Genomic DNA, 57671 nt, shown 5'->3' on the forward strand with positions numbered 1-57671 from the left:
CGGACTACCAGGGTATCTAAACCTGTTTGCTCCCCGCACCTTCGCACCTCAGCGTCAGTACATGGCCAGATATTTGCCTTCGCCATCGGTGTTCTTCCAGATATCTACAGATTTCACCCCTACACCTGGAATTCCAATATCCCCTCCTGTACTCAAGCTCAGCAGTTTCCAACGCCAGACAGGGTTGAGCCCTGAATTTTTACATCAGACTTGCCAAGCCGCCTGCGTGCCCTTTACGCCCAATAATTCCGAACAACGCTCGCCCCCTACGTGTTACCGCGGCTGCTGGCACGTAGTTAGCCGGGGCTTATTCTGGAATTCACGTCATCACTCGGCCATTCCCTGCCAAGCTTATTCTTCCTTCCAAAAAGAACTTTACAACCTTACGGCCTTCATCGTTCACGCGGCGTCGCTCCATCAGACTTTCGTCCATTGTGGAAGATTCTTAGCTGCTGCCTCCCGTAGGAGTCTGGGCCGTGTCTCAGTCCCAATGTGGCCGTCCACCCTCTCAGGCCGGCTACCCATCGTCGCCTTGGTGGGCCTTTACCCCGCCAACTAGCTAATGGGCCGCGGACTCATCTTCCAGCGCTCCCGCAGGAGCTTTCCTACTGCTTACCTTTGTATGCTGTATCTCATTCGGTATTATCACATGTTTCCATGTGCTATCCCAAACTGGAAGGCAGATTATCCACGTGTTACTCACCCGTCCGCCGCTCTAGGGTCCCGAAGGACCTTACCGCTCGACTTGCATGCTTAAAACGCGCCGCCAGCGTTCGTTCTGAGCCAGGATCAAACTCTCCGTTATCAAAAGTACGGGAACAAGTTCCCGCTTATTTCTTCTTTAAACTAGTTTATCCTGTCATACTCGCACGAACCGGCTTTTTTATTTTTCCGTTCGATTTTCTTGAATTGACAGAAGCCTCAGGCTTCTTTCTCTTCTCTCTCTTTCCTATCGCTTATCTATTTGAAAAATCTGCTCGTAATTTCTTACGCGCTTTGTTAACTTAGCATTTTTGCTTTGTACTAGTCAACTACTTTTTTTAAGTTTTTCAACTTTTTGTTTTCGCTCGCTTTCGCGTCGTTCAACGTGTTAGGAATCTACTCCTTTTACTTTTTTATTTCAAGTACTTTTTTATTTTTTTATACATTTTTTCAAAGTGTATACAAACCTATAATATTTTACTTTTAATTTACTACCTGCTATTATCATCTATATTATGAATATAACTATTGAACACCCAACAATTAATGATCTATACGAGCTTGAAGAAATATGTCTTTTAACTAGTGATAGCGGTAAGGATGGCACACATCTTTACTCAGATAGAAGATTGATAGGTCAAATTTATTTAACTCCATATGTATTATACGACCCTACCTGTTGCTTTGTTGCTAAAAAGGATAGTAAATGCATTGGATATATCGTAGGCTGTTATGACTCAAGAGAGTTCTACCAATATTTAAATAATGAATTTCTACCTATAATAAGAAATAGGTTTACTTCAGCTATTACAGAAAATGATAAGGCTGTAATAAATATGATTCAAAATGGTGTTGAATATGAAATTTATCCTCAATACCTACCACATTTACATATAGATATACTTCCAGAGGGTCAGGGCTTGGGACTAGGTAGAAAGCTAATTGATACCTTTACAAAAAACCTTAAAGACCATGGATATAATAGTGTTCACTTAGGAGTTAGCAATACAAATAAATCAGCTCAGGGCTTTTATAAAAAAATGGGCTTCTCAACGTTAATTGAAAAGCCTTGGGGATATGTATTAAAGAAGGATTTTTAATCACTATTCCATTTTGCTGCAAGATCATCTAGGTCACTCGATAATCTATTAATTGCATTAGCAAGTCTAATGCAAGTCTTTTTATCTTCTCTATCGGCCTTTCTTGCAGCATCATTTAGACGATTAATTACCTCATCTACCTTTTCTAAGCCTTGAGCAAGTAGCTCTCTAGACTCATTTAATATTCTATCATTTTCATCTATATATGCTTCCTTCTCTTGGTATGGAATAATATCATCTAAATCAAAGCTCTCACCTAGGTGAGGTGCATAAGCTTTTAGATTATATTTTTCAACTAATTCTCTAGCAAAGGCTGGTGCGACATTTCTATCTCCATGAGAAATAAAAATCTTCTCTGGCTTAGTCTTAAAGGAAGAAATCCACTTTATAAGACCATCGTGGTCTGCATGGCCACTTAAGCCTGGAAGAGATTGTATTTGAGCATGTACCTCTACCTGCTCACCAAATATCGTTACATGTTTTGCACCATCTACTATTGACCTACCAAGTGTTCCATTAGCTTGGTAACCAACAAATAGAATAGTATTTTCCTTTTTATATAAGCCATGCTTAAGGTGGTGCTTTATTCTACCACCCTCACACATACCTGAGGAGGAAATGATAACAATACTTTCTTTTATTGAATTTAGCTTAATAGACTCCTGGACGTCTTTTACCTTATGAAGAAGCGGAAACTCGAAAGGATTTTCACCTCTATTAATTAGCTCCATAGCGTCCTTATCAAAATAGTTTTCTGCAGTACAGCTTTTAAAAACAGAAGTAGCTTTTATTGAAAGCGGAGAATCTAAATAAACAGGAATAGGTCTATCAATATATTTTTTATCATTAATAATCTTAAATAGATATAATAGCTCTTGAGTTCTACCGACAGCAAAAGAAGGAATAATGACTCTTCCATTGCGCTTAAAGGTATCATCAACTATCTTTGCTAATACCTTTGCTCTATTATAGATATCATCTGTAGCCTTTTTCTCATGACATCTATCACCATATGTTGATTCCATTACTACGACATCACTATTTTTAATATACTCAGGGTTATTAATAATTGGTTGATCTAAATTACCAATATCACCAGAGAATACTATCTTCTTCTCTTTTCCACCTTCACTTACAAAGAATTCAACCTCAGATGAGCCTAATAGATGACCTGCATCAATAAACTTTACTCTAACATTTTCATTTAAAGTTAAAAGCTTTCCATATTCAGTTTCACTAAATAGCTCAAGAGCCTTATATGCATCATCCTTTGTGTATAGCGGCTCAATAGGAGCTTCTCCCTTTCTCTCTCTTTTTCGATTCATCCATTCACTTTCACTTTCCTGAATCGAAGCAGAATCTAGCAGCATTATTGAACAAAGCATGCTAGTTGCTGATGTAGTAATAATACTTCCCTTAAAGCCTTCCTTTACTAACTGAGGAATTCTTCCAGAGTGATCAATATGAGCATGAGTTAAAATAACATAATCAATTGATAAAGGATCAAAAGGAAAATCTGTACCACAGATTTTTTCATCCTGCCCTTGAGCAAGACCACAATCGATTAAAATCCTTAATCCACCTGCTTCTAATAGATATTGTGAGCCGGTTACAAAGCGAGCGGCTCCTAAAAATGTGAGCTTCATAGCTTCTCTCCTTGTTTTCATTATAAAGGTAAAAAGCTGTTTTACAAAGTTTTATTATTGCCATTAGCTGCAATAGAGCTTCACAGAATATGAGTGTAAGTTATAAAATAGAACTATGAAAACACTTATTATCGTAGGATCTCCAAGAAGGGGTACATCATTAAAATTGGCTGAGTGCTGTGCAAAATATAGTCAGGACTCTGAAATAGTTGAATTAAGAAAATATAATATTAAGCCTTGCTTAGGGTGTGATGCATGTAAGAAAAATGAGACTCATACATGCATACAAAAGGATGATTTAAGCCTTGTTATTTCTAAGCTCAAGGAAGCAGAGACTATCGTATTTATCTCCCCTATTTATTGGTGGGGTGTCACAGCAACAATGAAATGTTTTATCGATCGTTTATATAGCTTTGATAGCTGGAAGGGAAAGGAATTTAAGCTAATATTAAATGGAGGAGCTGAGACAAGTGATGTTGAATACAAGCTCCTACATGACCAATTTAAGGAGATGATGGAATATATAAATGTTCCATTTACAGGCTTTGCAGCCTTCGAAGCATATCAAGATAAGATTCTTGAAATAAATAGTGATGTAGAAGAGAAAATTAAGAGTCTCTTCGCTTAACTACCTCTCCTTCTCTTTTATAAATTGAGTTAGAGGGAACACTCCCTCTAACAGAGGAGAGAGGATAAACTATTGAATTTCTTCCAACAATTGCTCCTGGGTTTAATACACTACCACACCCTATTTCAGCTCGATCACCAAGCATTGCACCGACCTTCATTAATTTACTATCAACACCCTCTATTTTAACATTTTTCCCATCAGAGCGGACATTTGATGTAATAGAGCCAGCACCCATGTGTGCTTTATAGCCTAATATAGAGTCACCTACATAGTTATAGTGTGGGACCTGAACATTATCAAATAGGATAACATTTTTAAGCTCTGTTGAATTTCCAACAACACAATTTGCTCCTATTAAGGCACTATTTCTTATAAAAGCGCAATGTCTTATTTCACTATTTGGACCAATAATACATGGGCTACCAATAAAGGCAGTAGGAGCAACTACTACGCTTTTATGAACCCAAATATTTTCACCCATTTTTAAATAATCATCTGATAAGGTCTTACCAATTTCTTTAATTAAATCTGTAATACCAGCTAAAGCCTGGTATGGATATTCAAAGGCTGATAAATAAAGGCCTGCTATACTATGCTCAAAATCAAATAAATCAACAGTTTTAAACATCTTTACCTCTTTATTGTAACTAGCTTAAAGAAAAGCTGGCTATGAGCTTTTAATCTTTCGAGAAGCTCTTCTTCTCTTTCAGGGTGCCTATCAAGCTCATCTATTATTACTAACAAGGGACTATCATATAGCATTGCAAGTGATAAAGAATCCTCTGCTATCATCAGCTGCTCCTTTATCAATTCATCAAAAAGCCTTTTATGATAATTAATAACAAAATCAAAAAACTTTTCTGAATAAGCAGCTCTTATATTACTATCATTAGATAGCTTCATCAGCTTTCTTAGCATTACAATTTCTTCATCATGAGTAAAAAACCTAATTACAGCTTTAAGCTTTGAAAAAAGAATATCAGAATTTAAGCTTGTTATTTCATCCTCATTAATTTTAATTGAAGTAATAAAGGAATCATATTTATTTAATGCCTTTTCATATACAGCATCAAAGATTTCTCTTTTACTCTTATAATGCTTATACAATGAAGGAGCTTTAATTGAACAATTTTCTGCTATCATTGCTACAGTAACACTATCATATCCCTTAGCTGAAAAAAGCTTTAAGGCTTCAGCTAGGATTAAATCCTTTGTATTCATATAGCTATGATAGGCTAATGTTAATTAGCCCGTCAATAAATAGTACTAGACATTAAATTGTTAAATTATGTAAAACATCGATGAGGCAAAATATGGAAAAGGATTGGTATAAGGATTTAGTTGTTTATCAAATTTACCCAAAAAGCTTTATGGATAGTAACAATGATGGTATTGGAGACCTTAAAGGAATTATCTCTAAGCTAGATTACATAAAAAGTATTGGTGTAAATGCTATTTGGCTTTCACCTGTATATTGCTCACCATTTAAGGATAATGGATATGATATCTCTAATTATAAGGATATAGCACCAGTATTTGGTACAATGGATGATTTTAAAGAGTTTTTAACCAAAGCTCATAATCTTGAACTTAAAGTTATTATGGATCTTGTAATCAACCATACCTCCGATGAGCATGAATGGTTTAAAATCTCATCAAAATCAAGAGATAATGCTTACTCTGATTACTACATCTGGCACGATCCAGTTGATGGTCATGAGCCTAATAATTGGGAATCCTGCTTTGGAGGAAGTGCATGGGAATATGTAAAGGAAAGAGACCAATACTATCTTCATCTCTTCTCAAAGGGACAGCCTGATTTAAATTACACCTCACCAAAGCTAAAGAAGGAAATCTTCGATATGGTTCGTTGGTGGTGTGAGCTTGGTGTTGATGGCTTCAGAGTTGATGCAATTAGTTATCTTGAGAAGGCACCATTTACATATTCTCCTAACAAGGAAAATGCGATGGGATATGCCTTTTGTATGGATATATGCAGTGGCCGAGATGGAACTCATTCAATTATTAAAGAACTAAGAAAAATCTTTGATGAATATAATTGCATGAGTGTTGGAGAAGTAAGTGTTTCAAATGTTGAAGAGCTTTATAAATACTCAAGCGACTCAAGAAAGGAATTCAATATGGCAATACCATTCATTCCTCCTGTAGTTGAGGTTGATACCTTTACTCCAAGCAATATGAGAAAGAGTATTATTGAAAGCTATGAAATTTTAAAGAGCGATGGCTGCTGGGCTAGATTTTTATCTAATCATGATAAGCCAAGACAGGTATCACTTTATGGTGATGATAAAAAATACTATAAAGAGTCAGCAAAGCTATTAGCTTTAATTACACACCTCCTCCCTGGAACACCATTTATCTATCAGGGTGAAGAAATTGGTATGACTAATATCTATTACCCAACTCTTTCTGAATACGATGATATCGATACAAAAAATTTCTACGAGCATGAATTAGCAGAAGGAAAAAGTAAAGAGGACGCATTCAAAAGAGCTCAAATGGTTTCAAGAGATAATGCACGCTCTCCAATGCAGTGGGATGATACACTATACGGTGGCTTTTCAAATAGTAAGCCTTGGCTAGGTGTAAATGATAACCATACAACTATTAATGTAAAAAATGAGAATAACGATATAACTTCTATATTAAATTTCTATAGAAATATTATAAAAATTAGATTGACTTCAAAAGCTCTTAGAAGAGGAACTCTCGAGTTTATCTTTAAGGATTCTGAAAAGCTATTTGCATATAAAAGAGAGCTAGATGGAGAAGAATATGTAGTAATTACAAATTTCTCAAAGGATGAAGAATTAATAAATTTCCCATTTGATAATTACACATTAGTTATATCAAATTATAACTCTAATTATAGCAAGAGCTCTTTAACACTAAAGCCTTATGAAGCTCTTTTATTAAAGAGGAAATAGAAGTAAAAATAGTGGATGAGAAAAGCATCCACTATTTTTTATTTTAATTAAAATTTTCCAGCAGCAACATCAGCTACTGACACACTATCGAGGTAAGTATTCACTTTGTCTTCAAGAGAAGCCCATAGATTTACTGTTTTGCAGCTATCCTTGCGAGAACACACATTCTCTTCACACGCTAAGCATGCAACAGGTGCTAAGGTACCTTCAGTAATACGTAGGATTTCTCCTACAAATAGTTGATCTGGCTTTTTAGCTAAGCAGTAGCCACCATTCTTTCCTGAGGTTCCATTAACATACCCTGCCTTTGTCAAAACAGGCATTATCCTTTCTAAGTACTTAAGAGAAATCTCTTGTCTATGTGCGATTTCAGAAAGTGGTACTAGCCTATCCCCTTTGTTATCGGCTAAATCAACCAATACTCTTAGTGCATATCTACCTTTAGTTGATATATACATTAATTACTCCACTTGATATAAAGGTGTAGAAAGATATCTATCGCCTGTATCTGGGAAGAGTACTACAATAGTTTTGCCAGCATTCTCTTCTCGAGATGCAACCTCAATAGCAGCCTTAAGAGCAGCACCTGAGGAAATTCCAACCAAGAAGCCTTCAAGCTTACCAGGAAGTCTACCATACTCAAATGCATCATCATTAGATACTGTAATAATCTCATCGATTACACCTCTATCTAATACATCTGGTACGAAGCCTGCACCGATACCCTGAATCTTATGTACGCCTGCAACGCCCTTTGAAAGCACTGGAGAGCTTTCTGGCTCTACAGCTACAGCCTTAATATTAGGATTCTTCTCTTTAAGATACTTTCCCACACCTGTAATTGTACCACCAGTTCCAACACCTGCAATAAAATAATCAACCTTACCTTCACTGTCTGCATAAATTTCAGGACCTGTAGTTTCGTAGTGGATCTTAGGGTTTGCTGGATTAACAAACTGACCTGCGATTATTGAATTAGGGTTATCCTCATGAAGCTTGTTAGCAACCTCAATAGCGCCCTTCATTCCCTTACTTCCTTCTGATAAAACGAGGTTAGCACCATAAGCCTTCATAAGCTGTCTGCGTTCAACACTCATTGTTTCAGGCATTACAATAGTAATCTTATATCCTTTAGCAGCAGCAATAGAGGCAAGACCGATCCCTGTGTTACCACTAGTTGGTTCAATTATTAGTGTATCTTTATTTAGAGTTCCATTCTTCTCAGCCTCATTGATCATTGCTAGAGCAATACGATCCTTTACGCTACCAGCTGGGTTAAAATACTCAAGCTTTGCAAGAAGACGTGCTTTTAAGCCAAATTTCTTTTCGATATTATTTAATCTAACTAGAGGTGTTTTACCAACCAGTTCCTCTAAAGAATTGTATAGTGCCATGTTAAGCCCCCTATTACCTACTAAATTGATAGGCGAATATTACATTCGATTCACCTATCAAGTCAATAGGGTAAATAAAAAATGGGTAGAAATTTTCTACCCTACTCTTCAGCTTCATCTATATCCTTCTTTCTTCTCTTTTTAACGGCTTCAGTTAGGAGAAATTCAATTTGCCCATTAAGAGAGCGAAAATCATCCTCAGCCCATGCCTGAAGCTCGTTGTATAGAGTAGATGACACTCTAAGAGGTATTTGCTTTTTACTATCCTTCACGCCCATATTGTTTAAAATTAATAGATACTTCCAGCATTTACAATAGGAGATGCCTCTTTATTTCCACAAAGAACAACAAGAAGATTTGAAACCATTTGAGCCTTTCTTTCTTCATCAAGATTTACAACATCATCTTCCTTTAATCTCTCTAATGCCATTTCAACCATAGAGACTGCACCCTCTACAATCTTCTGTCTAGCAGCAATTACAGCCACAGCCTGCTGGCGCTGGAGCATTGCAGCAGCGATTTCTGGAGCATATGCAATTTGGTTAAGTCTTACATCTATAATCTCAATTCCAGCATTTTCAACTCTTGCAGAAAGCTCATCCTTCATCTCAGATGCAATAGTAGATGCAGAGCCTCTAAGTGTCTTTTCTTCATTATCGTCATCATCATCGATAATATCATATGGATATAATCTAGCGATATTACGAATAGTTGAATCTGTTTGGTTTGAAAGATAGGCTTTATAATCATCAATATTTATTACAGCCCTAGTTGCATTTACAACCTTCCATACAATAATTGCACTAACCTCAATAGGATTACCTAAGCTATCATTTACCTTTTGACTTCCATTTGCAAAGGTCTGGATCTTTGTACTAATCTTTCTAGGAGTTATTTTTAAAGACTGAGATGACTTCGATGATAGCTGCAGATTTTCCTTCTTACCTTCCTCTTCTACATTCTTTGGGTGGATAGCAGTAGCAAAAGGATTTACAAAATAAAAGCCACTATCATAAATAGTACCATAGTACTTACCAAATAAAGAAAGTACTAATGCTTCATTAGGATTAATAACTCTTAAGCCGCCGAAGCAAATACAGGTTGATACAAATAATAAAATTGAAAGAACTAATAAAATAGCAAATAAAGCACCACCTATTAATAGGCACTCAAAAAGTACAGCATCAATAACAAAAACTGCAATGCTAAATAGCATTACTAAAATATTAATAAATAGACCAACAAAACCATTTAATGGATGAATTATTTTTTCTTCATCAAATTTCATAACCAAACCTCCAATATGATTTATTATGATATCAAAATAATATCATCATGTTTATTACTATGTCAACTGAAGTTAACATTTCACTATTTTAATTATTTACTGTATATTTAGAATGCAGGAGATAATAATGAATATAAAAAGGAAGCTTACACTTCTTATTCTAATATTTTTATTAGTGACAGCTAATTTATTTGCTCAAAAGGTAGGCAGTGTAAACTATTTCACTCCTCTAATTGATAACAAAGAGTATTCTCAGCTAATAAAAGGAATTTTTGATGATGAGGGCTTAGATAAGGCTCTAGCAAATTATGAGGTTTTAGTTGAGAAAATTTCATCATATAAATACGAACCATGGATGCAGGATTTAGCACTCTCACGTGCCTGCATGATAGTTGCCAAATATGCAACAGAGGTAAAGCCAGAGAGAAAGGATGTTGCTACAGCATATATGACTGCAGCAGATAAGCTACTTAAAAGCGGAAGAGATAAGGGCGCACCAGAGAGCGCAGGAGCTATACTAGAAGCTCTTTCAAACTCATTTTGGTATTTAATCGATGGCTCTCTTTCAAAGGGCATGGCATTTACTAAGCTTGTTGATGAAGCTTATAAAGCACATCCAGAGGACTTTCATGTATTACTCATGGCAGCAGATAGATATCTACACTCACCAGGTATTGCAGGTGGTAGTAGAAAGAAGGGATTAAGTCTATTTGAGGATGCTGAAAAGCTATTAGAGGAACAGAAAGTCGCAATTTGGGACCGCTTTACTATATATTCAGGACTTGCATATGGGCATTGGAAAAGAAAGAATAAGAGTAAAGCTTTAGAATATGCCTTACTTGCAAAGGATATTTATAAAGCAGACAGCACAATTAATGAGATAATAGCTGACTTAACATAGAGGGAAGAGTATAAATACAATGAAGGTATTACTTGTTTTAGATCAATTTGATGGCGCAAATAATGGAAACACTATTACAGCTAGAAGACTATATACAATATTAAAGAAGCATGGACATGATGTAAGGATTTTAGCCTCAGGAGAATCAAGGGATGATAAATGGGGCCTTCCTACAGTAAAGGTTCCAATCTTTAATGAGCTAATTAAAAAGCAGGGCTTTGTATTTGCAAAGCCAGTTGAAAAAACTATTGAGGAAGCTGTTAAATGGGCTGATATAGTTCATGTTGTAATGCCTTTTATGATCTCAAGGAAGGCAACAAAGCTTGCTATTAAATATAATAAGCCAATGACTAGTGCCTTTCATGTACAGCCAGAGAATATTTGGTTTTCTGTAAACTTGGGAAATGTTAAGCCACTTATTTCATTTACCTATTTCTTTGCTAAGCAATATATTTTTAAATATCATAGCTTTATCCACTGTCCAAGTAATATGATCGCAAACCAGCTCAGAAAGCACCACTATAAGGCAGATATCAGAGTAATTTCAAATGGAATAGAAAGCGACTTTGTATATAACAAGAGAGAAAAGGATGAATGCTTTAAGGATAAATATCTAATTGTCATGAGTGGAAGATTTTCTCATGAAAAGAGACAGGACTTAATAATTGAGGCTGTTAAGAAATCAAAATATGAAAAGGATATACAAATCTTCTTAGCAGGACAGGGCCCTGTAGAGGAAGAGTATAGAAGGCTTGCTAAAGGATTAACTAACCCTATTATTATGCAATTCTTAACTAAGGATAAATTAAAGGATTTATTTAGCCAAACAGATTTATATATTCACGCATCTGATGCAGAGATTGAAGCTATGAGCTGTATGGAAGCATTCGCATCGGGCTTAGTTCCCGTTATTGCGAATAGCGAGCGCTCTGCAACTCCTCAATTTGCACTTGATGAGAGAAGTCTTTTCAAGGCTGGAAGCAGTGATGACTTAGTTAAAAAAATTGATTATTGGATAGAGCACCCAGAAGAGAAAAAGGAGATGGAGTATAAATACGCAGAGAGTGCTAAAAAATATGCACTTGAGGAGTGTGTAAACAAAATGGAAAAGATGTTTACAGATGCAATAGAAACAAAAAGGAAACAATAATATATTATACCTTAACTAAGTTAATGATAAAGAAAATTTTTTCTATTTTAATATTTATTTCAGTTTTTATTTTCTCTTCATTTGCAGGTAATGATCAGAAAATCTACAGAACAGATTCTCAAGAGAAGCAAGCAATTGATTTGCTTGCTATCTCAAGTGGAACAGCTATGCCATCCTCTAGTGGCCCTTGGAGCCAAGCTGAGCTTCGTCTTATGCTAAAGCAAATAGACGTAAATAAGCTTTCTACAAATGAAAAGAATATTTATACATCCCTTATCAAGAAATTTGATATAGAAAAAGAGCAAAGGCTAATATTCCTAGACCCAGGTATTTCTATCAGCTTAGAATTTTCACTACACTCAAATAAAATAGACTTTGTTAATCCAGATATGATAGCTTCCTGGTCATACTTAGGTGATTTTAACCGCCCTACTCCATTTATTACTATTCCAATATCTGCATATATAGACAATAGCATTTACCTCTTTTGCGAAATCGATGGAGGCTTAAATAGAAGCCTAATTTCTCAAACAAATTCTATCGAACAGGGTAAGGAGGTTTCTTATAATCCTCTAGCATTTAAAACTAATCTTCTATTTTTCCCACCATCAAAGCTAATAGATTTTAATATGAACTTTCCTTATAGGGGGATAATAAGTGCAGGTGGAGAGCATTGGTCTATTTCTCTTGGAAGAGAAAATATCTCTTGGGGACCAGGAGTAAGTGGAAATCTTTTGCTTGGAAACCAAATTCCTTACCATAATAATTTAAGATTTGCAGCATTTTCAAATCATTTAAAATATGTCTTTAGCTACTCATCCTTCATACACCCAGACAACTATACATATAGTGTTGATGGAAAGGATTATATAAATCTGTTTTTTAATCAGGATGTACCTAGAACAGGTACTAAGGCCTTTATTGCACATAGAGGAGAGTTTAGAAATGGACCTCTCGCAATTTCAATTTCAGAAGCAATAATTTATCAAAGTGATAGCGGCTCAATAGATTTATCTGTCTTTTCTCCTTTAGCACTATTTCATAACTTCTATACTCGAGGTAATGCTAATTCAGAGCTATCACTAGAGCTTGAATATACAATTGTTCCTCATTTAAATATTTATGGAACTATATTAGTTGATGAGTTTAACTTTCCTTCTGAATTTTCTGATAGTACAGCTCCACCTCCAGCTATGGGCTTCCAGCTCGGAGTTAAATCAGCTTGGGTATTAAATAAGAGTATCATTACTTCTAGCTTTGAATGTGTATACACAGATCCATACCTCTACATTAGAGATGATGGATCAAGGAACAATTCAGGGTATGGAATAAATGGAATTATTGCATTCCCTGATTTTATAAATAGTCCAAGCACAGATATTAATCTTGCAAATTATAACCTTCAATTTATTGGCTATCGCTTTGGAAATGACTGTATTACATTTAACTACACATTAGGCTATAAAGCTTATGACTCTTGGTCTCTCGATTTCACAGCGACATACATCATAAAGGGTGTTAAGGATAAATATACAAGGTATAAGCTCGGTGACACGAGCTATGCACCAAGCACTACAGAGGGAGAATCATATTTAATTGATGTAGCAAAAAAGGATGCTGTAATGCATGTTTTATCACTCTCCTTAGATGCAAGATACTACTTTAATTCAAATGTCTTTGTTAAAGCAAAGCTTACATCAGTTACTATATTTAACTACAATAACAGCTCAGCAGGTGGTACTAAGGAGGATATTCAATTAGCATTAGGAATAAGCTTTATGCTCTAATAAAGCTTACCTAATAATTCTAAAATAAAAGTTTTTACAATAAAGAAAATCTTAATTAGTTGTATTATAATAATTTATAAAAACTTAATATTTTTTAATTTACTTCTTTAATACTTTCTTACTTGATAATATAAAGCTAGGAGTAATAAATGATTAGTGAGTCCCCTGTAATAATCTGTGGCTTTCCTTCGCCTGCACAGGATTACACAGAGTCAAGCTTAGACTTTAATACATATTTAGATGTTAGAAGACCAAGTGTTTATGCACTTAGAGCGAAAGGTGTTTCTATGATAGGTGCCGGAATTTATCCCGAGGATATAATCCTTGTTGATAAAGCAAAGCAAGCACACCATGGCTCTTTAGTTGTTGCTTGTATTGATGGTTCCTTTACTTTAAAAAGATTATTTTTAAAGCCTAAGGTTGTATTGCATCCAGAAAACCCTGATTATAACGATATCGTACTAGAAAAGGATGAAGAGCTAACTATATTTGGTGTAGTAACTGCAGTAGTTAGAAAGCTATGAAAAAGCAGAGCTATGAAGCCCTGCTTAAGAATTAAGTTAAATTGAGAGAGCGTTTATAATTTCCTCAGGAATTAGTACAGGTCTCTTCTTACTTAGAGATATAGCTGCGACCTTTACCTCTAAGAGAGCAAGTATATCATCACCTCTTTTTACTTCCTGCAAAAAGATTGCAGAAAATTTTTTTGCTTCCTTTAAAGAGGTTTCAACTGTGATTAAATCGTCTAAATAACCTGGCTTTTCATATGAGATATTAATACTCTTTACTACAAATGCGATATCAGAGGATAACAGCTCATTTTGGCTTGAAGAAAAAACACTTCTTAGAGCTTCAGTTCTAGCATGCTCTGCAAAGTCTAAATACCTTGCATGATAAACAATACCACCAGCATCTGTATCTGAAAAATATACTCTGCAATTAAACTTATACTTCAACCTCAGCTCCTTCAAATCTCAAGGTCTTAACATAGTCATCATAGGTTTCAGCTCTTCTGATCATAACAAGCTTTTTATCTGCAGTTAATAAATACTCTGCGTGACGAAGCTTTGCATTGTAGTTAAAGCCCATAGAGAAGCCATGTGCACCAGTGTCATGAATTACAATTATATCACCCTCATCTACCTTTGGAAGCTTTCTATCAATTGCAAACTTATCATTGTTTTCACAAAGAGAGCCAGTTACATCATATACATGATCCTTAGGCATATCCTCCTTACCAACAACTGTAATGTGGTGGTAGGAGCCATAGAGAGCTGGGCGCATTAAATCAGACATACAAGCATCAAGACCAACATATTCCTTATATTTACTTGTAACATGAAGAGCCTTTGTAACAAGGTATCCATAAGGACCTGTAATCATACGACCACATTCAAAGGTAAGCCTTACCTTCTGATTGTAATCCTTATATAGCTTCTCAATCTTACTTGAAAGCTCATTTAAGTCGATTCTCTCATCCTCTAAGCGATATGGAATACCAATACCACCGCCCATATCGATAAACTCGATATCAATGTCTAATTCCTTCTTGATCTCATTTACTAATGTGAAAAGCATTCTAGCTGTTTCAACGATGTAATCACCATTAAGCTCATTAGAAGCAACCATAGTATGAAGACCAAAGCGCTTTGCACCTAGAGCCTTAGCCTTTCTATAGCAATCAAAAAGCTGAGACTTAGTAACACCATACTTTGCTTCTACTGGGTTACCAATAATTGCATTACCAGTTCTATCTGGACCTGGATTATATCTAAAGCAAATTAACTCAGGGAACCTTCCACCAAGAGCATTATATAGATAATCGATATGAGTAACATCATCAAGGTTAATAATAGCACCTAGCTCATATGCAACTCTAAACTCCTCAGCTGGTGTATCATTTGATGTAAATACTATTCTTTCACCTGTAATTCCTGATGCCTTACTAAGGAGCAATTCAGGTAAAGAGGAGCAGTCTGCACCAAAGCCGAGAGCTGCTAGGCGCTTAATAATGCTAGGATTAGGACAAGCCTTAACTGCAAAGAAGTTAGTAAATCCAGGAGCCCAAGCAAAAGCCTCCTTAAAGGCCTTTGCATTATCAATTATTGCTTTCTCATCATAGAGGTGAAAAGGAGTTGGGATATCCTTAATCGCATTAATAAACTCATTACTACTTAATGGGAGCTTTTTCTCACTCATCTCATATTCTCCTTAATACTAGCTATAGCCATTTCAACATTTTCTCTATGGCCATAGGAGGATACACGAACATATCCTTCACCTGCAGCACCAAAGCCAGCACCTGGAGTAACAACTACATGACATTTATCAAGAAGGAAATCAAAGAACTCCCAGCTTGACATACCATTAGGGCACTTAGCCCAAATATAAGGACTATTTTTGCCTCCAATACACTCAATACCAAGACTTTCAAGTCCCTCTTTAATTATTCTTGCATTACCCTTGTAGTAATCAACAAGACCCTGGCAAGCCTTATAGCCTTCATCTGAAAGCGCTGCTAAGCCACCAGCTTGAGCAATATTAGATGCACCATTAAAGAAGGTACACTGTCTTCTATTCCACATTCCTCTTAAAACATCTGGCTCACTATTTTCACAAACAAGAGCATGAGGAACAACTGTCCAACCAAGACGAACACCTGTAAAGCCCGCATTCTTAGAGAAGGAGTTAATCTCAATTGCACACTCCTTCGCACCCTCAATCTCATAGATTGAACGTGGGAGCTCCTCATCCTCAATATATGAAGAATATGCAGCATCAAAGATAATTACAGCCTTATTTTCTCTTGCATAATCAACAAATGCCTTTAGCTGCTCTTTAGTTGCAACAGCACCAGTTGGGTTATTTGGGAAGCAAAGGTAGATGATATCAACCTTCTGCTTTGGAGGAAGTGGGATAAAACCATTTTCACTATTTCCTTCAAGGTATACTAAGCCCTTATATTGACCATCCTGGAAGCCAGTACTTCTGCCACCTACAACATTTGAATCAACATATACAGGGTATGCAGGATCCTGAACCGCTACGATACAATCCTCAGAGAAAAGATTTTGAATATTTGCAGCATCACTCTTAGCACCATCAGAAACAAAGAATTCATCTGCTAAAAGCTCAACACCATAGTGCTTCTTATAAAAATCCTTTAAAGCCTCTCTAAGAGGTGTGTCACCCTGCTCATCACCATAGCCTGTATAAGTATCTCTTGAGGATAGCTTATCAAGCTTTGCCTTCATTGCATCTACTAATACCATTGGAAGAGCTTCAGTTGTATTACCAATACCAAGTCTCATTAGCTGAACACCTGGATGATTTGCACTCCAAACCTTTGTTCTTCTTGCAATTTCTGGGAATAGATATCCTGAAGCAAGCTTTGTATAGTTATCATTAATTCTAGCCATTACATTTCACCTCTTTCAATTGCAGCAAAGATTTCATCGGTGCTATTAATTAAAGTTGTTCTATGAGCTGGGTTTTCAAGAGAACACATTGGTAATCTAAAGATCTCTCTACACTTTCCATAGTGTGCCATAGCTGTCTTTATTGGGATTGGGTTAGTTTCAATAAAGCAGGTCTTAAAGAAAGGCGCAAAGTGCTTCTCAATCTTCTCTGCCTTCTCAAAGTCACCCTCAAGAGCTGAGTGAACCATATTTACCATCTCCTTTGGGAAGAGGTTTGAAGCTACAGAAATAACACCATCTCCACCTCTCTTAACAAGCTCGAGAGCAAGATTATCATCACCAGAAAGGACTATAAAATCATCTGGAGTTCTATTAATTACATCACTCATCTGCTCGATATTTCCACTAGCTTCCTTAACAGCATAGATATTAGGACAATCATTAACGAGTCTAATTAAGGTATCTGTCTCTAGGTTTACACCAGTTCTACCCTTAATATTGTATAAGACACATGGAATACTAACACTATCAGCAATAGCTCTGAAATGCTTATATAAGCCCTCCTGGTTAGGCTTGTTATAGTAAGGGTTTACAAGTAATACTGCATCGACACCTGCATCCTCAGCATGCTGAGAAAGTCTAATAGCTTCATTTGTAGCATTAGAGCCTGTACCAGCAATTACTGGAACTCTACCCTTTGCAAACTTTATTGTCTGAGCGATGACTCTATCATGCTCCTCGTGGGAAAGACATGGGCTTTCACCTGTAGTTCCACATGGAACTAATCCATCAATTCCATTCTCAATCTGAAAATTAACTATTCTTTCTAGGGCAGCGTAATCTACTGTGCCATAGTCTGTGAAAGGTGTAATTAAAGCTGTAAAAACGCCCTTAAATAAATTCTTGCTTTTCATTTTATTCTCCGAAAATATTGTTTATTAAATCATCCATTGAAAAGAGACCAGCTCTCTTTTCAGCTATTAACCACTTAGCAGCTCTTAAGGCTCCTGATGCAAAGCCATCACGTGAGCGTGCTGAGTGTGAAATAGTAATAGTATCGACATCGCTATCAAAAATTACTTCATGTATGCCAGGAATAGAGCCAACACGTGATGATGAAAGGTGTAATACATTGGGCTCAATTTTCTCATGCTGACACTCACAGTCAATTTTATCCTTTCTATCTAAATTCTTTACTATTTCCTCTGCAACCATTAGTCCTGTACCAGATGGACTATCGGCCTTCTTATTGTGGTGTACCTCATGTACTGCTACATCATATGAAGGAAGAGCATTCATAAGCTTTGAAGCATAGGAAACTATTTTTAAAAGCGCTGCAACACCCAATGAAAAGTTTCCAGAGTAAAGAATTGAACCATTTTTTTCCTTTACATATGAATTTACTTCATCTAGCTTATCATACCAGCCTGTAGTACCAATTACTGCAGGGATAGATAGATCAACATACTTTTTTATATTCTCAATTGCAGTCACTGGTGCTGAGAAATCAATTACAACATCAACATCTAAAAGAGAGCTTTTATCTATACTCTTTGAAGTGACTCTAGAATCATCAGAAAAAGAGTCAATAACTGCTTTTACACAATAAGAGGATTCGTGAGCTAGGTCATAAATCCTCTTTCCCATTTTACCAAAACCTACGATACCGATATTCATAAAACCGATAATACCAAATATGTAAAACAATGTCTATAGAATAACATAATGTTATTATTATAACACTATTTCCTATTTTTACCCCTTCTCTCAGCTCTCTCTTGAGATTGCTTGAAGAAATCAGCAAAGGTACCACCACCCATATCAGAAAAAGAGCTACTCTTTATATTATTTTTTCTTTCAACATGGCTTTGAGATGAGAAATCTCTCTTTCTCTTACTCTCCCTTACTACCTCAAGCTTAGTCTCATAAACTACCTTAGGTAATTTGACACTACTCTTTTTGAGATTAACCTTTACCTTACCATCGCTAGTAAATTGTGGAGTCCTTTTAAGCTTTATATTAGCTCCAGTATCTATTGCAACCTTAACCTCTCTCTCCTCATAGGAGCATGAAAGGCGCTGACAGATATAGTGAACAGAGGAATCCATAGCTATACTCTTCATCATTTCAGCACCACAATATGGACACTTCTTTGAATCTACAAAGTGAGGCTCAAATATTAATGAGGAGTTCTTTACTTCATCAACTAGCTCACTAGCCATCTTTTTAATATCCTTAATAAATAAATCAGGATTTTCCTTACCTCTACTAATAGACTCTAAACGACCTTCCCAAACACCAGTTAGCTCTGCAGATTGCAAAACCTTTGGAGCAAGTCTAACAACCTCTCTTCCCTTTGGTGTTGGAACAAAGTATTTTCCCTCTCTCTCAACATAGTGATTTTGAACTAGCTTTTCTATGATATCAGCACGAGTTGCAGGAGTACCAAGACCATTAGTAAGATTACTCTTAAGCTGGGCATCATCAACAAAACGGCCAGCATGCTCCATCGCAGATAAAAGCGTTGCATCTGTATATCTTTCAGGTGGAGTTGTAGTATTTTCCTTAACAGTAATATCCTCGATTTTTACCTTGGCACCCTCTTTGAGACGTAAAATTGCAAAGCTTGTATCTAGGTTATCAGCGGCAGCGGTACTTCTAATACCAACCTCCTCACCAACTCTTCTCCAGCCCTTATTAGTAGCAAGAGTTACACGAGTCTTAAATAGCTTTCCCTCACAGTCAATTACACAGGTAGTAGTTGTGTATTTATAAGGCTCACATAACGCTTCTAAAAAGCGTAATGCAATAAGCTTAAATAGTCTTAGCTCATCATTTGAAAGCTTTTCAGGCTTTACCATTTCCTCTGTTGGAATAATAGCATGGTGGTCACTTACTAAAGCCTCCTGAACATATCTATCTGTATCAAAGCTATATCCATTTTCTAAAAAAGCTTTAGCAACTGGAGAGAAATCACTATTACTTAGTGCTCTTACTCTATCCTTAAGTGTTGGAACTATATCACTAGTTAAATATCTTGAATCTGTTCTAGGGTATGTAACTATTTTATGAACCTCATAAAGACGCTGTAGTGTATCGAGAGTTTCCTTAGCAGAAAAGCCATAGGAGAGGTTTGCATCCCTTTGTAGCTCTGTTAAATCATAAAGTAGAGGTGGCTTATCCTCCTTATCCTCCTTAGATAAGGAGGTAACAATACCCTCCTTACCGATAAAGGAGCTCTCAAAAAGCTCTTTAGTTTCTTTATCTGTAAACCTAATAGTATTTTCTTCAGGGTAGTATGAAGCAGAGAAAAGACCAAAATCAGCACGTGCTGTATAATATCCACGTCCTAAGAACTCATCTCTTTCATCCTCTCTTTTAGTCATTAAGGCAAGAGTAGGTGTTTGAACTCTACCAGCAGAAAGCTTTGCATCATATTGACAGGTAAGAGCACGAGAAACATTCATACCAACATACCAATCGGCAGCACTTCTAGCCTCTGCGGCATGGTATAAATCATCGTAAAGCTCTGCAGGAGCAAGGTTCTCAAAGCCCTCCTTAATAGCCTTCTCTGTCTGGCTACTAATCCAAAGTCTTTCAAGCTTTCCGCTATAGGAAATAAGCTTTAAAATCCATCTAGCTACTAGCTCACCCTCTCTTCCCGCATCGGTTGCAATAACTACACCCTCGATATCACTTCTCTTAAATAATGCTTCAATGTTATCAAATTGCTCCTTTGTATCTTCAATTACCTCTTGATCTAGAGTTTCAGGGAGCATTGGAAGATCCTTTAATGACCATCTTTTATATCTTTCACTATAGTGAGCAGGATCACATAGCTCTACAAGATGTCCTAAAGCCCATGTTACAATATATTTATTTCCTTCAATGTAACCAGGTCCACGGTCAAAGCAAAGTAAGGTTTTTGCTATTTCTCTTGCTACAGAAGGCTTTTCAGCAATAACTATTTTCTTCATGGCTATGGGATTTTATCAAAACATAATAATTATTAAAAGTGTATGAGCGAAAATCCCTAAGCGCAATTTCTTAGTTTTAGTAATCAATTCACTATTGACGAGGCAAAGCTTGTCTAACTATAATTTAACTATCTCAAAAGGTAAGGAGTATTACTATGGCTTACAGAATTACAGATTCATGTGTAGCTTGCGGAACTTGTGCAGGTGAATGTCCTGCTGAAGCAATTTCTGAAGGTGACATCTATTCAATCGATCCAGACAAGTGTCTCGATTGCGGTACATGTGCAGGCGTATGCCCAACAGGTGCTATCGAAGAGGCTTGATTAAAATCAATCTGACTTCAAGCTGTCCAAAAGGACAGCTTTTATTTTATGATTTCTTTTATTATTACAGCTGTAATCCTAATACTATTAATAGCATCATCACGTCGCTATAAGAAAATATCATCACCCTTTTTATTGATGCTTGCAATAAAAGGTGTGCTATCATTTTTTATTTCAGAATTTCTTAGCTTTATTATTGGTGCAATAATCTCTCTAATATTAATAATATTTTTTACTAAAACACTTTATAAAATAAATAATTTAACATCCGCGACAATAGCTGCAACAATTCTACCAAGTAATATTAATATTACAATAATACTATCTATACTCTCACTAATTCTCTTTGCACTATCCTTTAAGGATGAAAGATTTATCACAGTTCCAGCATGTGCTCTAGCCTTTTCTGTTTTACTAACTAAAACCTATTATTTACCAAATTATATTACTATATTATTAAGTATTGTAATGATATTACTTGCCTTCTTCCTACAAACGGAGAAAAGAAAAAATGAATATTGATATGGCTCTACTTGATAAACCATTAAAGGTAAGTGAATTAAATAAAATAATTAAAGAGACCTTTAGACAGTCCTTTTATAATCTCACAGTAGTTGGTGAGGTTTCAGGGTTTAAAACAGCATCAACAGGACATTGGTATTTTACCTTAAAGGATAGAGATAGCCAAATTAGTGCCGTTATGTTTCGCTTCTCACGCACTCAAAGCACATATATTCCCCAAAATGGTGATATGGTAACAGTTACTGGGAATATAGACGTTTATGAGCCAAGAGGAACATACCAAGTAATTTGTCAAAGAATAGTTAAAGAAGGCGATGGAGACATATTAATAGAGCTTGAAAAGAGAAAGCAATATTACCAAGCCTTGGGTTATTTTGATATCGAATTAAAAAAGCCAATTCCAAAATATCCATCAAGAGTTGGTATTGTCACAGCACCTAATGGAGCTGCAATTGAGGATATGCTCAATACATTAAAAAAGAGAGCTCCTTCTCTTGATGTAATAATCTATCCATGTCTTGTTCAGGGTGATACAGCAGCACAGGATATTGCTGCTCAAATTGATAATGCAAACATGCTTCCTATGTGTGATGTATTAATCGTAGGTAGAGGCGGTGGCTCTAAGGAGGATTTACTCTGCTTTTCAGACCCTCTTGTTATTGAAGCTATACACCGCTCAGAGATACCAATTATTTCTGCTGTAGGACATGAGGTTGACTACTCTCTCAGTGATTACGTTGCCGATGCAAGGGCAATTACTCCAACAGAGGGAGCTGTATTAGCAAGTGAAGGTATTTACTCAGATAGAGTAAGATTAAAGGATTTAAAAAGCACATTAGAGCAGCTTATAACAACTAAATGCCTTAGATGTGAAAATCAGGTTATAGCTCTTAGAGAGCTTAATTCTATGATGATGCTAAAATTAAATTCCTATCACATCCCTACTACAGATGGAATTAATACCATACTTAATCATAGGATAAATTCTGCTGCGCTAAAGGTCTCTTTACTATATGATGGTATTACCTCAAGTGTATTTGAAAAAGCAAAGAGAGCTGAGCTAAAAACAGAGTCCTTGCTACCTTTAATAGAGAAAAAGCTTTTAAAGGCTGAACAGAGTGTAAATACATATTCAAAGGATATCCAATTTATTATTAATTCAAAGCTAAAAGAAAAAGAAATGCAATTTACTTCCATTGAAAAGGAGCTTTTAGCTCTTTCACCAAAGGAAGTATTAAAGCGTGGATATTCAATTGTTAAGAATAAAGATGATAAAATAATAAAAAGTAAAGCTGAGGCTAATAGAGGTGATGTAATCTCTATTACCCTTTATGATGGAAAAATTAATGCAATCGTTGGAGAATAATATGAGTTTTGAAGAAGATTTAAAAAAGCTTGAGCAATTAACTGAGCGTCTTAGAGACGATAGTACTGGTCTTGAGGAGTCTCTTAAAATCTATGAGGAGGCTACCTTACTTACTAAAAAATTAAATAAAACTCTAGAGGAAACTAAGAGAAAAATCGAAGAGGTTTCTAAGGATGGTAGTGTAACTAGTAGAGATGAATTGGGACCTCAAAGCTGAGATCCCAATAAGCAAATTGAATTAGGCATTTTCATCCTGGAGTGCGTCATAGCCTTCTTCACCAGTTCTTACCTTAATTACATTTTCAACATCGTAGATGAAGATCTTACCATCACCATAGTGTCCGGTATAGAGAACCTCTTTAATTGTATCTACTACCTTCTTAACAGGTACCTTTGAAACTATAATTTCAACCTTAATCTTAGGTAGAACTGTCATATCAACTGGAACACCTCTATAGTATTCTGTTTGGCCCTTTTGCATTCCGCATCCCATTACATGACTTAATGTCAAACCAGTAACACCAATCATTGCAAGTGCATGCTTAAGCTCATTGAATTTATTCTGTCTAGCAATTACAACAATCTTAGTAAGCTTTGCATCTCCCTTAACAGCTGGCTCTGGGTAATCAATCTTACTTTGAACCTTAACAGGAGCAGCTGCAGCTGGCTCTGTTGCTGAATGGTCACTCATATATACTGGAGCGAAGTCTGCATATGCACTTGTTAAGCCATGCTCCTTAATATCAAGACCTGCAATTTCTTCCTCAGCACTAACTCTTAAGCCAATAGTCTTCTTAATGATGAAGAATATTATTGTCATTACAACAACAACCCATGCAATAACAGATAATACACCCAAGATTTGGATTAAGAGGAAGTTAAAGCCACCACCATAGAATAAACCAATTTCTTCAGCAAATAATCCGGTAAGGATTGTACCTACTGCACCACAAACACCGTGAACAGATACAGCACCAACTGGGTCATCGACCTTTGCCTTCTTCTCAAAGAATTCAACTGCGAAGACAACTAATACACCTGCAACTAAGCCGATGATAGCAGCACCTACTGGAGTTACTAAATCACAGCCAGCTGTAATAGCAACTAGACCTGCTAAGGAGCCGTTTAATGTCATTGATACATCAGGCTTTCCATATCTAAACCATGTTAATATCATTGTTGTACAGGTTGCTACTGCTGCAGCCATGTTTGTAGTAACAAAGATCTTTGAAGCTGAAATTAATGTGTCATCACCAGTCATTGATACTGTTGAACAGCCGTTGAAGCCAAACCAACAGAACCAAAGGATGAAGCAGCCAAGAGCACCAAGTGTTAATGAGTGTCCTGGAATAGCTTTAGGCTTTCCATTAGCATCATATTTTCCAATTCTTGGACCTAAGAACATAGCTCCAATTAATGCTGCAACACCACCAACCATATGAACTGCTGTACTACCTGCAAAGTCATGGAAGCCAAGTGAAGCAAGCCAACCACCACCCCAAATCCAATGTCCTGAAATTGGATATACGAAAAGTGAAATTAATAAGCTATAGATACAGTATGAGATAAACTTTGTTCTTTCAGCCATAGCACCTGAAACAATAGTTGCACTAGTAGCACAGAATACTGTTTGGAAAATTATAAAAGCAAAGGATGGGAAGGAGCCTGAGTAATCTCCTCTAATAAAAGGATCAAAGCCACCAATAAATAAGCCATCACCTGCAAACATAAGACCAAAGCCAATGAGCCAAAAGGCAACTGTTCCTATGCAGTAATCCATAACATTCTTCATTATGATGTTTCCGGCATTCTTACTTCTTGTAAATCCGGTTTCAACCATCGCGAAGCCTGCCTGCATAAAGAAAACAAGAGCAGCACCTAAGAGCACCCAAATAGTGTCGACTGATGAATACATAATATTCTCTCCCCTAAAAAAATTAGGCGTACCGCTTCTATAACGATACGCCTTTGTACGAAAAAAGGTGATAACAATAACTGCTATCACCTTTGATGTGAGACTATTTACAATATTTTTTAATATCGTGTCAACACGTCTTTTTCAAATTTTTATAGAAATAACCTTTCTACTTACAGGATCTTTAAACGTTAGTCCAATAGCTTCAAGACCAAATTCTCCTTCAAAGCCACCATATTTTTCATCTCCAATTAGGGGGTAACCAGCCCATGCCATATGGCATCGAATTTGGTGTCTAAAGCCTTGAGTTATTGTACAAATAAAGGAGTCATCACCTTCCCTTATTACCTCTGTTTTATATACCTTTTGATTATCACTTGGTAAAACAGGTCTTACACTAGCACCCTTTGGTCCATAGTTTCTAAAGCCTGAAATAATTGATGAGCATTCATCATAAATAAAGGGTGGAAAGCCTGGAAGCAATTCCTTAGCTCCCTTTGACTTAGCTCTATACTCCTTTATTATCATATCATTCTTCTGCTGGTATATAAGATAATCAAAAGTATCTTGAGCTAAAGCAAATAGAACAAGCCCTGAGGTAGGTGTATCTAAACGATGCAGCAATCCACCCTCCCAAGCTTGAAAGCCTTTTACACCCATTATCTCTGGATACTCAATACTAACCTGTGAAACAAGATTATCATTTGTAGAATTTTTAAGGGGAGCAGTTGGAAGACCGCTCTCCTTATAGCAAACAAGAATCTTTGGATTTTTATAAATTATATTAATCACGGCGTGAGGATGCAAAAAGTCTTAATAGATAAAGGAAAATATTTAAGAAATCAAGGTAAAGATTTAAAGCACCAATAATACCGATCTTTGTAAACTCATCCTCAGTCATCTGAGAGCCATATTCATTATTCATATCAACTACTCTCTTAGTATCATATATAGTTAAGCCCATGAAGATGATAATTCCGAGAATTGAAATTAATAAGTCAACACTCTTAAAGCCAAAGAATAAATTGATTGTGCTTGCAATAATTATTCCAAATAGACCCATCATTAAATATGTTGACCAAGAAGCAATATTTCTCTTTGTAACATTTGCATAAACTGTTAAGAGACAAAACATTAATGCAGTTGAAATAAATGCTTTAGCAATGGAAGCTCCTGTATATACTAGAAAAACTGAGGATAATGTAACACCAGTTAAAATTGAATATGCTATAAAACAAATTTGAGCAGTTCTTGTTCTCATTCTTTCAAGTCTTGCTGATAGGAAAAACACTAAAGCAAGCTCAGCTACAACACAAGCTACGGTAACAAAAGGATTAGAATAAATAAAACGAATTGCACTTGCACTTTGAGAAATTAAATAGCTAAATAGTGCTGTTAGAATTAAACCTATAGACATATAGCCATAGACATTTTTTAATAGAACATTTTCACGTTCCTGAACATTAGATAAAACACTAAGATTTTTTTCTGTCATAGTTTTCTCCTATTAGTTAAAGATATGCCACTTTACTAAATCGTCAACTAGGGTTGGACATATCAATTACTAAAGTATATCATAAAAGCTATGAAAAAATATCTACTTCTCATATTCTTCATATTTTTACTTTTGGTAGGATGTAACACTACTAAGGACGACGTGCTATCCGAAGAGCAAATTTTTCAATTAACACAAGAGCTTAAGAATGATATCAATGAAGCAATATTAGAAAGTGAGAGTAAGCTATCGACAGAGCTTAAGGTTTTTACCTCTTTTCCTGCATATGATAGGTGGAGAGAAGTATTACCAGGCTTTAATAAGCTAGAAGCAAGCTATCTTAACCAAATAGATAAGGTATTAGCTAGTGCTTTAATCAATATATCAGATGTATTACTTTCATACATAAAGGATTATCAAATTCAGGATGTAAATCTTTTAGTAAAGCAGGGCTATTCCTCATTAAGTGAAATACTTGAACAAAATATGTCTATGGAGGTTAAAGCAATCTTTAAAAAGACTATTGAGGATGAAAGTGATAGCATTGATTTTTACTATAAGGCTTTAGAGCAGGAAGCCTTCATTTGGAAGAGTAATATTGATAACCTATCGCTTGTAGGAATTAATAATGATCTTGAAATGATTGATAAAATTGATGATGAGCTAATTGCAGAGCTTGCTACAGAGATATATTTTAATGTTCTTTCACAAAGTGAAGTAAAAGTTAGAACAGCTAGAGAGGTTTAATAATGGGAGACCTTTTTTCAACAGAGGATCAGATAAATTCTCAGCCACTTGCATATCGCATGAGGCCTAGAACCTTAGATGAATATATTGGACAGGAGCATATCATTGGTAAGGGAAGGCTTTTAAGAAGAGCTATTCAAGCTGATTTACTCAGCTCAGTAATCTTCTATGGTCCTCCAGGAACTGGCAAGACAACTCTTGCAAGAGTAATTGCTAATACAACAAAAAGTCATTTTTCAACCTTAAATGCAGTGCTATCGGGAGTAAAGGAGCTTAGATATGAAATCGATATGGCTCGCGATAGATTAGCTCATTTTTCACAAAGAACTATTTTATTTGTTGATGAGGTTCATCGATGGAATAAGAGTCAGCAGGATGCCCTACTTCCTTGGGTTGAAAATGGAACCTTTATCCTTATTGGTGCAACAACAGAAAATCCTTACTTTGAAGTAAATGCTGCACTAGTATCTAGAAGTAGAGTATTCCAGCTTACAAAGCTAACAGATTTAGAGCTAAAGAAGGTTGCTTTACAGGCTCTAAATGATAAAGAAAGAGGATATGGAAAATATAGTATAATATTTGAGGATGGAGCCCTAGAGCATTTAATCGATGTTGCTCAGGGGGATGCTCGTTCTTTATTAAATGCTCTACAGCTTGCTGTTGAAACTACCCCTGATACATTCCCTCCAAAGGAAGGAAGCACAATAAAGATATCAATGGAGGCAGCTGAGGAATCGATACAGAAGAAGGTTGTCCTATATGATAAGGAGGGAGACTACCACTTTGATGTAATAAGTGCATTTATTAAATCAATTAGAGGAAGCGACCCAGATGCATCTCTATATTGGCTTGCAAGAATGGTTGCAGCTGGAGAGGATCCAAGATTCATTTTTAGGAGAATGCTAATTAGTGCGTGTGAGGATGTAGGACTTGCAGATCCTAATGCAGTTACTGTCGTTGAATCATGTGCTAGAGCCTTTGATAGAATCGGACTTCCAGAGGGAAGATTCCATCTTACTCATGCAGCTCTTTACCTTTCTACCTGTCCAAAGAGTAACTCAGCTCTTGCTTTCTTCGATGCTTTAGCAGATGTAGAGAGGGAAAAGCAGCAGGAGGTGCCTAACCACCTTAAGGATGCAAATAGAGATAGTAAGAGCTTTGGTCATGGAGAGGGATATTTATATCCACATGCATATCGTGACCACTGGGTTAGTCAGCAATATTTACCATCCTCACTACAAGGAAAAATCTACTATAAGCCAACAGATATTGGGTATGAAAAGAGTATTAAGGATGAGGTTGAAAGAAAAAGAGAGGCTCAGCTTGAAAGCATCAGCGAAGATACCTTTGCAGAAAACCTTACATTCTCCCCTTCCAATAAAAAGGAGGATATGTGGCTAAAGAGAACAGCTACTCAAGGCTCAAAGCTACTTCTTGAAATCAGAGATGCTCTCTTTAAGGGTGCTGATATTAAAAGAAGTGATAACATCCTAGTATTAAATGCATCTCATGGCTTAATTCTATTTAATGCACTACGCTATAATCCTGAAGGCTATTGTGCCTGCCAAGTCAAGACAGAGGAAGAGAGAGATTATATTAATCACTATAAGGCAGGACTCGATATTTTGCGTCAGCCAGATATCTTCCTTGGCTCTGCAAAGGATTATTTACTAACTCAGGGCGATGATATTCGATTTGAATTTATATTTGGTAAAAATCTATTTTCCCGTCTCTATGATGAAAAGGAATTAATACCAATTTTAAAGTCTAGAGTAAAAATTGATGGAGAAATAAGGCTATCAGAGAGTATTGCAAGAAAGGGCTCAAGGCTTAGTGATTTTATCTATGATAAAAAAGCAAAGGAGCTTTTAAGAAGTGCTGAAAGAGAAATCTTTGATAGCTCATCAAACCCACTAACAGCGTGGGATGGTGAAGATATGAAAAAGCTCTTCTCCCCTTATTTTTCTTATATATCATCTGTAGAGCTTACACAGACAGAGGAGAAGGTTCTTGATGAGCAAACACTTAACCTCTGGATAGAAAAAAGATATTTGAAGGTTCTAGAGCAGCAAGGTCAATATAGTGAGAAGCTAAAGCCAATTGTACTTAATGAATTAAAAAATAAAATTGTTAAGTGGAAGCATGTTGTAATAGTAATTACATTATCAAATAAAGTAATTAAGGAAGAAAAAACAGAAACTTCTCCAGAGTGGATTGAGATTCATAAGAAGCTTGGAAAGATAACCTAATATGCGAGATAACCTCTCGCATTTTTTATTCTTAAAAAAATTTTTATACTCTGAAGATAAAAAAATTGCGAGACATCAAAGAGCCTCGCACATCAAAAAATATATATAAAATATGAACCATGTTAGGTTCACGCATTAAGCGAAAGACGGGACTTGAACCCGCGACATCCACCTTGGCAAGGTGGAGCTCTACCACTGAGCTACTTTCGCATTTTGACCTCGTTAGAAAAGGTACTTGCGAGAGGCGGGACTTGAACCCGCACATCAAAGATACTAGAACCTAAATCTAGCGTGTCTGCCAATTCCACCACTCTCGCGGTGAGATATGAGCCGCAAAGGGATCGAACCTTTGACCCGCAGATTAAGAGTCTGCTGCTCTACCAGCTGAGCTAGCGGCCCAAAAATTTTTTCAACTGCGCCCGGTAGGATTCGAACCTACGACCTGCGGATTCGAAGTCCGACGCTCTATCCAGCTGAGCTACGAGCGCTTTCATTCCGAAGAATGACGTGGGTGGAAGAAGGGGTTCGAACCCTCGACAACCAGATCCACAATCTGGCGCTCTACCACTGAACTACTTCCACCATTTTTCGAAGCATCCGGTGTTCACCAGCGCAATCAACGTGGAATATATTCTCAAAATGAGTGATAAATGTCAACTCTTTTTCTAAAAATTTTTAAATATTTTTTCAACAAATTTATAACTCATTATATTCTAAATAAATATAGAAAAATATTTTTTTTAAAGAAGCTCTAATGCTACCTTCAAAGCACAAAGGATTAATAAGAAGCTTATGTTTAAAATTAAGAAATACACAAAGAAGTTTTTCCTATCATTTTCACTATCCTTCATATACGCTTTGATAGTAATTAATGATGCAAGTGAAGCGATAGGAGTTCCTAAGCCTCCAATATTAGTTCCCTTTAGAAGCGCAACTCCATCATTTGTGAATTGTGATAACAGCACTGCACTAGGCACATTACTAATTATCTGGCTCGTTATTAATGAAACTGTAAATGCAGAACGTTTAATTATTGCAGTAAAGAATTCCTTTACACCTTCATTAGCAGATAAATTACCACTGAAAAGGAAAAAGCAAACGAAGGTTAATAAAAGAATGTAATCAATCTTAAAAAATACATCCCGTGAAAAGATGAAAAATACAATAATCGAAACAATAAGTAGCACATATGGAGAAACTATTCTAAAGACTGTTAGTAAAGAAAACAGTAGTAGCAAAAAGAAAATCCCCGCTTTTTTCTTGTCTACAATACTAATTTTTACAATAGCTTTTATCTCTCTCTTATCAAAAAATAAAAAGCCACAAAATAAAAGCATTAGTGCACTTAACGCACTATATGGCAATATAGCACTAAAGAAGGTTCTTACATCAAAGGAATAGAACGTATAGAGAAATAAATTTTGAGGATTTCCCACAGGTAGCATCATGCTACCAAGATTTGCAGCTATCGTTTGCAGTACTATTAAAATTGCAAGCTTTTTATTGCTAATTAATCCTGAGGCTAACATCAAAGTAAATGGAACAAAGATTATTAAAGCAACGTCATTTGTGATTAAAGCAGAGATGAAGAATGGTAAAAACACCATTACTAGAGCAAATGCTCGCTCACTTTTACAATGCTTTAATAGAAAGTCACGAAGTGCATTAAAGGCTCCAGAGGACTCTAATGCACTAGAAATCCCCATAAGAGAAAAAAGTATTATAAGAACTCTAAAATCTATCATTCCCAAATAGGTTTTAGGATTTGGATTTAAGACAATAGAAAAGCATGTTAAAACAAATGCAATTGAAAATGTAAATTCCTTCTTAATAAAGCCTTTTATACTATTCATTTTTTAATACCTCAATAAACTCTGGTGTTTGTGACCAATATTTTATTCCCCAATTCTCGAAATTCCACTCATCACTATATTGGTTACTTTCGTAATCTATATAGTAGAGCTCATTTTTTGAATAAATAAAGTTAGTTGGATAATAATCAATATTTAAGCCAATTGGATATAGTTTTTTACACATAGCTCTTACTAAAGAAACTATTTCATCACTCATCAAACCATTCTTTACAAGATCAAAGCACGTTGGACCTGGGATATACTGTTTTAATAGCATTTGATTTTCACTATCTGTCAAATATAGCTCTGGAATTAATATTCCTGCGTTCTTAAGTCTTTGATAATCTCTTAATTCAAGCTCGAGCTTAGGACTAGAGAAGGTATAATAGGAGACCTCTTCATTATGAAATTTCTTTAATACACATAGTCGTCCTTCATAATTAACTAAATAGGAATATCCCCCCTTCCCCTTTCCAAGTAGCTGTATTACATCTATCTCTTGACCTTTAAATTTCATTTTTACTCTCTTTTTCCAGTATTGCAAATATATCACTTCTTGATTACATTTAAGCATATATTAAGGAGTGCAAATGGATTTTTTCAAAAAAAATGCAGCAAATATGATTACATTAGTAAGAATACCATGTGCTGTAGGAATAGTGTTTTCAAAACCATTTACTCCCCTATTTTATTTTTTTCTAATTCTTGGTGGCTTATCAGATGCTATAGATGGAATGGTTGCTAGAAGAATTAGTGGCGATAGCCCTCTAGGAGCTCTATTAGATAGTATTTCTGATCTATGCTTCTTTGGTGCAACTGTTTTCTCTGTAATAATTAAGGAATATAATTCAATAGGAATATCAGCAAAGCTAATATTTATAATCCTTTGTATAGTTAGATTAATTTGCTATTTAATCCAGCTAATAAAATTTAAGCAGCTTGCTCCACTCCATACAATATTTAACAAGCTTGCTTCGATATCTATATTTGTTATGCTATTCTTCATTCCATTTATAGGAATAACAATGGCAACATCCATTGTTTCAATAATTGGTATTATTGGTGGAATCGAAGAAATAATTATCCACTTGCTTTCAAAAAAGGCGAGAACAAACACACTATCACTTTATGTAGTTCTAAAGGAAAGAAAGAGTAAATAGCTTAGCTAAAGCTCTTTCTTCTATCACTTTAAATAAAAAAAGAGCCTAGCTTTTACTAGACTCTAAGCGAAAGACGGGACTTGAACCCGCGACATCCACCTTGGCAAGGTGGAGCTCTACCACTGAGCTACTTTCGCATGTGAGCCTAATCCTAGACGAAACTGGGATTAATGTAAAGAGGTTTGTAATTTTTTTGTTGTATTTCTCTTCTAGGGGTGTTACTATTCATTCGCCATCTAAAGGAACCATCATACTTGAAGTTTTCAGTTGATGAATTCTTGGCAAGCTTTAAATCAAAAGGACTTGGTTTTACCAAGCAAAGAATTTATGGAATAAGGACAGAAAGAGAGTAATGGACAATCAAGAAAAAAACACAAACCAGTACTACGTTGATCGTCAAAACGATTTCGAATCAAGTGCAAGAAGTTACCCAAGAAAATTCCCATTCGCACTTAAAAAGGCTAAAGGAAGCTGGGTAGAGGATGTTGAAGGAAATAAGTATCTAGATTTCCTTTGTGGAGCTGGAACATTGGCACTAGGCCATAACGATGATGAGGTTAATCAGGCAATGGTTGACTTGCTAACTAGTGATGCACCTCTTCATACTCTTGATTTAACGACGCCGGTAAAAGACCGTTTTGTCCATACAATTCTTTCTTTATTACCAGAAGGTCTAAAAGAGAACGCTAAAATTCAATTTTGTTCCCCTTCAGGTACAGATGCAGTCGATGCTGCAATAAAGCTTTGTAAGACAGCAACAGGAAGATCTACTGTAATCGCATTCTCTGGTGGTTACCATGGAATGGGCCATGGAGCATTAGCACTTACAGGTAACCTAAATGCTAAGAATAAGGTTGCCAATTTAATGGCTGGAGTACAATTCATGCCATATCCATATTCCTATCGTTGTCCATTTGGACTTGGTGGAGAAAGTGGCACAAAAGCATGCATTAACTACTTTGAAAGATTATTAAAGGATCCAGAAAGTGGTATCACAAAGCCAGCAGCTGTTATCCTTGAGCCTATTCAGGGTGAAGGTGGTGTAGTTCCTGCTCCAATTGAATTTTTACAGGCTGTAAGAAGAATTACTCAAGAGCTTGATATCCCAATGATCGTAGATGAAATTCAATGTGGTATCGGCAGAAGCGGTAAATTATTTGCATTTGAATATGCATCTATCGTACCAGATGTAATTCTTGCATCTAAGGCTATCGGCGGAACACAGCCAATGAGTGTTGTTATCTACAATAAAAAGCTAGATAAATGGACCGCAGGTGCACATGCAGGAACCTTTAGAGGAAACCAGCTCGCAATGGCTGCAGGTACAGTTGTATTAAATAGAGTATCTCAGAGTGAATTCCTAGCAGATGTAGTTAAAAAGGGTGATTACCTTAGAAAAGCTATGAATGAGCTTAAGGATGAAGTATCTATTATTGGTGATGTTAGAGGTAAGGGCTTAATGCTCGGTGTTGAATTTATTGACCCTAACGGACCAAAGGATATCATGGGACATCCAGAGCCATGTGGAGAGATAGCAGCACTTGTACAAAAGAAGTGCTTTGAAAACCGCCTAGTAATGGAAAAAGGTGGTAGAAATGGTAGTGTAATGAGATGTCTCTGTGCCTTAAATGTTTCTATGGATGAAATTAATATCATGCTTGATATCTTTAAGAAGGTAGTTAAAGAGGTAGATAATGAGAGAAAATGAGATCTATGTTCTCTCATCAAATCCTGAAATAAAAGAAACACTTAGATCAATGATTATAAATACACTTGACGCTGTCCTTTCATCAATCGACAGCGACAGGTGCTACTCTGGAATTGATCCAAATGATTTACGAAGGATTATTAATAGCATAGAGGTACTACCTGAAAATGGTATTGGCTTTGATAAGACCTTAAAAAGAGTTGAAGAGGATGTATTACCGCATCTTCTTTCAACTTGGTCAACCTCATATATGCCACATCTACACTCCCCTGCTCTACTTGAAGCTATTGCTAGTGAATTAATAATTGCAATCTTTAATGATTCACTTGATAGCTGGGATCAAGGACCTGCTGCTACCGAAATAGAGCTAATAGTCATTAAAAAGCTTTGTGAGCTCTTTGGCTATGGTGAGGATAGTGATGGTGTTTTCACTTCTGGGGGAAGTGGATCTAATCTATCTGCTGTAATCCAAGCTAGAGATAAGTTTTGTAATGAGCAATTAAATTGGGATGTAAAGAAGAAGGGTCTTCCAGCTGAATATAAAAAGCTAAGAATATACACCTCCTCTATTTCACATTTCTCATTTGATAAAGCAAGTCACATTATTGGTCTTGGATATGATAATGTTGTACACCTTCCTGTTAATGAAAAATGTCAAATTGACACTCTTAAGGCAGCAGAAATTATCAAGAATGATTATGAGGATGGATATCTTCCATTTTTAATCGTTGCAACAATAGGAACAACAGATTTCGGTTCAATAGATAATGTAAAGGAGCTTAAGCAAATTGCAGATAAATATAACATGTATTTACACTGTGATGCAGCATATGGCTCAGGAGCAATTATGAGCTCCTATAGCTCACGTTTAGGGGAGCTATCCTTAGCAGACTCTATTACAATTGATTTTCATAAGATGTTCTTATTACCTATTTCTTGCTCCTGCTTAATAGTAAAAAATAAGAAGACTCTTGAGTGCTTTGAGCTACATGCAGACTATCTAAATCGAGAAGAGGATGAAGAGGATGGTTACGTAAATCTTGTTGGAAAAGCAATTCAAACAACAAGAAGAGCTGATGCACTTAAGGTTCTAATTGCATTCATGACTCGAGGTAGAGATGGTTATAGAAGTATGATAGATAGAGTTATTGAGAATGCACAATACTTCTATAATAAGATTAAAGATGATCCTCTATTTATTACAGGCCCTAAGCCAGAGCTATCTAGCGTAGTCTTTGCTATAAATAAAGGTGATGAATTAAATAAGAGAATAAGAAGAGCTTTAATGAGTAAAGGAACTATCATTGGACAGACAGTTTGGAAAGAGAAGGTAATGCTAAAATTTACTCTTTTGAATCCAGCTTTGACCCATGAAAAAATAGATGAGCTTGTTAAAGCAATAAAAGAGTACAAATAGAGGACACTTTCAAGTCCTCTATTTACTTTTTTCTACCTCTTCTATATATTTGTTTTTGCTTATCTCGTGACAAAGGATATAGTCTCTGTTATAATTTTTCGGAACTGCCTTTGAGCAAAGAATAATAAGATATTATTTATAAGGATGGTTGATTATGGTCACCAATAAGAGTTTAACAGCATTAGAAAACTCACAGATGGCTCTCACACTTACAGTTGATGCAGCCTCAATTGAAGAAGCATACAAGGCAAAGCTTAATAAGTATGCAAAAGAAATCCAGATGAAGGGATTCAGAAAGGGTAAGGCTCCTACCTCTGTCATTGAGAGCAAGTTCGGTAGTGCTATCAGAGAAGAATCTACTTTCGATTTAATGGAATCATCTCTTAAAGAGACAATTGAAACTCTCGAAGAGAAGGATAAGCCACTCCAGTTCTCTACTCCAGTATTACAGGATGAAGAGAAGCTTATCCCATTCAAGAAGGATAGCGATATTACATTTACAGTACACTACGATGTAAAGCCTTCTTTTGAGCTCCCACAGTACACAGGTCTCGATATCAAGTATAACTCAACAGAGGTTACTGATAGCGATGTTGATGCAGAGATTGAGAAGCTCAGAGAGCAGAATGCAGTAGTACTCAAGAAGGATACACCTGTTGCAAAGGGTGATATCGTTACATGTAACTACGTTGAGCTCGATAGCGAAGGTAATGAGGTTCCAGGAACAAGCAGAAAGGACTTCACATTTACAGTAGGTTCTTCATATAACTTCTATGGCTTCGATGATGATATCATCGGTATGGCTAAGGGTGAAGAGAAGAAATTCGAAAAGACCTATGGTGAGGATTATGCTAACCCAGATTACAAGGGCAAGACTATTACTTTAATTGTCAATGTTACAGAAGTAAAGGAAAGACAGCTTCCAGAGGTTGATGATGAATTCGCTCAGGATGTAAAGGAAGAGTACAATACTGTTGAAGATATGAAGAATGCTATTAAGGCTAATCTTCAGAAAGAAGTTGATGAGATGGTTGATAATGCAAAGAAGGATGCAATCATCGAAAAGCTCAATGAATCAGTTAATTTCGCAGTACCAGCTTCAATGGTAGATTTCGAGCTTGAATCATCATGGAGAGATTATGTTAGACAGACAGGTCTTTCAGAGGATCAGATTCTTAACTACTTCAAGCAGAGTGGTATGACTAAGGAGTCATTCACAGAGGGTTGGAGAGAGCCAGCTACAAAGAACCTTAAGAACCAGCTTATCTTAGAAGCTATTCAGAAGAAGGAAAACTTCGAGGTTGATGAGGCTGCTTTAGAGGAAGAGCTCAAGAAGAACATTAAAGAAGATACAGATGAGAGCACAAAGGAATACTACAGAAATGTATTAAGAGACAATATGCAGTATGCAAAGGTATTCCCATTCTTAATTGAGAATAACAATCTTACTGTTGATAAGGTTCTCTCAAAGTCTGAGTTCTTAGCAAGCCTCAACAAATATTGATAGTTTAAGGAGACCGATATTTTGGATATTAACACAGTGAAGATGCACAACCTAGTTCCTTATGTCGTAGAGCAGTCAGGAAATGGTGAGCGTCAATATGATATTTTTTCAAGACTATTAAAGGATAGGATTATTTTTCTTGATGGCGAAATTAGAGATGATATGGCTGATCTAGTAGTAGCTCAACTAATCTTCTTGGAAAGTGAAGATCCTAAAAAAGATATCAGTCTCTATATTAATTCTCCAGGCGGAAGTGTTACTGCTGGACTAGCAATTTATGATACTATGCAGTATATCCGCCCTGATGTTAGAACTATCTGTGTTGGTCAGGCTTGTTCAATGGCTTCATTGATTTTAGCCGCTGGTGCTCCTGGAAAAAGATCAATTCTCCCATATGCAAGAGTTATGATCCACCAGCCTTTTGGTGGTGTTGAAGGTCAAGCAACAGACATTCTTGTAGGCTCAAGAGAGTTACAGAGAATCAAGAAAATTAGCTCTGAGATTTTATCTAAGCATACAGGTAAGAGCGAGGAAGAGATTTCAAAAGCAATAGAAAGAGACTATTTTATGGATGCTGAAGGAGCTAAAGACTTCGGTATCGTAGACTTAGTAATGGCAAGGAAATAATATGGCACTTGGTAGAAATTCAAATAGAACCTGTTCATTTTGTGGAAAAGATGTATCACAGGTAAAGCAGCTTATCCATGGGCCTGGTGTATCTATCTGTGATGAATGTATCAATACTTGTCGCGAGATTTTGAAGGAAAATACAAAAGACTCCTCTTACTCTGCTAATCTCGAAACTATCCCTACCCCAGAAGAAATTAAAGCTTATCTTGATGAATATGTTATTGGTCAGGACGAAGCAAAAAAGGTACTCTCTGTTGCGGTATATAACCACTATAAGAGAGTTAAATTCCAAGATAAAATTGCTCAGTCTGGTGTAGAGCTTGATAAGTCTAATATTTTATTAATTGGTCCTACAGGTACAGGTAAGACTCTTTTAGCAAGAACACTTGCTAAGAAGCTTAATGTTCCTTTTGCTATTGCAGATGCTACAACTCTTACCGAAGCAGGCTATGTTGGTGAAGATGTTGAGAATATCTTATTAAAGCTCATTCAAGCTGCAGATGATGATATTGCTGCAGCTGAGCATGGTATTATTTTCATTGATGAAATCGATAAGATTAGTAAGAAAGGTGAAAATGTATCAATCACTAGAGATGTATCTGGAGAAGGTGTTCAGCAAGCCCTACTAAAGATTATTGAAGGTACTAATGCTTCTGTACCACCTCAGGGTGGTAGAAAGCATCCTAACCAAGAGATGCTTAAGATTAATACCAAAAATATTCTCTTTATCTGTGGTGGTGCCTTTGTTGGCCTAGATAAAATAATTGAAAAAAGAATAAGCTCTCACCCAATGGGTTTTGGTGCTGATATCGAAGCTTATGAGGATAAAAACTTTGAAGAGCTATTTAAAGAGCTTCATCCAGATGATTTAATTAAATTCGGTCTCATCCCTGAATTTATCGGAAGACTTCCAATACATGTTGCACTTAACAACCTAAGAAAGGAAGACCTTAAGAGGATTATTACTGAGCCAAAGAACTCAATATTAAATCAATATAAGACCTCTCTCTCCTTAGATGGTATTAAGCTTACATTTACAGAGGAAGCAATCGATGCAATAAGCCAAAAGGCTATTGATCAAAAGACAGGAGCTAGAGGGCTTAGATCTATTATTGAAAATATCATGCTCGATATTTCCTATGAGCTACCATCTAGACACGATGTAACTGAGGTTATTGTTGATGAAGATTGTATAACTAAAAATTCAAGACCAAAGCTCATCCTAGATGAAACAAAACAGATAGAAAGATAACAGTAAAGGAGTTGCCAATGGCAACTCTTTTTTATACATAAGTAAACCTACTAGTGTTCAAAGCTTATTCATACATTTATTAATTTTTTATATTATAACTATATATTTTTACTTGGCATGATAATTGCATATATTCTTTTATAAAATCAAAGAGGGGGAGAATATGGATTATCGTTGTCTAAGTAAAGCTGAAACTGCAAAACTTGATGAAGCTGTTAAAACTATGTTTAGAAAGAAGAATGAGGGCTTATCTTATTCAATAGAATATGAGTTCGTAAAATCAAAAACTGAGCTACTCTTCTTTTTGATACCTTATCGCTCCTTTTACATTGCTAGAGAACTATGCTCTGAATTTTATCTTTACATGCTTCCTAAGGTCGATATAATAATTAATTCCTACAGAATTACATCAAATGTTCCATACGTAGCTTACTTACATATTGTATTACGTACTCGCACTAAGAACTTTATTTTTCAAAAGGAAAAGCAAAAGCTGCAGGAAGAAAGATTCCTAACTGGTTATGTCCAAATAGAAGATGGCTATGAGATATTTGAAAGTGAGCCACCCTATTGCTTAGATGAAGAAAAAGACTATGAGAACTTTAGTGAAGAAGTATATACGCCTTCCCTTTCAGAACTAATTGATAGCATAGTATCCTCAGAGCCCCTTGCCCTAGAGACAGATAGCGAGGTAAGTAAAAAGCTTTTAGCATTTCTTTCAAATACTCTTAATAGAAAAAAATTCTTAGCATTCATAATGAATAATTATCGCTCATTAACAGATAAGGAAATAGAAGTGCTAGCAGAAATTATGAATGTTAGTCCCAATGCCTTTGCAAATCTTTCTTTAAAACTTCATGACTTAAATGAACATAAATTCAAGCATATTGATAAAGCCTATGACCAAGTTATAAATCGATATTGGAAACGATACTTGATAATTCTAGCAGCGTTATCTGAGGATACTGTTGATAAAAAGAGACGAAAGGAGCTTGAAACACAAAAGAATTTACTAATTTCAAAGATTAGAATTAAGCAGCAAAGAAAAAGTGATTTACCAATTAGAGGGACACCTGCCAACTTAATAGCTACTGGCTTTAATTGCTCATCTGGATGTATATACAATTGGAGTAGAGAGGTTGAGTCCATTTTAGAAGCAATTGTTGCAGAGGAAGAGGAGGAATATTTATTCAATTAATACTTTTTGATATATAGAAAAAATATTATCATTTTCTATATGAAAAAATTATTAGCTCTTTCAATTATTCTCTCTTTAATTTCAATTCTATATGCAAATGGAATGCAGGAAGCAATTGATAAGAATTCAGATAGCGTATATGTTGCAAATTCAAAGCTTGGATTTTCTATCGAGGTTGCAGGAAAAGATGATGATTTCACGCTAAGTGTTCCTTCTCAGCTTTTATATTTTTTGCCACTAGAAAAAAGTGATAATACACTAAGTAGTAAAGAGCTTGGAATAACATTTGAAGGCTCATTTCCTGGTAAAGTAATATTTAATCAATATAGCTATAGTGAGGAGCTTATATTTAATACTGTATCTAGGAATAAAACAAAGTATTATGAAAGGCCGCAAGAAATAAATAGACCTCAACGAGTTGAACAGGAATTAGAAATAATTCTAAGAGATGGAGCTATTCTTTCAGGAACTCTGACAGCTAAACCAAACACAAATAGTAATAAGGTTGTAGTTCTAATTTCAGGCTCAGGCTCTCAAGATAGAGATAGCTTTATTGCAAACCATAAAATATTCCAAGTACTATCAGATAGCATAATTACTCAAGATATAGCTACATTCCGTTTTGATGATAGAGGTGTTGGAAAAAGCACAAAGCCTAATGAGAGCTTTACGACCTATGATTTAGCTGATGATGTAAGAGAAATTTGTAACGAGCTAAAAAGACTTGGCTATGAAGATATAATTCTATTAGGACACTCTGAAGGCGCTATTATCGCAAGCATTATCGCTTCAAGTGATAGCTCTATATATGCAACAATTTTACTTTCTCCTCCTGCAATTAGTGGAAAAGAAATATTAATCGACCAAAATAGAACAGCATATCAAAATATTGGAGTTGATAATAATACTATTGAAAGCATATTATCTATTCTTTCTATTGCTTATGATTATTTAATTAACCAGGATAGTGATAGCGCATTAAAGTATTTAGAGATGATTCTAGGACCTTCTGCGAAAAGTACTATTAAAGCATTAGAAACTCCTTGGTATAGAACCTTCTTAGCTTTAAACCCAGCTGAATATATGAATAAAATACATTGCCCTACTCTAGCGATTTTAGGTACAAATGATAAGCAGGTATCCTATAAGCTAAATAAAGAGCCTCTTGAAGACGCGTTAGGAAAGGAAAATGTTTTATTTCTTGAAGGAATTAACCATATTCTTCAATATTCAAATAGTGGAAACACAGATGAATATGGCTTAATTGAAGAAACTGTAAATGAAAATATATTAAATAGTATAAAGGAATTTTTATGTACGATTTAAAGATTTATTTTGCATCATCAAATGATCATAAAAAGCAAGAGATGATGAGATTATTAAATGGAGTAAATATAACGCTTCCAAAGGAAGAAGCAATAGCCTTTGACCCTGTTGAGGATGGTAATAGCTTTATTGAAAATGCGTTAATTAAAGCAAAGGATTTATATAAGAAGGTAAATGCACCTGTACTAGCAGATGACTCTGGTCTTGTTGTTGATGCACTAAATGGCCGCCCAGGTATACATACAAGTCGCTATGGAGATGTAGATGGGAAAAAGCTTATACAGAGCGAAAAGAATGCAAAGCTCTTAGGAGAGATGGAAGGAAAGGAAAATAGAAGAGCACGCTTTGTATGTGCTCTAGTATTAATGGTTTCAAATGAAAAAATATATATTATTCAAGAAACTGTTGAAGGATATATCGCACATAGCATCAGAGGTGAGCATGGCTTTGGCTATGACCCATTATTTCTCGTAGAGGAAACAGGAAAAAGTGCAGCAGAGCTCTCTGACAGCGAGAAGGATAAATACTCACATAGAGGAAGAGCTGTAAGAAAAATGAATTTAATCATTGAAAAGCTTAAAGAGGAATTAAAATGAAGAGAAGTGAACAAAAGCTAAATGATACTTGGGATTTATCATCACTATGTATCGATAAAAATGATTTTAATACACGCTATGAAAGACTATTAAAGGATTTACCTACATTAGGATCATTTAATAAAACTCTTTCGCTTAGTAGCGATAATCTATATACTGCACTTGAGTTTATCAAGAATTTCTTAAAGGAAGCAGAGTGTATTTCTAGCTATGCATTTCTTTGCTTTGAAACAGATGCTGGTAAAGGTGAAAACGCAGAGCTTGCAGGTAAGGCATCTATATTACAAGCAAAGATCTCTGAAGCACTTTCCTATTTAGAGCCAGAAATACTATCTATAGATAAAGCTAAATTAGAGGAGGCGCTAGCAGAGCCTCGCTTTGAGGAATATAGAATCTTTATTTCAAAGATTATTCGTTTTGCACCTCACACTCTTTCAGAAAAGGAAGAAAGACTACTATCTCTAAACTCAGAGGCAGCAGAAGCTCCAAGTAGAGCATTCCATGACCTAGTAGATGTAGATATGGATTTTGGAACAGTTAATGGTATAAAGCTTACACAATCAAGCTATATGAGCTTAATTAGAAATACAGATGAAGCTATCAGAAAGGAAGCATATATGAAGCTTCATAGCACATTTACTAATTTCCAGCATACTATCGCACGACTCTATGAGGGCTCTGTTAATCAAGATATTTTCTCATCTCGCGCTAGAGGATATTCATCAGCTCTTAGTGCATCTCTTTTTGCTGATAATGTACCTGAAGAGGTATATCGTAATTTAATAGCTCAAGTACATGAGGGCTTTCCTGAGCTTCATCGCTACTATGCTTTAATGGCAAAGGTTCAGAAGAAGGACAAACTAAAGCACTATGATGTCTACTTACCTTTAGTTAAAAATATAGAGTGTAATTACACATATGAGGATGCAGTAGCATTGATAAAGGAAGCAATTTCACCTCTTGGAAAGGAATATCAAGATATATTAGTAAAGGGCTTAACAGAGGAGCGTTGGGTCGATAGATATGAAAATGATGGTAAACGTAGTGGAGCCTTCTCTGCTGGCTGCTATACAGGAAAGCCTTATATTCTAACAAATTATAAAGAGGATGTAATAGACTCTGTTTTTACACTAATTCATGAGGGTGGACACTCAATGCACTCCTACTATAGTGCAAAAAGTAACCCATTTATGAACTATAATTACACAATCTTTGAAGCAGAGGTTGCCTCAACCTTCAATGAGCAGCTACTATCACGCTATCTAATAAGCAATAGTAAGGATGATAAAATGAAGGCTTACCTACTCTCTCATGAGCTTTCTTCCTTAGTTGCTACACTCTTTAGACAAACTATGTTTGCTGAATATGAGCTATTAATTCATGAAGCAGTCGAAAGAGGAGAGGTTGCAACTGCAGAGTTTATGAGAAAAACCTATAGAGGATTACTTGAAAGCTACTTCGGTCCAATAATGGAATTTGAGGATAATAGTGATATTGAATGTATGAGAATACCTCATTTCTATAATGCCTTCTACGTATATAAATATGCTACAGGTATAAGTGCCTCTATAGCTTTAGCTGATAAGGTATTAAATGGAAATGAAGCTGATAGAAACGCTTATCTATCATTCTTAAAGAGTGGTGGCTCTAAATATCCAATAGAATCACTAAAGCTTGGTGGTGTTGATATGTCTAAGAAGGAAAGTGTTGAAAAGGCTATAAAGCACTTTGCAAAGCTGCTTGATGAGCTTGAAAGGATTATCGAATATTAATTGATGTAATTAATCCACTATTATCATAAAAAACATCGATGATAACACTCTTGGTTCTATCCTTGATGGTCAATGTACCATCCTTTAGACTCAAGAGTGCTTCATTTAAAGGAAGGATTTTAGCTAATCTTTCTCCATATTGCATCGAAAAGCTCTTCTGAAAGGATGGAACAACAAAGCTCTCTAGAGAGGAAAGAGAGAATTCTGAAAAGAAGAACTCTAAGACCCTACTTTCATTTGAATTTTGTTCGATATCACAAAGCATTCCAATATCTCTATCGATTCCGTAGGAAGCAAATATTGGAGTAAGAAATAAGGTAAGAATTAAAAGTACTAAAGTTCTTTTCATCAATCTTATTATTTATTATTTTCTGCTTTTGTCAAATATTCATTTGTGATAGATTATTTTTGTGAATAAAAAAGAATTAATTCTCAGTCTAACAGAGGGCTTTGTCCTCTCCTATCGTGATCCTCTTGGCAATGATATTCTAATGGATCAAGCAATTAAACGGATTACTTTGACCTCAGCATTTCGAAAGCTCGATAGAATAAAGCAAAATGGTCCAACCTGCTTAGTTTATCCAGGAGCTGTACACACTAGACTTTGTCATAGTCTTGGTGTTTATTACACAGGAAGACAAATACTTCTTTCTGTATTAGAAAATAGTAACCCAGAATTTACTGTCTCAGGTATGAGAAGCTTTCTTGTTGCATGCCTTTTACATGATATAGGACACTTTCCTTATGCTCACTCCTTAAAGGAGCTATCAATAAAGGAGCATGAGGAACTTGCAGGTGAAATAATCTTAAATGATAAAGAATTATTTGATGCAGTAAAAAATAGTGGAGCAGCTATTGAGGATGTTATTGCTATCATTGATGATAAGAAGAAAGCAACTGGAGAGGTTGAGATATATAGACATATTCTCTCAGGAGCCTTAGACCCAGATAAGCTTGACTATCTAAATCGTGATGCATTCTTCTGTGGAGTTCCATATGGAAACCAAAATAATGGGTACATTATCTCTAAGCTACATATTTTGAATAATCGAATAGCAATTGAGCATAGTGCCTATGCATCAATTGAGCACATTCTTTTTTCTAAGTACTTAATGTATAAAAACATCTATTGGCATAAGGATGTAAGAAGTGCAACCTGTATGATTAAAAAGGCACTACTCTCTGCAATTAGAGATAATGTAATAGCTGTTGAGGATTTATATTTTATCGATGATTATGATTTTGATATGATCCCTCAAAAATATAAAGAATATGAACCTCTATCACTAATTACAGCTGTAAGGAATAATATGCTTTTTGAGCGTGTATGGGAAAGAGAGTGGTATCTAGACCATGAGCTAAAGGAGCTATCTTCAAATATTTATAGCCGCTTTGAAGCAGAAGATAGAATTTATAAAGCTTTAAAGAAAAGGTATCCACAGCTAAAGGAATATGAAGTAATTATTGATATTCCAGAGCCAATAAGCTTTGAAGCCGATGTAGCTATCTTAGAAAAGGATGGAAGCTATAAGAAATTCTCAGATGTAACAAAGCTCTTTACAAAGGATGTAGAGCAGCAATTTGCATCATCATTAAGATATATAGGAATATATACTCCAGATTATGTATCAAGAGATATTATTAAGGAGGTTATCGATGGAAGAGAATATTGAGAAGCGCTCATATACAGAGCTAATTAATGGAGATATTCCTCCATGGGTAATGCGATTTATTAAAGGCGCAGGAAAAGCAATTAATAGATACAATATGATTAAGGAGGGGGATGAAGTTCTACTTGCTGTTTCTGGTGGTAAGGACTCACTAGCCCTAGCCCTTGCGCTATCACTACGCTTAAAATGGCTCCCAGTTAGCTATAAGCTCAAGGCCTTAATGATTAACTGGATCGAGCATCCAATCGACGATGAGCATAAGGAAGCCTTAAAAGAATATTTTAAAGCTTTAAATATAGAATTTGAAATTGTAGATGAGAATCAATTTCCAACTTCCTTTAAAGGTGACTTTAATTGCTATCTTTGCTCAAGAAATCGTCGAAGAATACTCTTCGAGTATGCCGCAAAAAATGATGTTAAGCTAATTGCAATGGGTCACCATCTAGATGATTTAGTTGAAACTACTATGATGAACCTATGCTTTAGAGCTAATTTTGCTACAATGCTACCTGTACAAGAGTTCTTTGATGGAAAGCTTCATATCATTAGACCTCTAATAGAAATACATGAATCTGTTACTCGTAGATTATTTGAGCAATATGATTTACCAGTAATTAAGCCTGTTTGTCCATATGACCAAACTAATATTAGAGCTAAGCTTAAGCCTATTATTAAGGAGCTTTCTCATATAGACAAGCTTACTAGGGAGCATATTTATAATGCACACAACTTTAATTTGCATTTATAAAATCCACCTCTTTTTAATAAAGCTTACCTGTGATAAGATTTAACGTAGGTAATTTGGAGATAGATATCATATGAGAATCAAAAAACTTACACTTGCAATAGTAATGATAGTCGCCCTATCAACGACTCTTTTTGCTGCAACTCCATTTTTCTTTAGCTCTGGTGATTACGATTCAATTAAGCTATATGATCCTAATGGTAAAAGAGTAGATGCATTAACTCAAATGTACTCATCAGGATATATAATTAGTACAGATAATCATGAAGCTTCATTTTTCTCAGAGTTTGCAGAAATAACTTTAAAGCCTAATACACTTATGGTTTTATTGGGAATAGAGAGTCCTGAATTCTATCTTCTTGATGGATCAATAATAATAAGTGCCAAAAATAAGAATGTTACTGTTTATACAACAACAGCTAAATATAGTTTAACACCATATTCATCTGCAGAAATTGTATATACAGAGACTGAAGATTCAATTTCTAACCTTTCAGATAAAAAGATTACTCTCTATGATGCATTAAGAGATTTAAATGGTGATGTTCCAGCATTTACCTCTGTTGATATCATCACAGCATCCTACTCTCCTTTGATGTATGAGTTAAGAAATTCTCAAGAATACATTAAAGCAATTAGATTTAAGGATGTTGAAATTAATCTTCATGCTGATACTCAAGGTATATTAATTACTATTCCAGAGACCTTAAGAAAGAGTCTAATTACAACCTTCCTAGCTAATCTAGAGACTAAGGCTCCTGAAATCAGAGCTATGTTTACCTATAGAACAACTCAAGATAGTGTATATCTAAAATACTCTTCACCTCTAACTGAAAGTGATTATTCAAAGCTAACAGATGAGCTTGCAAAAGAGCTACTTCTATATGTTAAGTCCTTCTATAGACCTGATACGCCAACAGTAAGTACAAATATAACACACCTTGAGAAGGTTCCTGGAGCTCCTCAGCAGCCAGCTGTAGTTGAGACAAAGGTAGTTGCAAATATCCCAGATAAACCAATTTTCACAGTAAAGGGTAAAGCAACAGTAACATCTATTGATTAACAAATTCTTCCTCTTCAAATTGAAGAGGATTTTTTTTCACTTTCTGTGCTATCATATTCCTATGGCAAAGATTAAAGTACTAGATCGTTTAGTAGCTGCTAGAATAGCTGCAGGAGAGGTTATTGACCGTCCAGCAGCAATAGCAAGAGAATTAATAGATAACTCAATAGATGCTAAAGCCTCTGAAATTAGTGTTGATGTCAGAGGTGGTGGAATTGAGTCTCTTTCTGTAATCGATGATGGCTGCGGCATTGAAAAGGATGATTTACCACTTACTACTCAGCCTCATGCAACAAGCAAAATCTCACAGCTTGATGATTTATATCACCTCAATACAATGGGCTTTAGAGGTGAAGCCTTATACTCTATTAGCTCTGTTTCTAAGCTCTCTATTTCCTCTAATGGATGGACCTACACAGCAGATTGCACAACAGATGGTGAGCTAACTAAGGGAGGGTGTGAAAGAGGAACTAGAATAACTAGTGAGGAGCTTTTTAAAAACCTACCTGTAAGAAGATCTTTTTTAAAGAGAGAAGCTAGTGAGGCTCAGCTCATTAAAAACACATTTATTTCAAAGGCAATGGCCTTTGAAAATATCCACTTTAAATACTATCAGGATGGAGCCTTAAAGCTCGATTTACCAAAAAGAAATACATTAATGGATAGAGTACTCGATATCTTAACGATTGACCAAAAGCTAATGCGTTCTGATTTTGTTTTCTTAGAGAGTGAAAACTCAATATATAAAATACGAATAGTAGCAAGTCTTCCATCACTACACAGAAGTGATCGCTCCGGAATTAAAATATATGTTAACTCTCGTGCTGTAGATGAGTACTCACTTTGCCAAGCGGTATCATATGGTTATGGAGAAGCTCTACCAGGTGGAGCATTTCCATATACAGTAGTATTTGTTGATGAAGATCCAGAGCTTGTAGACTTTAATATTCACCCAGCTAAAAAGGAAGTAAAGATTCGTAATAGAGCTGAAATACACCATGCAATCTCATCTCTTATCCACGAAAAGCTTCCTAAATCAATTCCTACAATTGTATCTGCAGATGAACAAATGGAGCTACAGCCAGCTGCAAGTAAAAAGGTTTTATTTGAGGATAAAGAATTTTTATATGAAAAGGCTGTATCTAATGAAATAAAAAATCAAAGCTATGAGGATGTTTACTCACCTTCAAAGAGCTACATAGATAAGCCAAAGGATAACTCTTGGTTAGAGAAAGCTAAGAACCTTCCATCTATTAATAAGCAGCTTGAAGCTAAAGCAACTCCAAAGGAGGAGCTTTGGGATAGCTCTGTAAAAAAAGAAATTAGATATATCGGTCAAGCCTTTAAGCTATTTCTAATTTGTGAATATGATAATAAGCTATATCTTGTAGACCAGCATGCTGCCCATGAAAGAGTAATTTTTGATGAGCTAAGAAAGCAAAAGGGTGTTCAAAAGCTATTAATACCTTATGAGTTTGAAGTCGAAAGTGATATAGATGAATTCTTAAGTGAGCATAGCGATGTATATACTCAGTTTGGTATAGCACTATCAAGAAAGGATGATAAGCTTTGGCTACTATCTGCACTCCCTGCATTAGCTCGCCCATATGAAAAAGAGGTTGCAGAGCTTATTAAAACAAAAATTGGAAGTGATAGTGAAATTGAAGCAGCACTATATGCAATTATTGCATGTAAAGCAGCTATAAAGGCTGGGGATGATATCGACAGATTTAGTGCTCAGGCTCTACTTGAGAAAGTATTTGAGCTAGAGGATCCTGCATGTCCTCATGGCAGAACCTTTATAATAGTGCTTGATGAAAATGAATTAAGGAAGATGGTCGGAAGAACTAAGTGAGATAATAGAAGAAATTCTATTATTTCTGCTATCCTCCTTATAAAGTATTAATTTATCACTATATGGAGGATAGCTACTACCATCTGTTTCAGCGATAAGAGCACCATCTAAATAAGCTTCTAGATAATCAACATCATCATTATAGCTAAGAGGATAGGTTTCATCATAATCGAGGCTTACAACACCAGAAAACTCTGTGCCATCATCTTTAATTATTGTATATGAGTATTCTCCCTTTAAGAAGGTGCTATAGGCTGTAATTTTAAGCTCCTCAGAACGATAGTACTCTCCTTCCTTAGAAAGAGATGATGTAAAGCTAATTGAATTTGATGGATCTGTAAGAGTTAACTCATATTTCCCGTCGGAGGATAGGATAGAAGAAAACTTAACCTTCTCTTCTATCTTTTCGCCATCACTATAAACAGCTTCATGAATAAGCTTTGCTGTATCTACACTAAATCCCTCTTTTTCACAGGAAAAGAGGGATAGTGCTAATAATAGGATTACAGCAAGCTTTGCTATCATCTATTCTCCAAGAAAGGATCTAACAGGATTTGCAAAAGAATTAAGTACGAAATCTCTTACCTCTGGAGTAAGGTGTGAAAATCCAGCTAAGAAGCTATCCTTATCAAAGCCTTCATACTTATCACTATTCTCATTACTATTATTTAAATAGTCATAAGAGAACCAGTTATTTGGCCATAGAGTGTAATTTGCATGAATCTGTCTATCAACCTCAGCTGCAACCTCCTCTGGAGTTTGGTAGGTATCTGTTAATTCATCACCGAAGGTAAGATTTACTCTACCCTTCCATTCACGAATTCCCTTTACCATTGAGATTACATCCTCTAAAGGCTTTTTATTGTATTCACCATCTTCCTTAGTCTTAATCTCCTCTCTTGCCTTATTTATTGCATTAGGATCCATTTCATAGCTAATAGAAACAGGTACAATATGATAGTTTTTAATTACATCACTAAATGAGAGCTTATCCTTTTTAGGACCTAGGTAGAGCATCTTAATAATTGCAGGATGAGTAACATCGATACCATCCTTACTTCTACCACTCTTCTGTGCAAGCCAAATATTCTTTCCACCCTGGATAGTATTGTAAAAGTACTCTGAGAGTCTAACTGTTTCGATATATTTTTCTCTTACAGATAGATCTCTTTTTACAATGATTGCACCATTAAGCTTAAAGATATCTAGAATTAGCTGGCTCTTTAAAAGGTTATCACCAATAGCCATCTCACAAAGAGGCTTTTCCTTCTCAAATAGAGCATAATCTAATAGAGCACAATCTAATACGATATCTCTATGATTAGAGATAAAAAGATAGCTCTTATCATTCTTAATCTTTTCAACACCTGAAACAGTAAAGCTCTCCATGGTGTTAGAAATAACATTCTTTAAGAATAAGCCAGAGGTAATTACATGCTGAAAATCATCATATGAGTGAACATTCTTTAATAGAGATAAAACATATTTTACAAATTGCTTTCTCTTTTCATCTACTTCAGGGCCATCACCCTTAAAGAGCGAAGCTGCAAAGGCATATAAAAACTCTGGATGCTGAGAAAGTCTTACTATAGCCTCATCTACATCCTTACCAACATATGGAGCAATATCCTTATATTGTTCTCTATCGAAACTCACTTATCACCGCCAATGAGGGTCTTCATATATTGGGTCCTCTCCCAAGCAGAGCCGTTAGCAATATTCTCCTGAGCCATCTTACCCTGGAAATCAGAAATAGATTTATAGTTCTTCTTTTCCATCCATGCGTTCAATTCATCACACATAGTCTTAACGATACTCTCATCCTTAAGATAGATAGTACAAATCTGACAAGCAGCTGCACCAGCTAAGAGCATCTTAATTACAGTATTAGCATCGTGGATACCTCTATTAGCAGCAAGAGAGCACTTAACTTCAGCACTCATTAAAGCAATCCAACGTAGGGTTGAAGCATATTCATTAAAGCTTGAAATACCTCCAAGGTGTGTCATTGTTTCTGTTTCAATATTGATATCAGGACGGAAGAATCTATTAAATAGAACAAGTCCATTAATACCTATCTTATCGAGCTCACTAATAATATTTGCAATAGAGGAATAGTTATCACCAAGCTTAATAGATACAGGAAGAGTAGTACTCTTTCTCATTCTCTTAGCAAATTTAAATAGTGCCTTATCAACACTTTCTCCACTAACCTTCTTATCCTGTGCAATAGGATAGTAGTTAAGCTCGATAGCATCAGCACCAGCCTTCTCAAAGGATGAGATATAATCCTCCCAGGTAGAAAGGTCAGAACAGTTTATTGAAGCAATTACAGGAATTGATAGCTCCCTTTTTGCATCCTTTAATAGCTGTAAATATTTTTCTAGATAGTAATCCTTAGAGACATTCTCAAAGTACTCTGAGAAATCTGAGTGCTCTAGATACTCTGAATGCTCTACAAGCTGCTTTCCAACTTCTGTTTCTATTTGCTCTTCGAATATTGATTTTAATACAACGGCACCAGCACCATTTTGTTCACACTTTTTTAAGCTTTCAATGTTACCTGTTTTTGGGCCAGAAGCAATAATAATTGGGTTTCTTAGTTTAAGTCCTAGATATGAAGTAGATAAATCTGCCATGTAAAAAAACTCCTTCAAAATAGGATTATAACATACAAATCTGTACAATTAGAATAATTTACTCTTTAGTTTTTAAGCACTCTTTAATAGTTATTTTATAAATTATAACAATTAACGGTAATACTAGAACATCTGAAGCAAAATAGCTTAAGTAAAGTCCATCTAAGCCAAAGAAATAATTCAATACTATTGAAAGAGGTATTAGTAGAAGGAAAAATCTAGTCATAGTTAATATTAAGCTTCTCTCTCCCTTCCCTAAGCCCTGCAAAAGTCCAGAGGTAGAAATATTAAAGCTTGTAAGTAGAAAGCAATAGGAAAGCTTCTTAAAGGCTCTTAGTCCCATATCTAATAGCTTATCATCAGCTGTAAAAAGCATTACTAATTGCTTTGTAAATATTTGGAAGAAAGCAAAGCCTAATAGCATAATAGCTAAGGAAAGTAGCATAGAAGTAAAATAAGCTATCTTAACTCTCTTAAAATATCTAGCACCATAGTTGTAAGCTACGATAACAACTAAAGCAGATGAAATACCAGATGATGCTAAGAACATAAAGGATTCAAGCTTTAAATACATCGAATAAACTGCCATTTCATCAAGGCCATAGGATAGTATCAGACGATTATAAATTAAGCCAACTATAGAGCCTGCAGCACTAACCATCATAGATGGAAGTGCAATATTTGTAATACTCTTTAGCACATCAAAGGAAAAAGCTCCCTTTAGGCTTAAGATACTCCTTCGTTTATATAGTATTAAGCCAAATATAAATGAAAATACGTACCCAAGAGCTGTTGCGATAGCTGCTCCATTAGCACCTAAATCAAAATAAAAAATAAATATAGGGTCCAGGATAATATTTAACACCGCACCTGAGGATTGTATTAGCATTGCATAAAGCGATAGAGAGTGAGAATTAAATAGAGCGGCTATAATCGTAGATATAAATACAAATGGAAAGCAAATTGAAATTATTTTTAAATAGCTTGAACCAAGCTCTATAGCTAAAGCATCACTTGTAAAGGATGCTACAAATGAATTTGAAAATAGCAGTGATAGTAAGGCAATTAATATTGCAATCGAAAGAGCTGATAACAGTGCTGTTTTAAAACCATCCTCTGCACTCTTTTTATTCCTTTGTCCTAGATAACGAGAAATACAGCCAGCCATTCCGGCTCCTAAGCCCGCACTAATTGCAAGTGAAATATTAATAACTGGCTGGGTAATTGAAATTGATGCAAAGGCATGGCTCGAATATCGAGCTATAAATAGACTATCAAAGGCATTATATAAGGCTTGAAAAGCCATGGTTAGCATAGCAGGAAGAGCCATTCTAACCACAAGCTTTAAAATATTTTCATTTCCAAGACGCTCTTCATTCATAATTAAGAGATTCTTTGAAAAAATTAAGGATTAATCAAGATGATTTTTTAAGTATTTATCTGCTTTTAGAATTGCAAGCTGTGTCTTAGCATCTGCTATCTCACCAGCCATTACCATATCAACAAGCTTATCAAGCTTAATTAACTCAACATTAATAAACTCATCGTCATCTAAATCCTGCTCGCCCTTTTGTAAATCCTTAGCAATATATATTTTAATTGCTTCATCACTATAAGCAGGAGTTGGATATAAAAAGCCTAAATCGATCCACTTTTCAGCGCTGTATCCAGTTTCCTCTCTTAGCTCTCTTTTAGCAGCCTCTAGCTTATCTTCAGACTTTGAATCGAGCTTACCGGCAGGTATCTCCCACAAAATCTCATCAACTGGGTATCTATATTGACGCTCCATAATGACAGAGCCATCTGCTGTAATAGGAACTACACAAACAGCACCAACGTGTCTAATTAAATCACGACCAGTAATATGATCATTTGGAAGCTTTACTGTGTCATGAAATACGTGAAGAAGCTTTCCTGAGAAAACCTCACTACCATCTATTTTTATTTCTCTAAGATTATTATCGTTCATACTCGTTAAATATAAAACAAGGGAAAAGCCAATGCAATTCCCTTGCTATCCTTTATAATAAATAAGGTACAACTAAATTGTGTGATTGATATACGATAAAGGTTTCTACCTCCGTTATATCCTTTACCTTGTTAAGCTCATTTTTAAAGAACTCAAGTAAGGATAAGCCCTCTGTATCGCATAATTCAATTTGTAAGATAAGATCATATCGACCAGTCACAACAGCACAGCTTATAACACCATTTAATCGTGTTAACTCCTTTGCCTTTGTCTCTAAATCAAGTGTTTTGACTTTGATACCCATCATAGCAACTTGGAAGGATGGAATATACTCTGGATTAACTAGCCCAGTAATTTGAAGAACTCCATCCTCTATCATCTTATTAACACGAGTTCTAACTGTATTCTCTGTAATTCCTAGCTCATCAGCGATGGCAGAATAAGCCTTTCTGCCATCCTTTAAGCTTCTTATGATAATCTTATTGGTCTCATCTATTTTTTTAATCATCCGTTCTTTCTCTCAAATTCTTTCATGAAATCTTTAAGAGCAACAACATCTTCATATGGGAGTGCATTGTAAAGAGAAGCTCTTAAACCGCCAACAGATCTGTGACCCTTAAGGCCTAACATACCCTCAGCACTAGCTTCCTTCACAAACTTAGCCTCAAGCTCCTCTGAAGGTAGACGGAAAACGATATTCATTCTAGAGCGATAGCGCTTATCAACAGGGCTTCTCCAGAAATCAGAGGAATCGATAACACTGTAGATTAAACCACTCTTAAGGTCAGCATTCTTATCCATGCCTTCAACTCCACCATTTCTCTTAATCCATTCAAGAACAAGCTTTACACCCCAAATTGAGAATACAGGAGGAGTATTGTAAAGACCCTTTTCTTTAGCATGAAGTGCATAATCCATATAAGCTGTAAGGTTAGGATTTCTTCTTTCAAGCATATCCTTTCTCATGATAATAAATGTAGCACCAGCTGGTCCAAGGTTCTTCTGAACACCACCGTAGATCATACCAAACTTCTTAACATCTACTGGGCGAGAGAGAATATCTGAGGACATATCTGCAATTAGAGGAACATCTCCTGTATCTGGGAAGTCCTTCCACTCGATACCTCCAATAGTCTCATTTGCACAAAGATATAGATAAGCTGAGTTATCACTTGGCTTAACACTCTTTGGGTCTGGAAGTGTTGTGTAGTTTTCAGCCTTATTATCAAAGAAAACATTTACATCTCCAAGCTTCTGAGCATCGCTACAAGCCTTATTTGACCAAGTACCTGTCTTAGCATAATCAGCAACCTTTCCCTTAACAAGGAAGTTAGTAGGAATCATTGTGAATTGTAGTGTTGCACCACCACCAAGGAAGTAAACATCATAATCCTCAGGGATATTTAAGAGCTCTCTAAAGGTAGAAAGACATGAATCATACATCTCTTCAAACATTCCACCTCTGTGGCTAGCTTCGATGATAGAAAGACCATTACCTTCATAATCAACGATGTTATCTCTCATCTCTTCAAGTACTTCAATAGGGAGTACAGATGGGCCTGCAAAATAATTCTTCTTTCTCATCAGATCTTACCTTCCTTTAATAGTTTTTCAATTGTATCATAAACTTCCTGACCAATTCTCAAGAGGTTTTCATTACTATTTGCTCCAACATGTGGGCTAAATGTTACATTTTCACAGCTAAATAGAGGATTTTCAGCTACACATGGTGGCTCAGATGAATATACATCTGTACAGAACCATGAGAGTCTTCCATCCTTTAAAGCAGCTGCAACAGCAGCTTCATCAACACACTTTCCTCTACCAGTATTAATAATTACAGGCTTCTTCTCCATCTTGTTGATAAGCTCTTCATTTACCATCTTATCTGTCTCTGGAGTATATGGTAGGTGCATTGAGATATAATCAGCATCCTTAACAGCCTCTTCAGGAGTTGCTTTAAGAACTGCAAGGTCACTCTCTGTTACATACTTATCATATGCTTGAACCTTCATGCCAAATGCATTAGCTAATGTAGCAACACGCTTTGCAATATTACCAAGACCAAGAAGTGCAAGAGTCTTTCCACCGAGCTCACTTCTCTTTGTCTTCTTTGCCCATTCACCAGATTTCATAGTTCTATCGTAGAAGCAAACCTTACTAGCTGTTGAGAGCATTAAAGCAAATGCCATTTCTGCAACTGCTGGAGCTGAAGACTTTGGAGTATTGGTTGCAATAATTCCCTTCTCCTTAGCATATGGTAAATCGATATTATCCATTCCAACGCCACCACGAATAATCAACTTACAATTTTTAGCACTATCGATATATTCCTTAGTAGCCTTAGTCTTACTTCTAATTAGAACAACATCTGCCTCAGGAAGACGTGAAATATCATCTGTAACTTCACCAAAAACAGCGAGCTTTCCAGGTAAGCTCTTATCAAAAGCATCTGCAATGAGTATTAGCATAGAAACTCCTTTTTACTTTTTGTTAAGCTTAGTATGGAGGTAATTTATGTATTTGTCAATTTTTTTTAAATAAAATTATGTAAACTTAAATAAACAATATTAAAATAATGTCAAATAGAACTAAAAAGCTTAAAGTTGAAATAACTTTATCACTCTTTTTTTTCTTGAGCAAGAACGCATTAAAAAAAGCACCTCAAAAATGAGATGCTCTTTGCTTATTCTTCCTTTTCTAAAGATACTACCGTTAATTGGAGATTTGAGGCTCCTCTATAGTAGTTTCTACCTAAGCGGAATATCATTTTTACTTTATCACCAATATCGAAGTTCTTCTTAAAGGCGTCCTTACTATTCCAAAATAAGCATGGCCATAGAGAGTCTCCATATTTAATAGTAAGCTTTAAGTTTCCCTTATCCTTATTCTCTCCAAGACAGATACAATCCTTAATCTCTGCATGCTCAATCATAAAGTTTAGAGGAAGATTCTGCTCCCCATATGGCTCAAATAGCTCAACAATTTTTATTAATGAGGAGTTCATATATTGCTGAGGAATTAAAGCATCGACAGTTAAAACCTCTTCCTCATCACTCTCATCGAGCTTTAGAACCTCCTCCTCTAAAAAGGCTTTAAACTCATCAAATCTATTTGAATCTAGAGAAAAACCACCAGCTGCCTTATGACCTCCAAAATCATTTACTATATTCTCAAAGAGTGAAAGGAAGGTTCTACAGTTAAAGGAGCCTCTACTTCTCATAGAGCCACTTAGCCTTCCCTCCTCTGCCTCTGCTATTATCATAACAGCAGGAACTTGAGGATAATCACGAAGCACCTTAGAAGCAATATTTCCAGTCAAGCCTCTCGAAATAGAAGGATCCATAACCATAATAAACTTAGAGCCAAAGGCTTCTAAGCTCTCTTGAGCCTTTAATTTAACTGCCTCATAGGACTCCTCTCCAAGCTTTTGTCTCTCCTTATTTAAAGCAATTAATTTCTTTGTAAGCTCACTACAAAGTCCAATGTCATTACTTAAAAGTAAATCAACTGCAATACGAGGGCAGCCTAGACGTCCAGAGGAATTAATTACAGGTGTCACATACCACCCTATCTCTGTAGTTGTAATAGGACGGCCCAAAAGATTTTGAGCAGATAATAGCTGCACAATCGATTCTCTTGGCTTTTGGTTAATTCTTTTTAGACCAGACTTTACAATAATTCTATTTTCATCCTTAAGAGGCATTAAATCAGCAATAGTACCTAAAGCAACAATATCTAATATACTTTCATA

General features: G+C 35.7%; 55 protein-coding genes, 6 tRNA genes and 1 rRNA gene (1 of these 62 running past the window's edge). 27 read left to right on the forward strand and 35 right to left on the reverse strand.

Annotated elements, in window-relative coordinates; genetic code table 11:
- A 16S ribosomal RNA gene (locus FYJ80_RS07140) occupies positions 1 to 805 on the reverse strand; the annotation flags it as partial.
- Positions 806 to 1217: 412 nt separating this feature from the next.
- Between FYJ80_RS07140 and FYJ80_RS07145 the strand changes: the two genes are divergently transcribed.
- Positions 1218 to 1802, forward strand: a complete 585-nt coding sequence (locus FYJ80_RS07145) for a GNAT family N-acetyltransferase (RefSeq protein WP_154425518.1) — start codon at positions 1218 to 1220, stop codon at positions 1800 to 1802.
- Here the strand turns inward: FYJ80_RS07145 and FYJ80_RS07150 are convergent.
- Positions 1799 to 3448 carry an MBL fold metallo-hydrolase RNA specificity domain-containing protein gene (locus FYJ80_RS07150; RefSeq protein ID WP_154425519.1) on the reverse strand — a complete coding sequence of 550 codons (1650 nt, stop codon included), beginning with the start codon at positions 3446 to 3448 and terminating at the stop codon, positions 1799 to 1801. The two genes, FYJ80_RS07145 and FYJ80_RS07150, sit on opposite strands and share 4 nt — an antisense overlap.
- 115 nt (positions 3449 to 3563) lie before the next feature.
- Here FYJ80_RS07150 and FYJ80_RS07155 point away from each other — a divergent pair, with 115 nt between their 5' ends.
- Positions 3564 to 4076 (forward strand): flavodoxin family protein, encoded by a 513-nt coding sequence (locus FYJ80_RS07155; RefSeq protein ID WP_154425520.1) that lies wholly within the window; start codon positions 3564 to 3566, stop codon positions 4074 to 4076.
- Here FYJ80_RS07155 and FYJ80_RS07160 read toward each other — a convergent pair.
- Positions 4057 to 4707 carry an LbetaH domain-containing protein gene (locus FYJ80_RS07160; RefSeq protein ID WP_154425521.1) on the reverse strand — a complete coding sequence of 217 codons (651 nt, stop codon included), beginning with the start codon at positions 4705 to 4707 and terminating at the stop codon, positions 4057 to 4059. The genes FYJ80_RS07155 and FYJ80_RS07160 overlap by 20 nt on opposite strands.
- 2 nt (positions 4708 to 4709) lie before the next feature.
- The gene (locus FYJ80_RS07165) at positions 4710 to 5300 is read right to left on the reverse strand and encodes a TetR/AcrR family transcriptional regulator (RefSeq protein ID WP_154425522.1); all 591 of its coding nucleotides are present in this window, start codon (positions 5298 to 5300) and stop codon (positions 4710 to 4712) included.
- 92 nt (positions 5301 to 5392) lie between these two features.
- Between FYJ80_RS07165 and FYJ80_RS07170 the strand changes: the two genes are divergently transcribed.
- Complete coding sequence (locus FYJ80_RS07170) at positions 5393 to 7027, forward strand: glycoside hydrolase family 13 protein (RefSeq protein ID WP_154425523.1); 1635 nt, start codon at positions 5393 to 5395, stop codon at positions 7025 to 7027.
- Positions 7028 to 7074: 47 nt separating this feature from the next.
- On the opposite strand, the gene FYJ80_RS07175 is transcribed toward FYJ80_RS07170, so the two are convergent.
- The 4 genes from FYJ80_RS07175 to FYJ80_RS07190 all read right to left on the reverse strand — a co-directional run bounded on the left by FYJ80_RS07175 (position 7075) and on the right by FYJ80_RS07190 (position 9709).
- The gene (locus FYJ80_RS07175; protein WP_154425524.1) at positions 7075 to 7485 is read right to left on the reverse strand and encodes an RrF2 family transcriptional regulator; all 411 of its coding nucleotides are present in this window, start codon (positions 7483 to 7485) and stop codon (positions 7075 to 7077) included.
- A gap of 3 nt (positions 7486 to 7488) precedes the next feature.
- On the reverse strand, positions 7489 to 8421 hold the full coding sequence (gene cysK, locus FYJ80_RS07180) for a cysteine synthase A (protein WP_154425525.1): 933 nt from the start codon (positions 8419 to 8421) through the stop codon (positions 7489 to 7491).
- Positions 8422 to 8522: 101 nt separating this feature from the next.
- Entirely contained in the window at positions 8523 to 8699 is a 177-nt protein-coding gene (locus FYJ80_RS07185; RefSeq protein WP_154425526.1) for a PTS ascorbate transporter subunit IIC, read from the reverse strand.
- Positions 8700 to 8710: 11 nt separating this feature from the next.
- Positions 8711 to 9709 carry an SPFH domain-containing protein gene (locus FYJ80_RS07190; protein ID WP_154425527.1) on the reverse strand — a complete coding sequence of 333 codons (999 nt, stop codon included), beginning with the start codon at positions 9707 to 9709 and terminating at the stop codon, positions 8711 to 8713.
- 127 nt (positions 9710 to 9836) lie between these two features.
- Here FYJ80_RS07190 and FYJ80_RS07195 point away from each other — a divergent pair, with 127 nt between their 5' ends.
- From FYJ80_RS07195 to FYJ80_RS07210, 4 genes are all read left to right on the forward strand, one after another.
- Complete coding sequence (locus tag FYJ80_RS07195; protein WP_154425528.1) at positions 9837 to 10610, forward strand: hypothetical protein; 774 nt, start codon at positions 9837 to 9839, stop codon at positions 10608 to 10610.
- A 19-nt stretch (positions 10611 to 10629) separates the two neighbouring features.
- Positions 10630 to 11760, forward strand: coding sequence for a glycosyltransferase (locus FYJ80_RS07200; protein WP_154425529.1), 1131 nt, complete (start codon positions 10630 to 10632; stop codon positions 11758 to 11760).
- A gap of 23 nt (positions 11761 to 11783) precedes the next feature.
- Positions 11784 to 13547 carry a hypothetical protein gene (locus FYJ80_RS07205; protein ID WP_154425530.1) on the forward strand — a complete coding sequence of 588 codons (1764 nt, stop codon included), beginning with the start codon at positions 11784 to 11786 and terminating at the stop codon, positions 13545 to 13547.
- A 149-nt stretch (positions 13548 to 13696) separates the two neighbouring features.
- Positions 13697 to 14071 (forward strand): LexA family protein, encoded by a 375-nt coding sequence (locus FYJ80_RS07210; RefSeq protein WP_154425531.1) that lies wholly within the window; start codon positions 13697 to 13699, stop codon positions 14069 to 14071.
- 36 nt (positions 14072 to 14107) lie between these two features.
- Here FYJ80_RS07210 and FYJ80_RS07215 read toward each other — a convergent pair whose 3' ends face one another.
- From FYJ80_RS07215 to FYJ80_RS07240, 6 genes are all read right to left on the reverse strand, one after another.
- Complete coding sequence (locus FYJ80_RS07215; protein WP_206361016.1) at positions 14108 to 14503, reverse strand: YbgC/FadM family acyl-CoA thioesterase; 396 nt, start codon at positions 14501 to 14503, stop codon at positions 14108 to 14110.
- A complete protein-coding gene (locus tag FYJ80_RS07220) occupies positions 14493 to 15746 on the reverse strand; it encodes a diaminopimelate decarboxylase (RefSeq protein ID WP_154425533.1) in 1254 nt (417 codons plus the stop codon). Before FYJ80_RS07220 ends, FYJ80_RS07215 begins: the two co-directional genes overlap by 11 nt.
- Positions 15743 to 16966, reverse strand: coding sequence for an LL-diaminopimelate aminotransferase (locus FYJ80_RS07225; RefSeq protein WP_154425534.1), 1224 nt, complete (start codon positions 16964 to 16966; stop codon positions 15743 to 15745). The genes FYJ80_RS07220 and FYJ80_RS07225 overlap by 4 nt, the downstream gene beginning before the upstream one ends.
- Entirely contained in the window at positions 16966 to 17880 is a 915-nt protein-coding gene (dapA, locus tag FYJ80_RS07230; protein WP_154425535.1) for a 4-hydroxy-tetrahydrodipicolinate synthase, read from the reverse strand. The genes FYJ80_RS07225 and dapA overlap by 1 nt, the downstream gene beginning before the upstream one ends.
- Before the next feature lies 1 nt (position 17881).
- The gene (gene dapB, locus FYJ80_RS07235) at positions 17882 to 18643 is read right to left on the reverse strand and encodes a 4-hydroxy-tetrahydrodipicolinate reductase (protein WP_154425536.1); all 762 of its coding nucleotides are present in this window, start codon (positions 18641 to 18643) and stop codon (positions 17882 to 17884) included.
- A gap of 65 nt (positions 18644 to 18708) precedes the next feature.
- Complete coding sequence (locus FYJ80_RS07240; protein WP_154425537.1) at positions 18709 to 20943, reverse strand: DNA topoisomerase 3; 2235 nt, start codon at positions 20941 to 20943, stop codon at positions 18709 to 18711.
- A 155-nt stretch (positions 20944 to 21098) separates the two neighbouring features.
- Between FYJ80_RS07240 and FYJ80_RS07245 the strand changes: the two genes are divergently transcribed.
- The 4 genes from FYJ80_RS07245 to xseB are packed head-to-tail and all read left to right on the forward strand — an operon-like array spanning position 21099 to position 23371.
- Positions 21099 to 21266, forward strand: a complete 168-nt coding sequence (locus FYJ80_RS07245) for a DUF362 domain-containing protein (protein ID WP_154425538.1) — start codon at positions 21099 to 21101, stop codon at positions 21264 to 21266.
- Positions 21267 to 21314: 48 nt separating this feature from the next.
- On the forward strand, positions 21315 to 21788 hold the full coding sequence (locus FYJ80_RS07250; protein WP_154425539.1) for a hypothetical protein: 474 nt from the start codon (positions 21315 to 21317) through the stop codon (positions 21786 to 21788).
- Positions 21778 to 23154, forward strand: a complete 1377-nt coding sequence (xseA, locus tag FYJ80_RS07255) for an exodeoxyribonuclease VII large subunit (protein ID WP_154425540.1) — start codon at positions 21778 to 21780, stop codon at positions 23152 to 23154. The genes FYJ80_RS07250 and xseA overlap by 11 nt, the downstream gene beginning before the upstream one ends.
- 1 nt (position 23155) lies before the next feature.
- The gene (xseB, locus tag FYJ80_RS07260) at positions 23156 to 23371 is read left to right on the forward strand and encodes an exodeoxyribonuclease VII small subunit (RefSeq protein WP_206361017.1); all 216 of its coding nucleotides are present in this window, start codon (positions 23156 to 23158) and stop codon (positions 23369 to 23371) included.
- 21 nt (positions 23372 to 23392) lie between these two features.
- Here the strand turns inward: xseB and FYJ80_RS07265 are convergent, their stop codons facing one another.
- From FYJ80_RS07265 to FYJ80_RS07275, 3 genes are all read right to left on the reverse strand, one after another.
- Positions 23393 to 25069: an ammonium transporter gene (locus tag FYJ80_RS07265; protein WP_154425542.1), complete on the reverse strand. Its 1677-nt coding sequence runs from the start codon at positions 25067 to 25069 to the stop codon at positions 23393 to 23395.
- A 144-nt stretch (positions 25070 to 25213) separates the two neighbouring features.
- Positions 25214 to 25861, reverse strand: coding sequence for a pseudouridine synthase (locus tag FYJ80_RS07270; RefSeq protein ID WP_206361018.1), 648 nt, complete (start codon positions 25859 to 25861; stop codon positions 25214 to 25216).
- A complete protein-coding gene (locus tag FYJ80_RS07275) occupies positions 25854 to 26564 on the reverse strand; it encodes a Bax inhibitor-1/YccA family protein (RefSeq protein WP_154425544.1) in 711 nt (236 codons plus the stop codon). The genes FYJ80_RS07270 and FYJ80_RS07275 overlap by 8 nt, the downstream gene beginning before the upstream one ends.
- Positions 26565 to 26654: 90 nt before the next feature.
- Between FYJ80_RS07275 and FYJ80_RS07280 the strand changes: the two genes are divergently transcribed.
- Together FYJ80_RS07280 and FYJ80_RS07285 are read left to right on the forward strand one after the other, a co-directional pair.
- Complete coding sequence (locus FYJ80_RS07280; RefSeq protein ID WP_154425545.1) at positions 26655 to 27311, forward strand: hypothetical protein; 657 nt, start codon at positions 26655 to 26657, stop codon at positions 27309 to 27311.
- A 2-nt stretch (positions 27312 to 27313) separates the two neighbouring features.
- The gene (locus FYJ80_RS07285) at positions 27314 to 29560 is read left to right on the forward strand and encodes an AAA family ATPase (protein ID WP_154425546.1); all 2247 of its coding nucleotides are present in this window, start codon (positions 27314 to 27316) and stop codon (positions 29558 to 29560) included.
- Positions 29561 to 29698: 138 nt separating this feature from the next.
- On the opposite strand, the gene FYJ80_RS07290 is transcribed toward FYJ80_RS07285, so the two are convergent.
- The 7 genes from FYJ80_RS07290 to FYJ80_RS07320 form a co-directional block, all read right to left on the reverse strand.
- Positions 29699 to 29770, reverse strand: a tRNA-Gly gene (locus FYJ80_RS07290).
- A gap of 26 nt (positions 29771 to 29796) precedes the next feature.
- Positions 29797 to 29877, reverse strand: a tRNA-Leu gene (locus FYJ80_RS07295).
- 9 nt (positions 29878 to 29886) lie between these two features.
- A tRNA-Lys gene (locus FYJ80_RS07300) sits at positions 29887 to 29959 on the reverse strand.
- 15 nt (positions 29960 to 29974) lie between these two features.
- Positions 29975 to 30048 (reverse strand) — tRNA-Arg (locus FYJ80_RS07305).
- A gap of 22 nt (positions 30049 to 30070) precedes the next feature.
- Positions 30071 to 30142 (reverse strand) — tRNA-His (locus tag FYJ80_RS07310).
- Positions 30143 to 30300: 158 nt separating this feature from the next.
- The gene (locus FYJ80_RS07315; RefSeq protein WP_154425547.1) at positions 30301 to 31413 is read right to left on the reverse strand and encodes an SLC13 family permease; all 1113 of its coding nucleotides are present in this window, start codon (positions 31411 to 31413) and stop codon (positions 30301 to 30303) included.
- On the reverse strand, positions 31406 to 31930 hold the full coding sequence (locus FYJ80_RS07320) for a BUD32 family EKC/KEOPS complex subunit (RefSeq protein ID WP_154425548.1): 525 nt from the start codon (positions 31928 to 31930) through the stop codon (positions 31406 to 31408). The genes FYJ80_RS07315 and FYJ80_RS07320 overlap by 8 nt, the downstream gene beginning before the upstream one ends.
- 73 nt (positions 31931 to 32003) lie before the next feature.
- Between FYJ80_RS07320 and FYJ80_RS07325 the strand changes: the two genes are divergently transcribed.
- The gene (locus FYJ80_RS07325; protein ID WP_154425549.1) at positions 32004 to 32573 is read left to right on the forward strand and encodes a CDP-alcohol phosphatidyltransferase family protein; all 570 of its coding nucleotides are present in this window, start codon (positions 32004 to 32006) and stop codon (positions 32571 to 32573) included.
- A 65-nt stretch (positions 32574 to 32638) separates the two neighbouring features.
- Here FYJ80_RS07325 and FYJ80_RS07330 read toward each other — a convergent pair.
- Positions 32639 to 32710, reverse strand: a tRNA-Gly gene (locus tag FYJ80_RS07330).
- Positions 32711 to 32925: 215 nt separating this feature from the next.
- On the opposite strand from FYJ80_RS07330, the gene FYJ80_RS07335 reads away from it, so the two are divergent.
- The 9 genes from FYJ80_RS07335 (at position 32926) to pepF (ending at position 43976) form a co-directional block, all read left to right on the forward strand.
- On the forward strand, positions 32926 to 34281 hold the full coding sequence (locus tag FYJ80_RS07335) for a diaminobutyrate--2-oxoglutarate transaminase family protein (RefSeq protein WP_154425550.1): 1356 nt from the start codon (positions 32926 to 32928) through the stop codon (positions 34279 to 34281).
- A complete protein-coding gene (locus FYJ80_RS07340) occupies positions 34268 to 35698 on the forward strand; it encodes a pyridoxal phosphate-dependent decarboxylase family protein (protein WP_154425551.1) in 1431 nt (476 codons plus the stop codon). The genes FYJ80_RS07335 and FYJ80_RS07340 overlap by 14 nt, the downstream gene beginning before the upstream one ends.
- A 154-nt stretch (positions 35699 to 35852) precedes the next feature.
- A complete protein-coding gene (gene tig, locus FYJ80_RS07345; RefSeq protein WP_154425552.1) occupies positions 35853 to 37202 on the forward strand; it encodes a trigger factor in 1350 nt (449 codons plus the stop codon).
- Positions 37203 to 37244: 42 nt separating this feature from the next.
- Positions 37245 to 37829, forward strand: coding sequence for an ATP-dependent Clp protease proteolytic subunit (locus FYJ80_RS07350; RefSeq protein WP_154425577.1), 585 nt, complete (start codon positions 37245 to 37247; stop codon positions 37827 to 37829).
- Between the two features lies 1 nt (position 37830).
- Positions 37831 to 39084 carry an ATP-dependent Clp protease ATP-binding subunit ClpX gene (gene clpX, locus FYJ80_RS07355; protein ID WP_154425553.1) on the forward strand — a complete coding sequence of 418 codons (1254 nt, stop codon included), beginning with the start codon at positions 37831 to 37833 and terminating at the stop codon, positions 39082 to 39084.
- A gap of 163 nt (positions 39085 to 39247) precedes the next feature.
- Positions 39248 to 40282 carry a hypothetical protein gene (locus tag FYJ80_RS07360; RefSeq protein ID WP_154425554.1) on the forward strand — a complete coding sequence of 345 codons (1035 nt, stop codon included), beginning with the start codon at positions 39248 to 39250 and terminating at the stop codon, positions 40280 to 40282.
- Between the two features lie 39 nt (positions 40283 to 40321).
- A complete protein-coding gene (locus FYJ80_RS07365; RefSeq protein ID WP_154425555.1) occupies positions 40322 to 41608 on the forward strand; it encodes an alpha/beta hydrolase in 1287 nt (428 codons plus the stop codon).
- The gene (gene rdgB, locus FYJ80_RS07370) at positions 41596 to 42204 is read left to right on the forward strand and encodes an RdgB/HAM1 family non-canonical purine NTP pyrophosphatase (protein WP_154425556.1); all 609 of its coding nucleotides are present in this window, start codon (positions 41596 to 41598) and stop codon (positions 42202 to 42204) included. The genes FYJ80_RS07365 and rdgB overlap by 13 nt, the downstream gene beginning before the upstream one ends.
- Positions 42201 to 43976 carry an oligoendopeptidase F gene (pepF, locus tag FYJ80_RS07375; protein WP_154425557.1) on the forward strand — a complete coding sequence of 592 codons (1776 nt, stop codon included), beginning with the start codon at positions 42201 to 42203 and terminating at the stop codon, positions 43974 to 43976. Before rdgB ends, pepF begins: the two co-directional genes overlap by 4 nt.
- Here pepF and FYJ80_RS07380 read toward each other — a convergent pair.
- The gene (locus FYJ80_RS07380) at positions 43963 to 44325 is read right to left on the reverse strand and encodes a hypothetical protein (RefSeq protein ID WP_154425558.1); all 363 of its coding nucleotides are present in this window, start codon (positions 44323 to 44325) and stop codon (positions 43963 to 43965) included. The two genes, pepF and FYJ80_RS07380, sit on opposite strands and share 14 nt — an antisense overlap.
- Before the next feature lie 61 nt (positions 44326 to 44386).
- Between FYJ80_RS07380 and FYJ80_RS07385 the strand changes: the two genes are divergently transcribed.
- From FYJ80_RS07385 to mutL, 4 genes are all read left to right on the forward strand, one after another.
- A complete protein-coding gene (locus FYJ80_RS07385) occupies positions 44387 to 45649 on the forward strand; it encodes an HD domain-containing protein (protein WP_154425559.1) in 1263 nt (420 codons plus the stop codon).
- Positions 45633 to 46394 (forward strand): ATP-binding protein, encoded by a 762-nt coding sequence (locus FYJ80_RS07390; RefSeq protein ID WP_154425560.1) that lies wholly within the window; start codon positions 45633 to 45635, stop codon positions 46392 to 46394. Before FYJ80_RS07385 ends, FYJ80_RS07390 begins: the two co-directional genes overlap by 17 nt.
- Positions 46395 to 46464: 70 nt before the next feature.
- Complete coding sequence (locus FYJ80_RS07395) at positions 46465 to 47454, forward strand: hypothetical protein (RefSeq protein WP_154425561.1); 990 nt, start codon at positions 46465 to 46467, stop codon at positions 47452 to 47454.
- Positions 47455 to 47515: 61 nt separating this feature from the next.
- Positions 47516 to 49309 (forward strand): DNA mismatch repair endonuclease MutL, encoded by a 1794-nt coding sequence (gene mutL / locus FYJ80_RS07400; protein WP_154425562.1) that lies wholly within the window; start codon positions 47516 to 47518, stop codon positions 49307 to 49309.
- Here the strand turns inward: mutL and FYJ80_RS07405 are convergent.
- The 9 genes from FYJ80_RS07405 to recJ all read right to left on the reverse strand — a co-directional run.
- Positions 49280 to 49834, reverse strand: a complete 555-nt coding sequence (locus FYJ80_RS07405; protein ID WP_154425563.1) for a hypothetical protein — start codon at positions 49832 to 49834, stop codon at positions 49280 to 49282. The genes mutL and FYJ80_RS07405 overlap by 30 nt on opposite strands.
- Positions 49835 to 50965, reverse strand: a complete 1131-nt coding sequence (locus tag FYJ80_RS07410; RefSeq protein WP_328596766.1) for a 1-acyl-sn-glycerol-3-phosphate acyltransferase — start codon at positions 50963 to 50965, stop codon at positions 49835 to 49837.
- Positions 50962 to 51948, reverse strand: a complete 987-nt coding sequence (locus FYJ80_RS07415; protein WP_154425564.1) for a dihydroorotate dehydrogenase-like protein — start codon at positions 51946 to 51948, stop codon at positions 50962 to 50964. Before FYJ80_RS07415 ends, FYJ80_RS07410 begins: the two co-directional genes overlap by 4 nt.
- 58 nt (positions 51949 to 52006) lie before the next feature.
- Positions 52007 to 53329, reverse strand: a complete 1323-nt coding sequence (locus tag FYJ80_RS07420; RefSeq protein ID WP_154425565.1) for an MATE family efflux transporter — start codon at positions 53327 to 53329, stop codon at positions 52007 to 52009.
- Between the two features lie 30 nt (positions 53330 to 53359).
- A complete protein-coding gene (locus FYJ80_RS07425) occupies positions 53360 to 53917 on the reverse strand; it encodes an NUDIX domain-containing protein (RefSeq protein WP_154425566.1) in 558 nt (185 codons plus the stop codon).
- A gap of 52 nt (positions 53918 to 53969) precedes the next feature.
- Positions 53970 to 54425 carry an Lrp/AsnC family transcriptional regulator gene (locus FYJ80_RS07430; protein ID WP_154425567.1) on the reverse strand — a complete coding sequence of 152 codons (456 nt, stop codon included), beginning with the start codon at positions 54423 to 54425 and terminating at the stop codon, positions 53970 to 53972.
- Positions 54422 to 55501, reverse strand: coding sequence for a 3-phosphoserine/phosphohydroxythreonine transaminase (gene serC, locus FYJ80_RS07435; protein WP_235899605.1), 1080 nt, complete (start codon positions 55499 to 55501; stop codon positions 54422 to 54424). Before serC ends, FYJ80_RS07430 begins: the two co-directional genes overlap by 4 nt.
- On the reverse strand, positions 55501 to 56388 hold the full coding sequence (locus FYJ80_RS07440; protein ID WP_154425569.1) for an NAD(P)-dependent oxidoreductase: 888 nt from the start codon (positions 56386 to 56388) through the stop codon (positions 55501 to 55503). Before FYJ80_RS07440 ends, serC begins: the two co-directional genes overlap by 1 nt.
- A gap of 215 nt (positions 56389 to 56603) precedes the next feature.
- Positions 56604 to 57671 carry the end of a single-stranded-DNA-specific exonuclease RecJ gene (gene recJ, locus FYJ80_RS07445; protein ID WP_154425570.1) on the reverse strand. The gene runs 1068 nt beyond the window's last position, so only the last 1068 of its 2136 coding nucleotides appear in the window; its start codon lies off the right edge, out of view; the stop codon is at positions 56604 to 56606.

The organism is Bullifex porci (assembly GCF_009695635.1).
GTDB lineage: Bacteria > Spirochaetota > Spirochaetia > Sphaerochaetales > Sphaerochaetaceae > Bullifex > Bullifex porci.

Bases quoted from the DNA above. Each gene is read 5' to 3' on its own strand.
- FYJ80_RS07145 (WP_154425518.1), top strand. From the start codon at position 1,218: ATGAATATAACTATTGAACACCCAACAATTAATGATCTATACGAGCTT.
- FYJ80_RS07150 (WP_154425519.1), bottom strand. From the start codon at position 3,448: ATGAAGCTCACATTTTTAGGAGCCGCTCGCTTTGTAACCGGCTCACAA.
- FYJ80_RS07155 (WP_154425520.1), top strand. From the start codon at position 3,564: ATGAAAACACTTATTATCGTAGGATCTCCAAGAAGGGGTACATCATTA.
- FYJ80_RS07160 (WP_154425521.1), bottom strand. From the start codon at position 4,707: ATGTTTAAAACTGTTGATTTATTTGATTTTGAGCATAGTATAGCAGGC.
- FYJ80_RS07165 (WP_154425522.1), bottom strand. From the start codon at position 5,300: ATGAATACAAAGGATTTAATCCTAGCTGAAGCCTTAAAGCTTTTTTCA.
- FYJ80_RS07170 (WP_154425523.1), top strand. From the start codon at position 5,393: ATGGAAAAGGATTGGTATAAGGATTTAGTTGTTTATCAAATTTACCCA.
- FYJ80_RS07175 (WP_154425524.1), bottom strand. From the start codon at position 7,485: ATGTATATATCAACTAAAGGTAGATATGCACTAAGAGTATTGGTTGAT.
- cysK (WP_154425525.1), bottom strand. From the start codon at position 8,421: ATGGCACTATACAATTCTTTAGAGGAACTGGTTGGTAAAACACCTCTA.
- FYJ80_RS07185 (WP_154425526.1), bottom strand. From the start codon at position 8,699: ATGGGCGTGAAGGATAGTAAAAAGCAAATACCTCTTAGAGTGTCATCT.
- FYJ80_RS07190 (WP_154425527.1), bottom strand. From the start codon at position 9,709: ATGAAATTTGATGAAGAAAAAATAATTCATCCATTAAATGGTTTTGTT.
- FYJ80_RS07195 (WP_154425528.1), top strand. From the start codon at position 9,837: ATGAATATAAAAAGGAAGCTTACACTTCTTATTCTAATATTTTTATTA.
- FYJ80_RS07200 (WP_154425529.1), top strand. From the start codon at position 10,630: ATGAAGGTATTACTTGTTTTAGATCAATTTGATGGCGCAAATAATGGA.
- FYJ80_RS07205 (WP_154425530.1), top strand. From the start codon at position 11,784: ATGATAAAGAAAATTTTTTCTATTTTAATATTTATTTCAGTTTTTATT.
- FYJ80_RS07210 (WP_154425531.1), top strand. From the start codon at position 13,697: ATGATTAGTGAGTCCCCTGTAATAATCTGTGGCTTTCCTTCGCCTGCA.
- FYJ80_RS07220 (WP_154425533.1), bottom strand. From the start codon at position 15,746: ATGAGTGAGAAAAAGCTCCCATTAAGTAGTAATGAGTTTATTAATGCG.
- FYJ80_RS07225 (WP_154425534.1), bottom strand. From the start codon at position 16,966: ATGGCTAGAATTAATGATAACTATACAAAGCTTGCTTCAGGATATCTA.
- dapA (WP_154425535.1), bottom strand. From the start codon at position 17,880: ATGAAAAGCAAGAATTTATTTAAGGGCGTTTTTACAGCTTTAATTACA.
- dapB (WP_154425536.1), bottom strand. From the start codon at position 18,643: ATGAATATCGGTATCGTAGGTTTTGGTAAAATGGGAAAGAGGATTTAT.
- FYJ80_RS07240 (WP_154425537.1), bottom strand. From the start codon at position 20,943: ATGAAGAAAATAGTTATTGCTGAAAAGCCTTCTGTAGCAAGAGAAATA.
- FYJ80_RS07245 (WP_154425538.1), top strand. From the start codon at position 21,099: ATGGCTTACAGAATTACAGATTCATGTGTAGCTTGCGGAACTTGTGCA.
- FYJ80_RS07250 (WP_154425539.1), top strand. From the start codon at position 21,315: ATGATTTCTTTTATTATTACAGCTGTAATCCTAATACTATTAATAGCA.
- xseA (WP_154425540.1), top strand. From the start codon at position 21,778: ATGAATATTGATATGGCTCTACTTGATAAACCATTAAAGGTAAGTGAA.
- xseB (WP_206361017.1), top strand. From the start codon at position 23,156: ATGAGTTTTGAAGAAGATTTAAAAAAGCTTGAGCAATTAACTGAGCGT.
- FYJ80_RS07265 (WP_154425542.1), bottom strand. From the start codon at position 25,069: ATGTATTCATCAGTCGACACTATTTGGGTGCTCTTAGGTGCTGCTCTT.
- FYJ80_RS07275 (WP_154425544.1), bottom strand. From the start codon at position 26,564: ATGACAGAAAAAAATCTTAGTGTTTTATCTAATGTTCAGGAACGTGAA.
- FYJ80_RS07280 (WP_154425545.1), top strand. From the start codon at position 26,655: ATGAAAAAATATCTACTTCTCATATTCTTCATATTTTTACTTTTGGTA.
- FYJ80_RS07285 (WP_154425546.1), top strand. From the start codon at position 27,314: ATGGGAGACCTTTTTTCAACAGAGGATCAGATAAATTCTCAGCCACTT.
- FYJ80_RS07315 (WP_154425547.1), bottom strand. From the start codon at position 31,413: ATGAATAGTATAAAAGGCTTTATTAAGAAGGAATTTACATTTTCAATT.
- FYJ80_RS07320 (WP_154425548.1), bottom strand. From the start codon at position 31,930: ATGAAATTTAAAGGTCAAGAGATAGATGTAATACAGCTACTTGGAAAG.
- FYJ80_RS07325 (WP_154425549.1), top strand. From the start codon at position 32,004: ATGGATTTTTTCAAAAAAAATGCAGCAAATATGATTACATTAGTAAGA.
- FYJ80_RS07335 (WP_154425550.1), top strand. From the start codon at position 32,926: ATGGACAATCAAGAAAAAAACACAAACCAGTACTACGTTGATCGTCAA.
- FYJ80_RS07340 (WP_154425551.1), top strand. From the start codon at position 34,268: ATGAGAGAAAATGAGATCTATGTTCTCTCATCAAATCCTGAAATAAAA.
- tig (WP_154425552.1), top strand. From the start codon at position 35,853: ATGGTCACCAATAAGAGTTTAACAGCATTAGAAAACTCACAGATGGCT.
- FYJ80_RS07350 (WP_154425577.1), top strand. From the start codon at position 37,245: ATGCACAACCTAGTTCCTTATGTCGTAGAGCAGTCAGGAAATGGTGAG.
- clpX (WP_154425553.1), top strand. From the start codon at position 37,831: ATGGCACTTGGTAGAAATTCAAATAGAACCTGTTCATTTTGTGGAAAA.
- FYJ80_RS07360 (WP_154425554.1), top strand. From the start codon at position 39,248: ATGGATTATCGTTGTCTAAGTAAAGCTGAAACTGCAAAACTTGATGAA.
- FYJ80_RS07365 (WP_154425555.1), top strand. From the start codon at position 40,322: ATGAAAAAATTATTAGCTCTTTCAATTATTCTCTCTTTAATTTCAATT.
- rdgB (WP_154425556.1), top strand. From the start codon at position 41,596: ATGTACGATTTAAAGATTTATTTTGCATCATCAAATGATCATAAAAAG.
- pepF (WP_154425557.1), top strand. From the start codon at position 42,201: ATGAAGAGAAGTGAACAAAAGCTAAATGATACTTGGGATTTATCATCA.
- FYJ80_RS07380 (WP_154425558.1), bottom strand. From the start codon at position 44,325: ATGAAAAGAACTTTAGTACTTTTAATTCTTACCTTATTTCTTACTCCA.
- FYJ80_RS07390 (WP_154425560.1), top strand. From the start codon at position 45,633: ATGGAAGAGAATATTGAGAAGCGCTCATATACAGAGCTAATTAATGGA.
- FYJ80_RS07395 (WP_154425561.1), top strand. From the start codon at position 46,465: ATGAGAATCAAAAAACTTACACTTGCAATAGTAATGATAGTCGCCCTA.
- mutL (WP_154425562.1), top strand. From the start codon at position 47,516: ATGGCAAAGATTAAAGTACTAGATCGTTTAGTAGCTGCTAGAATAGCT.
- FYJ80_RS07405 (WP_154425563.1), bottom strand. From the start codon at position 49,834: ATGATAGCAAAGCTTGCTGTAATCCTATTATTAGCACTATCCCTCTTT.
- FYJ80_RS07415 (WP_154425564.1), bottom strand. From the start codon at position 51,948: ATGGCAGATTTATCTACTTCATATCTAGGACTTAAACTAAGAAACCCA.
- FYJ80_RS07420 (WP_154425565.1), bottom strand. From the start codon at position 53,329: ATGAATGAAGAGCGTCTTGGAAATGAAAATATTTTAAAGCTTGTGGTT.
- FYJ80_RS07425 (WP_154425566.1), bottom strand. From the start codon at position 53,917: ATGAACGATAATAATCTTAGAGAAATAAAAATAGATGGTAGTGAGGTT.
- FYJ80_RS07430 (WP_154425567.1), bottom strand. From the start codon at position 54,425: ATGATTAAAAAAATAGATGAGACCAATAAGATTATCATAAGAAGCTTA.
- serC (WP_235899605.1), bottom strand. From the start codon at position 55,501: ATGAGAAAGAAGAATTATTTTGCAGGCCCATCTGTACTCCCTATTGAA.
- FYJ80_RS07440 (WP_154425569.1), bottom strand. From the start codon at position 56,388: ATGCTAATACTCATTGCAGATGCTTTTGATAAGAGCTTACCTGGAAAG.